A 57275-nucleotide genomic window follows, 5' to 3' on the forward strand; every position below is an offset into this window, starting at 1 on the left:
TGTCTTCAGTTTTCAAACAGCGGGGCGTCTAACAAAGACAAGCAGGCCAACCGATCTCTCGGCTACAAGGCCCGAAGCTCTCATGAAGCGCAGTAGAGCGGCCCCGCCAGCGGCGGCGCCGTCTCGATGGCTGCGTTATAGGCCCCACCCTCTCGACCTGTCAACGCCAAAACAAAACTTTTCCGACAGTTCGATGACAGGGCCTCATATTTTGGCAATCCGCCGTCGGGAACGCTGGAATAAAGCCAATGATCGCAATGCCTTGCTGAGTTATCCACTCCCCGGGGCCCGCATCTGCTCCATTCCGAGGCGCGAGACGCCGCCATCGACGGCAGCGAAAGTCCTTGGCACGTGCACCGTCCTTGGGGGCCATCACTGACAGCGACCGGCCATTCCCACGACACGCCCGAGGGTCTGCGCTGCCGGCCTGGACGCCGAACGCGGCGCTCTGCACATTCCCAGGTCTGCCTCGCATCCGCTCGCGGCAGTCCAGGACGCCCGCCGGCAACAAGCCGGCGCGCGAACGGGACCGGATCAAGAGCGGGTTCACACCATGCCGGAGAATACTATGCCTGAGATCATCGTGGTCGGCGCCGGAGTCCTCGGAACCTCCGTCGCCTATCGCCTCGCCCTCGCGGGCGCGCGCGTCACCGTGCTCGAGGCGACACGGGTTGGCGGCGGTACGTCCGGCATCAGCTTCGCCTGGACCAACTCCTGCAACAAGGAGCCTCGCAGCTATCATGACCTGAACGTCGCCGGCATGAAGGCGCACGCAGCATTGAAGGAGGAGTTTGGCGCAACACCCTGGTGGCACGGCGGCGGTCGCGTCGAATGGAAGGCGGAAGCCGAGCGCGACGGTCAGCGCACCAAGGTTTCACGCCTGCAGGACTGGCGCTACGCGGCCGAATGGATCGACCGCAAGCAACTGCTCGAACTCGAGCCGGATATCGATCCCGCGGCGATCGGTGATGCGCCCATCGCCTGGTACCCGAATGATGGCTGGCTCGACCCGGTCGTCTACGCCCACGCCATGATGAGCGCGGCATGCCGGCTCGGCGCTGAGCTGAAGACCCAGACGCGGGTAAGGGCCCTCCTCGTCGAAGGCGGCAAGGTCAAGGGCGTACGCTGCGAAACCGGCGAGATATTTCATGCAGACCTGGTGGTGAACTGCACCGGGCGCTGGTCCAATGACACGATCGGCACGTCCGCTCCCAATGTCCCGCTGGAGCCCACGGTCGGTTTCCTGGTCTTTACACCGCCTGTGCCGGCTTCGATCCAGCGCGTGGTCTCCTCGCCGCTTTGCGATTTCCGACCGGATGGCGCCGGAAGGCTGATGGTGCATTGGGGACCGGCCGACGCGCAGGTGACGCCCGAGGTCAGCGAGCATCCCGGCATGGCGCAGGCTGCGGTCGTGATCGAACGGCTGACCAGGATCCTTCCCGGCATTGCGCCGATCCAACCCGAGGCCACGCGCGTCACCCAGCGCCCCATTCCCAGGGATGGCCTCTCGGCCATCGGGCCCGTGCCTGGCCTCGACGGCTATTATCTGATGGTCACGCATAGCGGCGCGACGCTCTCGCCGGCGCTCGGGGCCATGGCCGCGGACGAGATCCTCACTGGCATTGAACGGCAGGAGCTTGCCGATTTCCGCCCCGCGCGCTTCTTCACATAGAATGGGAATCCGCGGCGGCCCCCGGAGAACCGTCCAGCCGTGTGCTCGTCGCGCCGAATGATGGGAGGGCAAGCCGTGACGGAGGTTCACGACCTTCAGCGCTTCGTTACCGCCCAGGAGCCGATCTTCGAAACCGCGCTTGCCGAGCTGCGAGCAGGCCGGAAGCGGACCCACTGGATGTGGTTCGTCTTTCCGCAGCTGCGCGGTCTTGGCCTTTCGCCGACGGCGGAACGCTACGGCCTGGCGTCGCTGGCGGAAGCGCGTGCCTATCTCGCCCATCCCATTCTCGGCCCCCGCCTCGTCGCGTGCACCGCCGCCATCCTGGAGCTCGAGGGCCACTCAGCCCACACCATCTTCGGCTCGCCCGACGACAAGAAGCTTCGCTCGAGCTTGACCCTGTTTACGCTAGCCGCGGCTAGCGGCGACACTATCTTCCGGCAGGGCCTGCAGCGCTATTTTGGCGGCGAACCGGATCCGCGCACGCTCGACCTGATCGGGCAGCCCCCGTCCGGCGAAATGCGCCCATAGTCCGCAAGCGGCAGATCGCTCACCAGGGGCCGTGAAGCTACCCCTGGAAGCGGATTGTCATTGCCCTGTGCTCGCGGCAACCGGCCGGCCGGGCCCACTCCCCGACCGGAGATCGCCACGCTTCGCGAGGGCCAAGGCTTCAAGCTCGAGGACCATTCGCTCCGGTGTCTCACATGGGAGGGCGCCGAGCACTGAAATCTCGCGGGTCACATCGACCGGCAAGCCCGAGTTCGAGTCGTCGGGAATCTGATTCAGCCGGCCGCCGATGCAGACCGGGATGGACCGGCCGGCCCGCTCGAGAGCGCCCAGTACCTCGCTCGCGAACCGAAGGGCGATGCCGTTATATGTGCTGATGGCGATGACATCGCATCCCCGTGCCAGCGCAATCTCGACAAGATCATCGGGGTCGACCGATGTACCGCCATCGACCGCCTCAACCCCCAGGCTCGTGAGCAGGTGCTCGATCAGATTCTTGCCGTGCTCATGGACATCGCTGCTGGCCACACAGACCTTGAGACCACTCGCTTCGATCAGACGACGGGCACTGACCGGAACCTTCGCCACCCAGGATTCAGTGGCGTGCTGGAGCTCCTCGACCCATTCGGCAAGCACAATGGCCCGCCGCCCGCCCCATGCCGCACGGTCGGCTGCCCCCGCGCCATACAGCGCCTCTAGGCGTTTCGGGCCGATTCGGCGCAGGGCCAACATGAGTGCGGCAGGATCGCGCGTGTCGATTCCGGCTTCCCGCAGGCCCGTCAAGACCTTGCCGGCAAAGGCCCGGCCGCCATCGACGAGGCTTGCGGCCATCCCGTCGACCAAAGCCAGGTCGATCAGGCCGAGATTGGCGGACGCGTGCTCGACCATCCGGGCTGCGAAAACCTGCGCATCGATGATTTCGTCGGTATCGGGTATCCGCTCGTTCTCGGTCACCGGGACCGGATTGATCGCGTGCCCACTCGCCCGGCGCTGCAGCGACCAGATATCGGCCTGGAGGTAGCTCGCCAGACTTGCGAAATTGCCGGCCGGCGTGGATCTGTAACTCACCGTGTTGCCGAAAATCATGCTTCCCGGCGTGTCCGACACCTGCATCAAGGCATGATGGAAGGCGAGCCGCATGAGCGGGGCCGTGAAATGGTGTCCGTAGCAATGCGAGACTTTGGCGCCGATCAACTCATCGACGATATATTTCTCGATCAGCACCATGCCGAGCGCCGAACTCATATCGGCGAACAAACCGGCAAAGCCGTCGTCGAGGTTCGAATGAACCAACACCTCGACGGGTTGAGCAGCGATCAACCCAAGCGCCGTCACCGTGGCCTCGGTGGTGGCGACATCGTCGTCCCAATCGGGGAGGCGGAACGTGAAATATTGGCCGAGATTCCCGACAGTGGTGACCCCGGCTGCCAGCGCKGCCCGGGTATTCTCCACGGCTCCGGGCAAGCCCAGCATGAAGTCGCCGAAATGCGCCGCGGCCGGCACGATGCCGGTGATCCGCGAAAAATCCTCGGGCCCGTCGAGGACGATGCCGGTGCCGCGCGGACGCTGGGAGCGCTGCGCGAGCGGGTACCCCATCGACCAGTCCAGGGTGATGCCGAAGCGATCGACCACCGTGCCGAGCCGGGCGCAGCTTTCATGCACGGTCCGGATTGCGTCCAGCGTTCTGTCGACGCTGCGAAAGCCGATATGGGCGTGCTGCATGATGCGCCCCTGAACGGCAGTCCTGCGCTTGTAAGCCGCCTCGGAAGGAACGCCCATCGTATCGAGGAAAAGATTGCGGCCCACCTGCCAGGTGCGCGCCATGACCGCGCCCTCTGCAAGCAGCTCGGCGCCCGGCCGAAGCGCGCCGGGAACGAGATCCGCGAGAGGCGGCAACACCGTGTTGGTCATGAAATCCTCCCGGCCATGCGCTCCTGAATTCCCGCGTCAGATGGCCACGATGTCGAACTGGCGTCGGATCGCGGCGACCAGACTGGAGGCCGTGATCGCCGAGGTCTTTGGGTTGCCGGCGGAGGGCAAGTTGGTGAAGCGCAGATAGGCCGAGCCGAGCGAGCTCTCCGCCTCGATCTCGTGAATATTTCCCCTGGCAGCGGGATCGGAGACGATCCGCGTCGTCACCCGTGCGGCACGCGCTGCGAGCGCAATGGTGAGCCCGACATTCAGGTTCCTGGGATAGAGCCGCGCCGCTTCCTCCGCGCTGCCTTCATAGAGCACGATCTCGGCGACGAGCGACCGCTCGCTAAGCCCGGCCTGCGCCAGCTCGGCCGCCCACGCGGCCGGTGGCTTGCGCGAGGTGTAGCGAATCCGGGCATCGTCGGCTTCGCGTAGCGCCGCGAGATAGTCGAGCCCCCCGACAGCCCCGGATGGCAGGATGAGCCGCGCCCCGCTCCGTGCCGCGATCCCGGTCAGGCGAGCCAGGAAATCAGTATCGGCAAGGGCGCCCGTCGAAGCCGCAATGACCGGGAGGCCAGCGGCCAGAACATCCGGCAAGGCCTCCACGACGGCGGCATGCCCGGCCGCCTCGACAACGAGGTCGGGTCGGCTGGCAATCAGTTCCGGCACCGTCGTGGCGACCTCGACGCCCACCGGCACCGTGGCGCAACTCGGAGAATCCGGCCGCAACAGCACGGTGAAGTGAAAGTCCGCCGACTGTTGGAGGCGCGCATGCACCTCGCGCGCGATCGTGCCGAAGCCGATCAACCCTATTCGCTTCCTGCTCATGGCAGTCCCATTGCGACAGATCAGGGGTTGCGCTGGTCGGTCGGCGGCACGGCGAACACGGTCTGGCGCTCGATTTCGAGAACGTTGTCCGGTCGGGGGAAATTGGCCGGCGCCGCCTCGCCCGCGACCCGCGAACGGCCGATCAGACGGAAGAAATCCTCGAGGCCATTCGGCACGATCAACCAGACCCAGTGCAGGTCCTCGGTCCCCTCGTTGATGAACATATGCCGACGGCTCTTGCCGACGAAGATCGCGGTGCCGGGTTGAAGCGGAACGTCCTTGCCGTCGAGCACGGCACGCCCCTTGCCCTTGATGAAATAAATCACCTCCTCGTGTCGATCGTGGCTGTGTTCACGGACATAGCCACCGGGCGGCACGGTCTGGGTTCCCAGAGCCAATGGGTGATCCATCCGCACCCGCGCGGGGTCGACGACCACCTCGATATGGCCGTTGGCCGGAACCGGCTGCCAATAGCTCGTCGCCTGGCCGGGCTGGATAACGAATGTCTCGCCGGGTTCGTGAATTTCGGTCATGGGGTCATCTCCATTCCGTTGGCTCTTCCCGGGACGGCGGAAAGCAACTTCTGCGTATAAGGATGCTTGGGAGCAGCGAAGATCTCGGCCGTGACGCCGTGTTCGACCACCTCGCCGCGCTGCATGATCGCGATCCGATCGCAGATCTGGGCCGCGACGCGCAGGTCGTGCGTGATGAAGATCATCGACAGGGAGAGCCGATCGCGCAGTTCGACGAGCAGCTGCAGCACCTGCGCCTGGACCGAGACATCCAGCGCCGAAACCGCCTCGTCGGCGACCAGGATCTTTGGCTCGAGCGCAAGCGCTCGGGCGAGCCCGATGCGCTGCCGCTGCCCGCCCGAAAACTGATGCGGCAAACGGTCGGTGGCGCTGGGATCAAGCCCCACCAGCGAGAACAGCTCCTTGGCTTTGGCCAAGGCCTTGTCCTGCTTGACGCCGCGGGCGATCAGCCCCTGGGAGACCAGGTCCCCGGCCGTGCGCCGCGGATTGAGCGAAGCGTAGGGATCCTGAAACACCATCTGGACGAGATGACGCTGGCGGCGCAGCGTCTCGCCGCGAAGCTTGCCGAAATCGACGCCGTCGAGTTCGATCGCTCCCTGATCGGGATCGAGCAGGCGTACGATGCAGCGCGCCAGAGTCGACTTGCCCGAACCGCTTTCGCCGACGATGCCCAAAGTAGCCCGGCTCGGCAGATCGATATCGACCGCCTTCACTGCGTAGGTCACGCGGCGCTGCCGGTCGAACCAACCGCCACCCGTCCGATAGGTCTTGGACAGATCGCGCACCGTTGCGATCGTCCTATCCGGCAACACCCGCGGCGGCGGCGGTGTGATGCTCGGAACCGCTGCGATCAGCGCGCGCGTATAGTCGGCCTTGGGGTTGTCGAGCACCTCGCGGACTGTTCCGCTTTCGACGACGCGACCATGCTGCATCACCATCACCCGGTCGGCGATCTCCGCGACGACGCCGAAGTCATGGGTAATGAACAGAACCGCCATGCCGGTCCGCCGCTGGATGTCCCTGATCAGCGTCAGGATCTGCGCCTGGATGGTGACATCGAGGGCAGTGGTCGGCTCGTCCGCGATCAGGATCTTGGGTTCCAGAGCCAGCGCCATGGCGATCATCACGCGCTGGCGCTGCCCTCCCGACAACTCATGGGGATAGGCCCGGTAGGCCGAAGCCGGCTCGGGAATGCCGACCTCGTCCAGCAGCTTCAGCGCGCGCTCCCGGATCTCCTGCTTCGACAGCTTGGTGTGAGCCCGGAACATCTCCGCGATCTGGTCGCCCGCGGTGCGCAGGGGGTTCAGGGCCGTCATCGGCTCCTGGAAGATCATGCCGATCTCGGGACCGCGGATCGCACGCAGCTCGTCCTCGGAGAGGCCGAGAATGTTCCGCTCGCCGAGCATGATCCTGCCGCCCCGCACCGGCAGGCTGGTGGGAAGCAGCCCCATCAGCGCCGACGCGGTCATCGACTTGCCGGAACCGCTTTCCCCGACCACGCAGACGATCTCGCCCGGCGTGAGGGTCAGCGAGAGCTTCTCGACCGCATAAGGCCGGTCGGCCCCTCCGGGCAGGGCGATGGATAGATCTTCGATACGAACGAGAGGGGTCATCGGCCGCGGAGCCTCGGGTTCAGCGCATCGTTGAGCCCCTGTCCGACAAGGGAGACGGACAGGATCGTCAGCAGGATCGCCACGCCGGGAATCGCGGAGACGTACCACTCGCTGCGCAACACCTTGCGGCCCTGGCCGATCAGATTGCCCCAGGAGGCAATGTTCGGATCGGACAGGTCGAGGAAGGCGAGCGCGCTTTCGAGGAGGATCGCCGTCGCCATCACGACGCTGCCATAGACGATGATCGGCGCCAGCGCGTTGGGCAGAACCTCGCGGAAGATGATCCAGCGATTGGTCAGGCCGAGCGTCCGGCAGGCCTGGACGAACTCGCGATTGCGCAGGGTCAGGAACTCGGCGCGCGTCAGGCGCGCCACCGCCGGCCAGGACACGATGCCGATCGCAATCGTTACCGCCGTCATGTTCGAGCCCACCACCACCACGAGCACAAGCAGCAGGATGAAGTTCGGAAGCGTCTGGAAGGCCTCCGTCATGCGCATCAACGCGTCATCCGTCATGCCGCCATAGAAGCCGGCGATCGCACCGACGACGATGCCGATTGCAATCGCAATCAAGGTCGAGACGATGCCCATCAGCAATGTGGTGCGGGCGCCGTGGGCGATCTGTGCCGCGATGTCGCGGCCCGACGCGTCCGTTCCCAGCAGGAAGCGACCGCCGAGCGAAGGCCATTGCAGCGGCCGACCGGCAAGCCCCAGTGGATCGCGCGGGTAGAGCAGGTCGGCAAAGATGGCGAGGCCGACGATGCCGATGAGCAGGAGCAGGCCAAGCACGGCAGCGGGGCTGAACAGGAAATATCGGAGCGCCTTCATGATCAGGACGCCCCGGCCGTGATCCGCGGATCAAGGCGCGCATAGATGAGATCGACGACGAAGTTCACGCAAATGACCATGATGGCAGAGACAAAGACGATCCCGAGCAGCGTGTTGAGATCGCGCTGAACTACGGATTCGTATGCGAGCCGCCCGATGCCGGGGAGCGAGAACACGCTTTCGATGACGACCGAACCACCCAGCATCGTGCCGGCTTGCAGGCCGATCAGCGTGACCATCGGCAAGAGAGCGTTCCGCAGGACATGCCGCCGGACGATCTCGCTCTGCCTCAGGCCCTTTGCCCGGGCGGTTCGCACGAAATCCAGCGTCGAGACCTCGAGCATCGAGGCGCGCATGATGCGCAGATAGATGGCGAGGAAGATCAGGGAGAGCGTGATCGTCGGCTGGACCAGATGCCGTGCGATATCGAGCACCAGCCAAATGCCCGTCAGCCCGGCACCGATTTCCTGAAAGCCACCGGGCGGGAGCCAGGCCAGCCAGATCGAGAAGACGACGATGCTCATCAGCCCGAGCCAGAAGGACGGCGTGGCATAGAAGATGAGGCCGAGCAGCGAAATCAGCGTATCGGCCCAGCCGTTCACGCGCTGTGCCGAGACGATGCCAAGCAGCATGCCGGCAAAGAAGGCGAAGCTCAGCGCCGAGAACATCAGCAGGAGCGTTGCCGGCAGCCGCTCCAGGATAACGGTGGCGACGGGCTTGTTGTAGATCGCGGAGAATCCGAGATCCAGACGGACGAGCCGCCAGAGATAGTCCAGCAAGCGGACAGCCGCGCTGCCTTCCAGCCCATAGAAGCGACGCAACTCTGCCGCAGTGGCAGGGTCGCCACCGCCCATCTGCGCCATCAATGCATCAACCGTGTCGCCGGGCGCGAACTGAAGCAGCACGAATAATCCGGCGAGCAGGATGAGCAGCGTCGGAACGCTGCTCATCAGGCGTCGTCCGGCCAGTTTGAGAATGTGCATGGCCGTACTTTTCTGGGGCGCGCCAGGATCAGGATTCGATCCAGAGATCCGCCCAGTGGCTCGAAGGCCAGCGCGGATTGTTGTGGTGGTTCTTGAGCTTCTTGCTGGTGACCGAGATGAACTGGCGTTCTGTCGCCATCCAGAGCGGGAGCTCGGTGTTCAGCAGCTTGACGATCTCGGGATAGGCGGCCTTGCGCTTGGCCGGATCGATCTCGAAGGCGGCATCGTCCATCATCTTGTCGGCCTTGGGATCTTCCCAGCCCCACTGGTTGGTGAACGCGGTGCCCTTCGGGCTGCCCGAGCGGTACCAGACCATGGTGCTGATCGCCGGATCGGCGCGATAGATGTGCCAGCCGGTCGAGAGATCATAATTCCAGTCGCGATAGACGGCCGTGAGATAGGTCGCCGCATCGGGACGCTGAAGCTCGACCTTGATGCCGACCTGCTGCAGCGACTGCTGGATGAAGGTCGACCAGAGCGGGATGTCCTCGCCGAAGGGCGGGCTCAGCATCTTGAGCGAGAAGCGCGTGCCGTCGGAGCCGCGCTTGAAGCCAGCCTCGTCGAGCAGGGCGTTGGCCTTCTTGACGTCGAACGGATAGTCGGGCGCTCCCGCCTTGTAGAAATTGGTCGAGACGGACGGAATCGGCCCGTGCGCCCGCTTGCCGTTGCCGTACAGGAAGTTCTCGATGAAGAAATCGGTGTCGACCGCGTGTACGATGGCACGGCGGACCCGGACATCGGCGAGTTCCTTGCGACGCAGGTTGAATTCGATCGTGTTCTGGAAGGGCTGGCGCTCGTTGCCGCGCGAGGAGACCTCGAAGCGGGCGTCCTTGCCCAGCCGATCGATGTCGGCCAGCGGCAGCGAKGAATAGTTGCTCATATGGACCTGGCCGGCCTCGATCGCGGCAGTCGCCGCGGCCTTGTCGGTGATGAAGCGCCAGATGATCTTGTCGAGATAGGGGTAACCCTTGCGCCAGTAATCGGGGTTGCGCTCGGCGATGACATACTGGCCGCGCTCATACTGCGCGAACTTGAACGGGCCTGTTCCGATCGGCGCGACGTTCGCCGGGTTGTCGAGGATGTTGGTGCCTTCGTAGATGTGCTTGGGCGCGATGTAGCCCAGGTCGGGCGCGGCGCCCATGAACAGGTCCATCGGCATCGGACGGTTGTAGCGGAAGATCGCCGTATGCGCGTCCGGCGTATCGACCGCCTCCAGGGCGGAGTGCAGCGCCGTGCCGTAGTTCAGGTGCTTCTTCCACAGCTCCATCGCCGTGTACTGCACGTCAGCGGAGGTGAAGGGCTTGCCGTCGTGCCACTTCACGCCCTCGCGCAGCTTGATCGTGATGGTCTTGCCGTCCGGCGAACCTTCCCAGCTCGTCGCCAACATGGGCTCGAGTTCGCCCTTCTCGTTCAGGTCGACCAGCGGCTCCATGATCTTGGAGGCGATGACATAGACACCGGTCGAGGCCCGCAATGCGGGGTTCAGGATGCGCTGCTCCTGCGGCATGTGCACGGTCACGGTACCGCCCCGCCGCGGCTCCTGGGCGAACGCTCCGATCGGCGAGCCCGCTAGCAGCGCCGCCGCACCGGCCGATGCGAGCATCTGACGACGCGTAAATGTTGATGCAGTCATGTTCCCCTCCATTATTGTGAATTCAGGCCTGCTGGCGTCAGGCGATCGATCAAGGCCGCGCGGACCGCCTTCCGGCTTCCCAGCCAATCAGAGCCCCTTCGACGGAGGCGCAATGCAGCGGCCATTCGCCGGCTATGCTCCATTCGGCGAATGGCTCGGCGGTCGTGCCAGCCGCGACGTCGAGGACAATTCCGCAGCCTGTGCCTTGAGCCTGCGCGCCGACCTGCCAACGCCTGTCGAAACTCGGCGCATCCATGAAGACGAGATCCGCCCCCCGCGGGCGCATAGCGACGCAGAAACCACCGTCCTCGCCCCGCGCGAATGTGAGGCCGAGCATTTGCGCGCAGAGCGCCGCGGCAGCCGGCGGATCCTCAGCCACGATCTCGATGCGGCTCAGGGCGCGGGCACCATTGGCATGGCTGACGAGATCAGGCAGCCAGACGGTCTCGCGCGTCAGATGCTGGCAGGCGAAGAGGCGCACACCGGCAGGCGCTGGCTCGAGCGGCCATTGGAAGATGCGAAACCCCGCCTCTCCCACGCCGCCGCTGCCCAGTTCGACTGGCCGACGGAATTCGAACGGCCCAGTCGCCGAAATGCCGCCTCTCTTGAGCGTATCGAGCGCCGCCTGCGCATCGTCAGTCCGCATCGCGAGGCGTTCCAGCCCCGCTCCCGCGGCGAGGAAGTCGCGGGTCGGCCGATTGAAGTCCGTCGGGGCAAGCACGCCGAGCAGTTCGACGTAGTCGTCCTCGAACATGATCGTGTGATTGGCGGTGCCGAGATAGTCGCTGTGGAGACCACGCGGCGACACCGAAAACCCCAGCGCGCGCCAACGTTCGGCCGATGCCGAGAGTTCGCTCACGGCAACAACGATATGGTCCAGGCCGAGTACGTGATCGAGCATCTCACTACCGTTTTGCGCGGAGCCGCTTCCCCTGACACCAGTGACCGTGTCATAAGTGCATGCAGTTGTACAGGCACTTTTGAAACTTCGATTTCTGGCCGTTGCACAAAGATGAGAACGCGCGTGGCGCAAGGGTGGGCAGGCCATGCGAGGCCCCGCATCCAGCACCCCGAATCGCGGGGCATAGGGAATAAGAACGATCGCGATGTCAGCAGCTGGTTTGGCAGGCGGGCATTACCTGCACGCAGTCCCGCCTCGCCGGCTGACATTTGCCGGCCGAGTGAGCGCGCGCGCAAACGCGCGGCGGAAGGAAATGCGCGTCAGAGACGCAGCGGGTCTCGCCACGTCCTCATATCCCGTAGGCGGATCGGGATGTCAGTTCCGCGGAACGCGTGCCCGGCGCCGTACCGACCCCGACTCTTCCGGCACGAAAATCTTCAGAAGCGCATCCTTGAGAACACTGCGCGCCTCGGCGAAAGTCAGCGAAATATGTGCGCGCAGAATCTCAATGCCCTTTGCGGCGTCGCGCTCAGCAAGCGCCTGGACGATCCGCGAATGATCCCCGACGAGACTCGAGTGTTGCGGGCCGTTTTCGATCTGGACTCGTCGGATAAACCGGATTCGGGCGTTGACGCCGATAAGCTGGCGCACGACCTCGGGATTGCCGGCAAGCTCGGCGACATGGACATGAAAGGCTTCGTCCAGTTCGAGGATCTCGTCGGGATCGTTGTTGGCGTAGCGCCGACGCGCATCCTCCCAGAACGCCTGAAGGCGCTCGATCCCAGCCTGATCGACGCGCTCGCACGCAAGAGCGAACGCGCCGGTTTCAATGATGGAGCGCATCTCGAACAGATCGACGAGATCGTCGATATCGAGGCCGCGGAAGTAAAAGCCCCTGTTGGGCGTGAAGACGACAAACCCCTCGCTGGCCAGCCTGTTCAGCGCTTCTCGGACCGGCGTGCGCGACAGCTCCAGCATCTGCGCCAGATGAACCTCGTTGATGCGCTCCTCCGGCCGCATCTTGAATTCGACGAGCTGCTGCCGAATCGCGCGATAGGCGCGTTCTGCGCTGTCCGCCGCCCGACGCGGTGGGGCTGCCTTGACGGTCGGGGCCTTCGCGGTCTTCGGCATTCCGTCTCTCATTGTCGACGACGTTTCCCCGCTCTCGCATCACCAAGAAGCGGTCAGTGCAAGCTTCAAATCGCGCAACCGGAAAAAATCAACCAGCGCCCTCCGAATCCGGCCGGCAGCTTCTTCTTKGGATCATCATGACACGGATCGCATTTCTCGGAGTCGGCCATCTGGCCGAGGCGATGATTGAAGGCCTCTTGCGCGACCAGCAGACGGTTCCCCACCTCGCCCTGTCGCCGCGCGGTCAGGGACCGAAACTGGCCGAACGCCATGAGCTTGAGCTGGCCGAGTGCAATTCCACGCTCATATCCGGTGCGGACATCATCTTTCTCGCGACGCGGCCGGCCGATGCCATTGCAGCTATCTGCCATCTGCCATGGCGCCCGGAGCATATCCTGGTTTCGGCCTGCGCGGGCGTGCCCATTGCGCATTTGGAAAGAGCCGCCGCCCCTGCCCGCGTCATGCGGATCATGCCGCTCACAGCCGCATCTCTCGGCGCGAGCCCGACAACGGCGTTCCCGAGTTTTCCCGAAGTCCAGGCGCTGCTCGCACGGCTCGGCCCCGTCATTGTCCTTGAGAATGAAGCCCAGTTCGAGACCGCAACGGTCAGCGCCGCCATCTATGGCTGGGCTCAGAGCCTCATCGGCCTCGGTCGCGACTGGTCCGTCGCTCATGGCATGAGCCCTGAGGCAGCCCGCGAACTTGCCGCGACGACCTTCGTGGCGGCTGGCCGGATGATTGCCGAACGGCCGGAGCCGGTCGAAACGCTGATTGCGAATCTCGCGACGCCAGGCGGGATCACGGAGCGCGGCCTTACGGTGCTGTCCGAGCACGGCGCCAAAGAAGGCTGGACCGCGGCCTGCGACGCCGTTCTTGCCAAGCTCACTGACGGGAGGCCGGGCAGGCGCCCCTGAGCCCCCCTCCTTCAGGCCGGCTGCGACTTGTAGACATGACCGCCCACAGCCTGATCGGTTGGCGACACCTCGATTTCGGTGACGTCGACATGCTCAGGCAGGGCAAGCACGGCCGCGATCGTTTCAGCGATGTCCTGCGGTTTCAGCGCCCGAACGGCGCCATACATCGAATCATGCAGGCGGGCGCGATCGCCCGCGAAGGCCTGCAGATAAATGTCAGTCTCGACGCGGCCTGGAGCGAGATCGGTGACGCGGACATTGCTGCCGGCGAGATCGTAACGCAGAGAACGACCGGCATGGGCGAGCCCCGCCTTGGCCCCACCATAGGCCGACGTTCCCGCAAACACGCCGCGTGCGGCAGTCGTCGTGATATTGATGACATGACCGCGACGACGCTCAACCATGCCGCCCAGTAACGACTGCATCAGCAGCATGGGCGCAGTGAAGTTCACCGCGATCGTCTCGGAGATTTCCTCCGCGGTCTGCTCGTAGAGCGGTTTCACCGAGGCGACCATACCGGCATTGTTGACCAGGATGTCGATCTTGGCCCCGTCGAGCGCGGCGACGATCGCCGCAACATCGCGAACATCGGCAACCACCGGGATGACCCCGGCCTCGGCGACGACGGTTGCGAGTGCATCCTCGCTACGTGCAACGCCGTAGACCGTAAGCCCAAGGGTCGCGAGCTTGCGGCAAATCGCGGCGCCGATTCCGCGCGATGCGCCCGTGACGAGGGCGGTTTGATAGGGGAAGGCGCTCTGCATCATCCGGTCCTCTTCATTGCCTGCGTTCAGAGTGCCGCACGCTGCGACATCACCCGCAGCAGGTCGACCAGCCCGGCATCGCGCTGGCTGCGCAGGTCGTCATCGCTGCGTTCACCGATCGCCTCACGCACGGCTTTCGCCACGCGTGACACGGTCGGGGTATCAAGCCGGGCATCGCCGAGATCGTCCCAGATGTCCTGATAGGTCTTGCCGTATTTGGTCAGGAAGGTTTCGATACCCTCGGCGTTGAGGTGGTTCGAGATGAACGAGCCCTGCAAGGTCCATTTCGGGCCAGGGCCGTAGCAGAAGGCTCGGTCGACATCCTCCGCCGTCGCGACGCCGCTTTCGACGAGTGCGATGGCCTCGCGCCACATCGCTCCCATCAGCCGCAGGGCCAGATGGCCTGTGACCTCGCGCCGGAGCACGGCTGGCTTCTTGCCGAGATCCTCATAGAAGGCACGCGTCTGCTCGACGACCTCCGGCGAGGTCGCCTTCCCGCCGACGATCTCGACGAGCGGCATCAGGTGGACGGGATTGAACGGGTGGGCGAGGACCACCCGCTCGGGATGCGCACAGGCCGACTGCATGTCCGAGACGAGCAGGGCCGAAGAGGAGGACGCGATCACCACATCCGCAGCGATATGCTGTTCGATCTCCGCCAGCAGTGCCTGCTTCAATGGGAGTTGCTCCGGCCCCGATTCCTGGACGAAGCGAACACCGGCCATCGCGGTTGCGAGATCGCTMGCGAAGCGAATGTCTCCCGTTTCGGCCTTGGCCGGCGAAAGACGCTGCAGGTCGTCGGCAAGCGTTGCGCGCAGGGATTGAAAGGCCTCCCAGCGGGCGGGATCGGGATCATAGCAGGATACGTCATAGCCGGCATGGGCAAAGGTCGCCGCCCAGCGCTGGCCGATCGTGCCGAGGCCGACGACGCCGATCGGTCCACGTCCCAGAATGTCTTGCATCGGTTCAGATCCTTGTCATGCGGGCCGGTCAGCCGCGCAGAAAATCGAGTACTGCGTCCCGGTAGAGCGCCGGCTCAGCCCGCATGGCGTAGTGACCGCCACGAGGGAGCACGGCGAGTTCGGCGCCGGGGATGGAATGCGCGAGGCGCTCGGAGTGATAGGGCGGGGTCACGATGTCGTCGGCCGCGACCACGATCCTGGCCGGACAGGCGATCGTATCGAGGGACTCGTCGACACCATGTCCCAGCACAGCCTTGATACGCGCGCGGATGGTCGCGGCGTCCCGTTCGGTCGCAGGCGCACCGCCGGTCAGCTCCGCAGTGACGCGGGCGTCGTTCTCGGCGAGCCAGTACGGCGCGTTCAGCAGGGTGACGGCATGACGTCGATAGGCATCGACGCCGAGCCGGTCGAGGATCTCGATACGGCCGGCGAACAGTCGCTCCATATAGGCGCACGGTCGCGCGAAGGTCGCCGAGAGGACGAGGCGCGAAAGACGTTGCGGATTGTCTATCGCCAATCGCTGCGCGATCGCGCCGCCGGTGGAGTGGCCGAGGATCATCGCTTGCTCAATGCCCAGATGATCGAGCAGGCCAATGAGATCGTCGCACATCGCGGCGATGCTGGTCGATCCGTCCAGTGGGCTCGAACGCCCGACGCCGCGATGATCGTAAGTGATCACGCGGAAATGGCCGGCACAGACGCTGGCGAAATCCTTCCAGAACGACGCGAGCCCGCCCAGCCCTGAGATCAGGACAAGCGGCACGCCGGCGCCGGTCTCGGTGAAGGCGAGCGTGCCGCCATCTTGCAGGGGAGCGAGCGCGCTGGTCATGCCGCTTCGGCCCTCGCGTCCAGTGCCGTGCGGACGGCACCGTTGACGGCCGACCACGGGATCCGCAGGTCGAGCCAGGCTGCGAGACGACCTGCACACAGGATCGCCTCGTCGGTCAGCTCCGCCAGCGCAATCTCCGGGCGCCGGAACGCAGCCTCGAGCGCAAACAGGATTTCGGCGCTCTCACCGAGATGGCAGAAGTCGCGCAGGCGGGTACCGGCCTTGTTGCAGGCCAGCGCGGCGACGCTCCGCGAAACCTGCGGCTCCTCGCTCGCGAGACCGCTGCGGACCCACCACAGCAGCTCCTGCAGGATGCGCGCCTCGGATTCGGCCAGGAAGAGCGGGCCGGAGGGGTGCATGATCGCGCGCGAGGCGAGCATGCCGTCGATATCCGGCGGACTGGCCCGCCACAGCGTCTCGCGCCGCGCGACGAGCGCCTCGGGCAAGCTCGAAGCCGGGGACGCCGTCATCTGTGGCTGCGCGCCCTCGGCGAGCACCAGCCGCCCGTCGAACGCCTTCACTCCATGTCCTTCGCGCAGGCTCAGGCCAAGCGCCTGCAAGGCGGGCAGGCCACCTTCGATCTGGCCCAGCAGCGTGACCGTGGCGGTCTCGGCCTGAAGGGGTGCGAAGGTCAGCTCGAGGAACTGCCGCGCCGGCCAATACAGGAAGGCGCCGGGAGGCGCCTCCATGACATCGACCCCGCCCTCGGCGTCCTCGACGAACGGTGCATGCCAGTAGATGTGCTGGCCTGCGATCTTGGGCGTGTGGAGTTGCAGAGGCGCCGGCAGGGTGGAGGCCAGGGACCGAAGCGTGCGGGGCGCGCGCGCGGTATCGCAGGCGATCCGCCAACTCTCGTTGCCGGCAAAGAAATCGAGTTTCATGAAATCAGGATTCCGCGTGGACCGGCAAGCCGACCGGGTCAAGCCTTCGGGTTGAAGAACGATACCGGCTTCAGAATCTGGTTGCGCATGTCCATCAGCGGATCGGCCTCGACCACCTGGCGGCGATAGGCTTGCCACGCCGGATCGGCCTCCATCGCATCGCGGCGAGCTTCACGGTCGGCGAGGCTGTCGTATTTCCAGAGATGAACGACACGGCTGAGATCGCCGATATGGGTTTGGAAGAAGCCGAAGGGCTCACCCAGATAGTGGCGCTGCATCGGCAGGCCGACATCCTCATAGAGCCGCAGGAAGTCCGGAAGACGGTTTGGTCGGGCCGTGTAGACGCGGTGGTCGAAGATCATCGTGCTTCTCCATGTTTGCGGAAGCGCTCTGCCCGCTCAACTCATGTGGGACAGAGAAACGTCCAAGCCGATCGGGCACGAGGCCCTCTCGAGATCGAACGTTCGCCGCCGTGCAAATAGTGCATTCCATTGTGCGTACACTTATAGCGCTCTGTCGGGAAATGCGCTAGAGCCGATCTCCGAAAACGCTTGGCTTTCTCCACGCATGCGCCGGTCACGCGCGGCGAACGTCTCGCATCAGGACGCTCGACTCGACCGCGCGGAGAACACCGACGATGAGGAATTCGCCCACGATTGACGAACAGATCGAGATGTTGCGCCGCATGATTGCGGTGCGGCATCTTGAGGAACGGCTGGGTGAGCTTCACAAGGCCGGCAAGACCCGCGGCCCGATCCATCGCTGCGACGGACAGGAAGCGGTTGGCATTGGCGCGACTGCGATGCTCGATGCCTCCGATTTGCTGACCAGCACCCATCGCGGCCACGCCCATTACGTCGGCAAGGGCGTCGGACTTCATCCGATCGTGGCCGAGATTCTCGGCCGTTCAACCGGGACATGCGCTGGCCGCGCCGGTCATATGCTGATTGCCGATGTCGCGAACGGCCTTCTCGGGGGCAATGCTATCGTCGGCGGCGGAATCCCGGCAGCCACGGGCTTTGCGGTTTCGCTCCAGATGCGCAATCGCGCCGATGGCGGCGCTCGCGTCGCCATGTGCCTCTTCGGAGACGGCGCCGCACAGACCGGCATCTGCCATGAATCCATGAATATCGCAGCCTTGTGGAAGCTGCCGGTCGTCTTCGTGCTCGAGCACAACCAGTACGGTCTGACCGCGCATCACTCGACCCAGTCCTCGGTTCCGGATCTGGTGGTTCGCGCTGCCGGCTATGGCATGCCTGGCGACAGTGTCGACGGCAACGACATCACGGCCGTCTATCGGGCGGTGGCCGCAGCGGTCGACCGGGCGCGGCGCGGCGAAGGCCCCTCGCTTGTCGAAGCCAAGACCTATCGGATGGTCGGGTTCTCGACCAGCGATGTCGGCGGCTATCAGAGCGCAGAAGACCGTGCAGCGTGGCGCGAGCGCGACCCGATCGTCCTCGCCCGCCGCTCGCTGGCCGCAAGCGTATCGCCGGCACACCTGGATGCTGTCGGCGCCGAAGCACGTGCTGCCGTCGATGCCGCCGTCGACCAAGCGCTGGCTGATCCGTTGCCGGGCTTCGTCGACCATGCCCCGAGCGCCCCCTACTACGCTGGAGCCGTGTGATGGCAATGATGCGTTATGCCGAAGCCCTGCGTGCCGCCCTGCGCGAGGAAATGCAGCGCGATCCCAATGTCTGGCTCTTCGGCGAGGACATCGCGGTCTATGGCGGCGTCTTCAAGGTGACGAAGGACCTGCTCGCGGAATTTGGCCCCGAGCGTGTTCGCGACACACCGATCTCCGAGCAGACGCTGACCGCCATGGCCGTCACTGCCGCGATGGCCGGCACGAGACCCGTGCTCGAAATCATGTATGCGGATTTCTTGCCCCTGAGCATCGACGCGCTCATGAACCAGGCATCGATCTACAACTATATCTGGAACGGTCAGGTCACCATGCCGTTCGTGCTCCGCACCCAGGGCGGCGGCGGGGCTGGTGCCGGGGCACAGCATTCCAAGAGCCTGGACGCGCTCGTCGCCCATATTCCCGGCCTGAAAGTGGTCGCACCGGCGACTGCCKCCGACGCCAAGGGCCTCCTGAAGGCTGCGATCCGCGACGATCACCCGGTGATCTTCCTTGAGCATAAGCTCCTCTACAACAGCCGCGACGAGGTGCCGGACGGCGATCATCTGGTCGAGATCGGCAAGGCCCGCATCGCGCGGGAAGGCAGCAACGTCTCGATCATCGCCTCCTCGCGCATGGTAGTCGAATCGCTGAAGGCGGCCGAACTCCTCGCCGGCGAAGGAATTTCCGCCGAGGTGATCGACCTGCGCAGCCTGCGCCCGCTCGACCGCGACACCATCCGGGCCTCGATCGCCAAAACCCATCACGCCGTAGTGGTCAATGAAGGCTGGCGCTTCTGCGGCTATGGCGCGGAGCTGAGCGCCACCATCATGGAAACGGCATTCGACGAGCTCGACGCTCCCGTCGAACGCGTTGCGACCCACGATATTCCGATCCCCTACAGCGAGCCGCTCGAAAACGCCGTGCTGCCGGATGCGGCCAAGATCGCGGCAGCAGCGCGGCGGGCAGTGGCATGAGCGGAGGCCAGTCATGACGAGCGAGATCAGGCTCACCGGCGGCGCCGGCGAATACATGGAAAGCGCAACCGTGGTGTCCTGGGCGGTTGCCGTGGGCGACAGGGTGAAGCAAGGCGATGTCGTCGTCGTCGTCGAGACTGCGAAAGCAGCGACTGAAATCGAGGCGGAGCGCGACGGCATGCTCGTCGCAATCGTCGCTGCGGCAGGGGCCGAGGTCGGCGTCGGCAGCGTGCTGGGCCATATCGGCAATGACGGGGATGCGATCGGCGAAGCCGACATGCCCGAGCCAACCGTTGCGATTGCCACCCCGGAGCCTACCCGGTCCGCATCAATCAGCCTGTCCAGGGATCGAACCCCGATTTCCCCACTGGCTCGCCGCCTTGCCAGGCAGGCGGGGCTGGACACGACGGCGATGGTTGGCACGGGTCCGGGAGGTCGAATCAAGAGCCGCGATATCGAGCGGATCTTGGCCGAGCAACGGCCCGAGCCAGTACAAGTCGGTTCCGCGCCTCGGCAGGGGAGCCCTGTTGCCCGGCACAAGGGCGGGCTCCCTCCGATAGTCTTCATTCATGGCTTTGGGGCCAATTCGGGCGCCTGGAACAACGTCCGCGCATATCTCGACCCCACCATCGCGTCATTCGCTCCCGATCTGCCCGGCCACGGCCGCACTGCGGCGGCGGGCAGCCCGAGCCTGAACGCGTTGGTGGATGCAACGCTCGCCTATCTCGAGGACACCGGGCTGACGGAATGCCACATCGTCGGGCATTCCCTGGGTGGCGCTGTCGCAGCCGCCATCGCCGCGAATTCGGCGATTCGTGCACGATCCTTGACCCTGATTGCGCCAGCCGGCCTCGGTCCGGACATCGATGGTGAATTTCTGGAGGGTTTCTTAAGGGCCCGCTCGGCAGCCAGCCTGCTGCCTTGGCTGGAACAACTGGTCGCCGATCCCGCCTTGCTTCCCCAAGGCTATGCCGAAGCGGTTTTGCGGGAAAGGTTGCGGCGCGGCGTGGACGCGCCGCAACGGGAACTCGCAGCCCGCCTGTTTCCAGACGCGACCCAGACGATTCAGATCGGGAATGCAATCGCGTCGCTTCACATCCCGACCCGCGTGATATGGGGCAAAGCCGACCGCATCATTCCGGTCTCCCATAGCAGAGGTCTTCCGGGCTTCGTCGCTCTTCACGTGCTCGCCGACATCGGACACATGCCGCATGTCGAAGCCCCCGAGCTCATCTCGCGTCTCATCGTGCAAACGGCCAGGAGTGCGAATCTGCAGGCGGGGCAATAAGCCTGCCGGGCGCCCGACGGCCGGAAGCGAACCATCGCCGGCCGCGTTTCGCGGTCGACCAGGCTGATCGGGACGACGGCACAACCAGCGCGGAACGTAAGGAACCGATCCGTCCGCGGCGCGAGGACCACCGGCTGCGTCGGGCGGCGATATCCTGTCGAAGGCGGTGGCCTGGTTTGCGCACGAGAGCACGGCATGCCGGAACCGGCTCTCCGGCTCCCAAGGGCCCATCGGCGCGCGTTTCCGATCAGGATAATGATCAGCGTCGTCAGGAATTCCGCGCGGGACGCTGGCCTCGACACCGGCACCGAGTGCGAGGGGCCCAGCGTGAACGCCCAAACCGCGAATCGTCTGCGCAAGCGGGTGAGCTCCGGCACCACGGACGTCTGAGCGCCTGTGGCCCCCCTTCAAGCGATCGCCTCGACCTCAAAACGCAAAAAGCGCCGGGAAACCCGGCGCCTGCGACAGTCTTGGTTGGGAAGAATGTCTGGAGCGGGCGAAGGGATTCGAACCCTCGACCCCAACCTTGGCAAGGTTGTGCTCTACCCCTGAGCTACACCCGCATCCGGACATTGGCGCGCCAAGCGGCGCGTGGCGGGCTTATTGCCCAAAGCGCTGCGAAGCGCAAGCGCCTTGTTGCAAAGTTTTTCGCCGATGCCCTGATTGGCGCCCCGCCGGCGCCGGAACGGCGCCCTTGCGGTGATGCCGTCCGGCGGGCTAGGCAACGCCAAGAACTCTTTGTTTCCGACGAGTTACGATGACCTCGCCACTGACACCCGACGAGCTCTGCTCCCATCTGGCCACGCAGGGTATTCCTTTCCACAGGCTCGATCATGAGGCGGTCTTCACCGTCGCCGAATCGAAGTCTCTGCGCGGCACGATCGATGGGCACCACACCAAGAACTTGTTTCTCAAGGACAAGAAGGGCCGGCTTTTCCTGGTCTCGGCCCTGGAGAGCACACGAATCGATCTGAAGCGGCTGCATCAGACGCTGGGAGCCAGCGGTCGGCTTTCCTTCGGCTCGGCCGAACTGTTGGAGGAGAAGCTCGGCGTGACGCCCGGTTCGGTCACCGCCTTTGCCGTGATCAATGATCGCGCCGGTGATGTGACGATGGTGCTCGACGCCAATCTGATGAGCGGCGAGGCGATGAATTTCCATCCGTTGATCAACACCGCGACGCTGCGCATCGCACGCKACGACATGCTGGGCTTCCTGCGCAGCACCGGACATGAGCCGCTGATCGTCGATTTGCCAGCACCGGTCGATGGACAGAACGACTGAACCTCCCCATCTATGTGGCGCGCGGCCTATGGTCATGCGCCCGTTTTCGTATGCCCGACCGTGATCGGCCCAGCGTGGCCGCGGTCGATCTTGTTGACGAGATGAAGGAAGACCCATGCTGCTCAACAGCGATGCGGCCGAGCAACCCGGCCTGATCAAGGATACGACGACACAGGGCTTCCGGCAGGATGTCGTCGCCGAATCGATGAACCAGCCGGTTCTGGTCGATTTCTGGGCCCCGTGGTGCGGCCCCTGCAAACAGCTGACCCCGGTCATCGAGAAGGTGATCAAGGCTGCCGGTGGCAAGGTCAAGCTCGTCAAGATGAACATCGACGAGCACCCGCAGATCCCGGGCCAGCTCGGCATCCAGTCGATCCCGGCCGTCATCGCCTTCCAGCGCGGCCAGCCGATCGACGGTTTCATGGGCGCCCAGCCGGAAAGCCAGATCAAGGCTTTCATCGAGAAGCTCGTTGGACCGATGGGCCCGGGCGCGACCGAAGAGCTGGTCGCCGCCGCGCAGGAGGCGCTCGAGGCCGGCGATGCGGCCGGCGCGGGCGAACTCTATGCCAATGTGCTGGCGCTCGAGCCCGACAATGTCCCAGCGCTCGCCGGACTGGCGCGCCTGCATCTCGACATGGGTGATCTCGACGGCGCCAAGGGCATCCTGGCCACCGCTCCCGAAGCCAAGGCGTCCGATCCGGCGCTGGCTGCCGTGCGTGCCGCGATCGAACTCGCCGAGCAGGCCGCTTCGCTCGGCGATACGGCCGAACTCGAAGCGAAGGTTGCGGCCAACCCCGGGGATCATCAGGCCCGCTTCGATCTGGCGCTGGCGCTGAATGCCCATGACAAGCGCGAAGAAGCCGTCGACCAGCTGGTTGCCATCATCAAGGCTGACCGGACCTGGAACGACGACGGCGCGCGCAAGCAGCTGCTGCAGTTCTTCGAGGCCTGGGGTCACATGGACGACGCCAGCGTTGCAGGTCGGCGCAAGCTTTCGACGCTGCTGTTTTCATAAGGTGCCGCGATGGAAGGGAGCGACACGCCCATGGGCATGAATGCCGTCTATAACGGAGCCCAGGACTGCCCGCTGGTGCTCCCGGTCTTCCCGCTGGCCGGTGCGCTCCTCCTGCCGCGCGGGCAGATGCCCCTCAACATCTTCGAGCCGCGCTATATCGCCATGATCGACGATGCGCTGCGGGACCACCGCACCATCGGCATGATCCAGCCCGAGCCGGAAAGCGGCCGCCAGGCCGACACGCCCGGCCTGTTGCAGGTAGGCTGCCTCGGCCGGATCACGCAGTTCGCCGAGACTGGCGATGATCGCTATATCCTGACGCTCACCGGCATCGCGCGCTTCCGCATTGTCGAGGAGCTCTCGGTGACGACGGCCTATCGCCAGTGCCGTGTCAGCTATGACGACTTCGCCATCGATTTCACCGCGCGTGCGGGGGAGGACGAGGTCGACCGCAACAGCCTGCTCAAGGCGCTTCGGTCCTTCGCCAAGGCCAATGACCTCAAGATCGATTGGAAGGGCATCAACGAAGCACCCAACGAGGCGCTGGTCAACGCGCTCTCGATGATGTGCCCCTTCGGTCCGCGCGAGAAACAGGCGCTGCTCGAGGCCTCCAGCCTGAAGAACCGCGCCGACGTCCTGGTCGCGATCACCGAGATCGAGCTGGCGCGCGGTGGCGGCGACCCAGAGACGACCCTGCAGTGAACCTTTCCCACGCGCCTGCGGCGGCACTCGCGCCCGTCACGTATCCGCCACGCCGGGCCGTCACGGCCTGGCTGTTCTTCGACTGGGCGGCACAGCCATTCTTCACGCTGGTCACCACCTTCGTCTTCGCGCCCTTTTTCGCCTCCGCCCTTGCGGCGGACGCGGCAGAGGGACAGGCGCTCTGGGGCTATGCCACGGGTTTCGCGGGTCTCTGCATCGCCCTGCTCTCTCCCCTGCTCGGCGGCATCGCTGACCGCACGGGCCCGCGCAAGCCCTGGATAGCGGCCTTCGGCGCGCTGCTCGTCATCGGCTCGGCCCTGCTCTGGTTTGCAAGGCCCGGCTCGCCCGCCGCGGTTCCGATCGCGCTCGCGGGCTTCATCATCGCCACGATCGGTGCCGAATTCGCCACCATCTTCAACAATGCGATGATGACGCGGCTCGTGCCGCCGGAACGGCTCGGATGGCTCTCCGGCACGGGCTGGGCCATCGGCTATCTCGGCGGTCTGATCTCGCTTGCAATCACGCTGGCGCTGCTCGCCGCAGATCCGCTCACCGGCAAGACGCTGGCAGGCCTCGTGCCGATTCTCGGCCTCGACGCAGCAGCGCGCGAGGGTGACCGCGCCTCGGGGCCGCTCACTGCGCTCTGGTTCGTCATCTTCGTCACACCGATGTTCCTGCTGACACCGGACTCACCGGGAACCGGCATGCGCCTCAGGGAAGCGGCGCAGGGCGGTCTCTCGCGGCTGAAGGCGACCATCGCCGAACTGCCGCGCCTGCCTGCACTTGGGCGCTTTCTGCTCGCCAACATGATCTATCAGGACGGGCTTGTGGCGCTCTTCGCCTTCGGAGGCATCTACGCGGCCGGCGTCTTCGGCTGGCAGACCATCGAACTCGGCATCTTCGGGATCATGCTCACCATCACCGGCACGCTCGGCGCCTGGTTCGGCGGCAAGCTCGATGACCGCATCGGCGGCAAGCCCGTGGTCTTGGGCGCCATCGCCTGCCTGCTCTTCGCCTGCCTCGGCATCCTCTCGCTCGGGCCCGACCGCATCTTCTTCGTGCTGCCGGCTACGCCTCCGGCACCAGGCGACGGGCTGTTCGCCTCGGTGCCCGAGCGGATCTATCTCGCTCTTGGTCTGCTGATCGGCCTGGTCGCCGGTCCGCTCCAGGCCTCTTCGCGCAGCCTGATGGCCCGTCTCGCACCGGCGGGCCGGCATGGCGAGTTCTTCGGCCTCTTCGCGCTGTCGGGCAAGGTGACCTCGTTCATGGGCCCGACCTTCGTGGCGCTGGCGACCACCGTCTTTGCCAGTCAGCAGGCGGGGCTGGCGGTGCTGATCGCGTTCTTCCTTGTGGGCGGCGCGCTGCTCGCAGGCGTCAATGTGAAACAAGGGCTGGCGAAGTAGAGCGCGGGGGCCTTTCGCCACCGCGCCTTGCCTTGCAAGGACTGATACCCCCCCGCCTACGGCAGCGCCTTCAGATAGCGCACCGGCCGGCCTGGCGCCGCGGCCTGCGCCGCATGCACGATCGCGTTCGCGTCGATGCCGAAATGCCGATAAAGGTCGGCGACGGTGCCGGTCTGGCCGAAATGCTCGACGCCAAGGGCCTTCTGCTTGTGGCCGTGCACGCTGCCGAGCCAGGCCAGTGTCGCAGGATGTCCGTCGAGCACCGACACGATACCGCAATCGCGTGAAAGTTCGCCGAGCAACCGCTCGATATGACTGGTCGCGCCATGATTGCCGCGCTGTCGCGCCCGCTCGGCCGCCTGCCAGCCGGCATTGAGCCGATCTGCCGAGGTGATGGCGAGCAGGCCGACATCGCGCCGGTCTTCGCCGAGCAGCCCCACAGCCTCGATCGCCTCAGGCGCAACCGCGCCGGTATAGGCGATGACGACGGAGGCGTTCGGGCCGGGCTTCCTGAGCCAATAGGCACCATCGATGATGTCGCGCTCGAGATCGGCCGTCATTGCCCGTTTCGGCTGCTCGACCTGCCGCGTCGAGAGCCTGAGATAGACGGAGCCGCCGGTCTCATCGCGCAGCCAGGTACGCTCGTCGGGATCGCCCTCGCCATCCTTCTGCAGGTATTCGAAGGACCAGCGCATCATCACGGCGAGTTCGTCGACGAAGGCCGGCTCGAAGGCGCAGAGCCCGTCCTGGCTCATGCCGATCAGAGGTGTCGCGATCGACTGATGTGCGCCACCCTCCGGCGCCAGCGTCACACCAGACGGCGTCGCGACCACCATGAAGCGCGCATCCTGGTAGCAGGCATAGTTCAGCGCATCGAGCCCGCGCGAGATGAAGGGGTCGTAGAGCGTGCCGATCGGGATCAGCCGCTCGCCGAAGATCGAATGCGAGAGGCCAAGCGCCGAAAGATTGATGAAGAGGTTCATCTCGGCGATGCCGAGCTCGATATGCTGGCCCTTCGGCGAGAATTCCCATTTCTGCATCGAGGGAATGCGCTCGTCCTTGAAGGTATCGGCCATCGAGGCCCGGGCGAACAGGCCGCGCCGGTTCACCCATGGCCCGAGATTGGTCGAGACGGTGACGTCCGGCGCGGTGGTGACGATGCGGTCGGCCAGGGGGCCGCCGAGCTTCGCCAGCTCGTCCAGCACCTTGCCGAAGCCCATTTGCGTCGACATCGTCGCCTGGATGCCGGCCTCGAGTTTCGCGGGCACAGGCAGCGACGGTGCCGAGAAGCGACGGCGCCCCTCGGAGAAGAAGGGCACCTTGTCGAGATAGCTGCGGAGCGCGGCTTCGGGCAGCGACAGCCCTTCAAACAGGTCCCACTCATGGCCGGGGCGGATCGTGTTGGCTTTCTTGAAGCCGTCCATCTGCTCCTTGGTCATCAGCCCGGCGTGATTGTCCTTGTGCCCAGCAAGCGGCAGGCCAAAGCCCTTCACGGTATAGGCGAGGAAACAGACCGGCCGGTCGTGATCGATGCCCTCGAAAGCTTCKAGCAGCGAGGGCAGATCGTGGCCACCGAGATTGCACATCAGCTTCGACAGCTCGGCGTCGGAGCGGCTCTCGATCAGCGTCGTCACAGGCCCTTGATCGCCGAGATCATCCATAAGGCGCTTGCGCCAGGCAGCGCCGCCCTGGAAGGTCAGGGCCGAGTAGAGCTGGTTCGGGCAGGAATCGATCCAGGCCTTCAGCCGCTCGCCACCCTTCTCCTTGAAGGCGGCCTGCTGCAGCGAGCCATATTTCAGCGTCACGACATCCCAGCCGAAATTGCGGAACATCGTCTCGAAGCGGTCGTAGAGCCCCTCGCGGATCACCGCGTCCAGGGACTGGCGGTTATAGTCGATCACCCACCAGGTGTTGCGGACGCCGTGCTTCCAGCCCTCCATCAGGGCTTCGAAAATATTGCCCTCGTCGAGCTCGGCATCGCCGATCAGCGACACCATGCGCCCATCCGGCCGGCTTGCGCCCCAGCCATGGGCCTTCACATAATCCTGGGTCAGCGAGGAGAAGAGCGTCTGCGCGACGCCGAGGCCGACCGAGCCGGTCGAGAAATCGACATCGTCGATATCCTTGGTGCGCGAGGGATAGCTCTGGGCGCCCTTGTATCCGCGAAAATTCTCCAGCTTCTCGCGGGTCTGCAGGCCCATCAGATAGTTGATGGCATGGAAGACCGGCGAGGCATGCGGCTTCACCGCGACCCGGTCCTGCGGCTTCAGGGCCGCCATGTAGAGCGCCGTCATGATCGTCGCCAGCGACGCGGACGAAGCCTGATGCCCGCCCACCTTCATCCCATCGCCGTTATCGCGAAGGTGGTTGGCGTTATGGATCGTCCAGGAGGCGAGCCAGAGAATCTTCTTCTCGAGTTCGGCGAGAATCGGCAGACGGGGATCGGTCATTTGGCTTCTCTCGATACGGCAAAGCCATCATGCACGCTTCCGGCAGCGATTTTTGCCAAAGATCGCCGACGATGCTTTCCATCTTAGCGCTTTCCGCTAATCCTGCGAACGAAAGCGAGACAAGATGCCAGACTATAAACTCGACGATATCGACCGGCGTATCGTCCAGGCTCTCCAGGCCGATGGACGCATGAGCAATCAGGACCTGGCCGAAAAAGTCGGGCTTTCGCCCTCACCCTGCGCAAGGCGGGTTCGCCTGCTGGAGGAGGCGGGCATCATCGAGGGTTATGTCGCGGTCGTGAACCAGGACAAGCTCGGCCTCCCGGTCTCGGTCTTCGCCTCGATCAAGCTGGAGCGCCAGCGCGAGGAGGAACTCGACCGCTTCGCTGCGGCGGTGACACGCTGGCCGGAAGTGGCCGACTGCTACCTGATGACCGGCCCGCGCGACTATCTGCTCCGCATCATCGTCAGCGACCTCGCCGCCTACGAACGGTTCCTGAAGGACAAGCTGACCCGGCTCGACAATGTCGCCTCGATCGAATCGAGCTTCGCGCTCGGGCAGGTCAAGCGCTCCTTCTCGGTGCCGGTTGAGCTGGGGCGGGGATAGCCAGGCCAGCGACCGGCCACGCCGACGCTCGATCATATCCTTCTGGATGCCTTCTGGCGGCCCCCGAGGCCACGCTCGGACAGCTCTATTCGCCCGGCAGGAACGCGACGCGGCCCGCGTCGTCCCGCACCGTCTCGATCCCGACGCCGTAGAGCTCCATCAGGCGCACCGGCGTCAGCAAGTCCTGCGCGATCCCGCTCGCCAGCATCCGCCCCTCGCGAATCATCATGACGCGGTCGGCATGCCGCAGCGCCTGATTGGGGTCGTGCGTGGTGAAGAGCACGCCCAGTCCTTCGGCCGCGAGGCGCCTGATCTGCGCCATCACCTTGCCCTGGTTGCCGAAATCGAGGCTTGCGGTCGGCTCGTCGAGGATGACGTAGCGTGGTTCCTGCGCCAGCGCGCGGGCGACCAGCACGAGCTGGCGCTCGCCGCCCGAGATCTGCGTGTAAGGGCGCTCGGCCAACCCCGCGATACCGAGGCGCTCCAGCATCGCCATCGCCACCTCGCGATCATGCCGCGAGGGGGCGGCGAACAGCGCGCCATGAGCGGTACGCCCCATCAGGACGACAGCGAAGACCGAGAAGGCGAAGGTTCCGGCATGTGCTTGCGGCACGTATCCCAGCGCTCGCGCCCGCTCTGAGACCGTCAGGCCAGCAAGCGGCTGCTCGTCAAGGGTGAGCCCGCCGGCATGTGGCGGCAGAAGGCCGAGCAGGGTTTTCAGCAGGGTCGTCTTGCCGCTGCCATTCGGCCCGAGCAGGGCAAGCACCTCACCCGCCCGCAGGGCCAGCGTGATCGCCCGGCCGATCTGGCGCTCTGGATAGCCATAGGCGAGATCGACGGCACTGAGGCTCACGACCAGCCTCCACGCGCCGACGCAAGCAGCCAGATGAAGAAGGGCGTGCCGATCACCGCGGTGAGGATGCCGAGCGGCGTCTCGACCGGGCCGATCGTTCGCGCCAGCGTGTCGATGATCAAGAGGTAGCCGCCGCCGAGGATCGCGGCGGTCGGCACGAGCTTGCCGAAGTCGGGCCCGACGAGAAACCGCGCGAGATGCGGCACGACGAGGCCGACCCAGCCGATGATCCCCGCCGCCGCAACGCTCGCCGCCGTGACCAGCGTCGCGGCCGCGACGATGGCAAGGCGCAACGGGCCGGTGTTCAATCCGAGCGCCCGCGCCTCCTCCTCCGGCAGCGACATCACGTTCATGCGCCAGCGCAGGGCGATCAGAACCACCGAGCCGAGGGCGACCGGGCCGAGCAGCGGCAGGAGATCGGGCTTGGCGGTCCCGGCAAGGCTGCCCAGCAGCCAGAAGGTCATGGCCGGGAGCTGATTATAAGGATCGGCCCAGTATTTCACGAGGCCGATTCCGGCGCCAAGCAGCGAGCCGATGACCACGCCGGTCAGGACGAGCGCCAGCACCGGGTCGCCGCGCCGGATGGTCGAGCCGACGACATAGACGGCGCCGACCGCGATCAATCCGCCGATGAAGGCTCCGAGCTGGATGCCGACGATGCCGAGCGAGAAATAGATGCCGACCACCGCGCCGAGCGCCGCGCCAGACGAAGCGCCGAGGATATCGGGCGAGACCAGCGGGTTGCGGAACAGCCCCTGGAAGGCCGTGCCGGCGATCGCGAGCGCCGCCCCGCAGAGCATGGCCGCAATCACGCGCGGGCCGCGGATATTCCAGATCACCGTTTCCAGCTGCGGCGGCAGGCCCGACGGCTGACCGCTCACCCCCGCCCAGAGGATGCGCAGCAGATCACCGGGCCCGACCGGGAAGCGTCCCAGCGCGAAGGCAAGCACGACGCCGAGCGCGAGCAAACCGAAGGCGAACAGGGTTCCGCGCGCGAAGGATGGCGACAAGGGGCTAGCCTCGCCCAGCCAGGACACGGTCGAGTTGCGCGTCGGTCGGCGTCACCTGATAGAATAGCGTGTGGAATTCGCKGGCGAGCGGGCGGATATCCTCGGGGAACTGGGCGGGATAGAGCAGCTTCGCCAGCCACCACAGCCCGATCATCCGGTTGACCGAAGGCGGGAAATCGACCCAGCCGAAAGGCAGCTTAGGGGAGAGATGCACGCGGCGATCGCGCACCGCCCGGACATTCGCCCAGGCAGGATCGCTGGCGACGCCATCGGCGAAGGCCGGATCGATGGTGACGATCACCTCCGGATCCCAGGACAGGATCTGTTCGAGCGAGACATTCGCAAGCCCGCTGCCCGGGGTCTCTGCCGCGACATTGCGCGCGCCGAGGAAGGAGAGCGTCTCGACATTGATCGAGCCGCCGAGCCCCGTCTCGAGCCCGCGTGGGCCGCGCGCGTAATAGACCGAGGGACGCTTCTCCCCGGGAATCGTGGCGATACGCCCCTTGATCGTCGCCATTGCGGTCTCGCACCAGCGCGCCAGCGTCTCGGCGCGTTCGCCGCGCCCGGCCAATTGGCCGAGGATGCGATAGCTCGCCGGAATCTGCTCGAAGCGACCATCCAGCAGCGCATAGGGAATGCCGGTCTGTTCCTGCACCCGCATTGCCAGCTCGACATAGGTTCTGCCCGTCGAACCGGCATCGACGATCAGGTCCGGCTTGAGGCCGAGCACCGCTTCGAGATTGGCGCTGTTGCCGCGCCCGGTGATGCGACCGACTTCCGGCCTGTCGCCAATTCCAGGCAGCAGGAATTCGCGCTCCTCCGCGCGATTGGCGCGCGGCCAGCCGAGCAGCAGATCGGGCGCAAGCGTATAGAGCGTGATCGCAGCAGGTGGCCCCGCCGGAAAGGCGCGTTCGACCCGGACCGGAATGGCGATTTCACGCCCGGCGCCATCGCGCACGGTTGCAGCACGCGCAATGCGCGGCGCGGCGAGCGTCGCGGCAAGGCCGCCCAGAACGGTTCGACGGTCAGGTCCGCGCATGATCATGCTCCGTGCCGGCGCCCGCTTGCGGGCAGCGGTTCGGTTTGATGTCGAGAAGCGGAGTGCCGTCGACGCAGTCGAGCCCGCGCACCCGCAGCGCGCCCTCCTCCACCCCAATGAGCCTGACCCGCGACAGGGCGATCGGATTGGGCCGGACCGGCGAGCGCAGTGCAAAAGTGCCGAGGATCTGGCCGCTGGATTTCGGGCTCTGGGTCAGCAGATCCCTTCGGGCCAGGTTCATCCAGTACAGCAGGTCGAGATATGCGCAGGCTTCGACGCCGGCCAGCGCCGGCCACCAGGTCGCATCGACCTCGACATGGCAGATGGGCCCTGATTCCGGGTCTCCACGACGCGGGCATTGATCGCGTGAGGCGAAGGGCGTGCGCAGGCGGCCGATGAAGACGAGATGCGCATCCTGCCGATCGGGCAAGGCAGCGATGGTCTCGCCCCGCCGCGTCGCCTGCCAATCCATTGCCAACTCCGTCACTTCGACCCGCTATGTGGGAGCGCCGGCGCGGCAAAGCCGTGTTTCGCCAGAATCTCCTGCCCCGCCCGCGACAGGATGAACATGGCAAGCCGGTAGCCGTTTGGCGAGGCCTTGCTCATCACGGTCAACCCGTAATCGGCCCCCACCGCGAGCGCAGCCGGCAGCCGGACCAGCGTCACGCCGGGCTGCTCCCGGGCGAGTGGCTGGGTATTGGTGCAATAGGCCAGGAAGATGTCGGCCTCGCCACTGGCAAGCTTGTAGCCATAGGCATTGACGTCGTCAGGGGCGGCAACGCTGCTCGGACCGCCCGTCAGCTGCAGTGCCTTGGCCTCGAGCGCCGCCCTTGCGCCCGGCTTCAAGGCCTCGGCCCGCGCGAAGACCTCGAAAGCGTAATCGCCCGAAGGATCCGCTTTCGGCGTCGAGGTGCCGAGCCTGATGGATGGATCGAGCATGCGTTCCAGCAACGTCTCGGCGGTGACCATCAGGCCCGGCCGAACGAAGGCGCAGAGCTCGTTGCGCGCGAAGAGCACGACCGGCCCGGCCAGGCCCGCGTCCGCCAGTGCAGCCGGGTGGCCCATGTTGGCGGAAGCGAACACCTCCGCGGCTTCGTCCTTGGCCAACCGCTCGCGCAGCAATCCCGAAGGGCCATAGGCAGGTTTGACCTGAACCCCGGTCGCGGTCTCGAATGCCTGCGCCATCTCGGTCAAGGCTGCTCGCAAGCTCCCGGCGGCGTGCAGCAGGGCCGGCTGCTGCGGCTCACCGGTAGAAACCGTGTCCTGCGCCATCAGACGCTCGGCGACGACGAGAGTGCGCATAGGCTGATGCATCGGCCTGCATCGCTTTGCATGAGAAGGGCTGCGGCCGGTCGCCCCTGCCATGCGGCGATCGCCTTCTGCCCTTCGGGGCTGATGAACCGATTCACGCCAACCTATCCGTCATTGATCGGGTCTCATGCGGGACTTGGCCAAGCCCCGCGCTCTGACAGGGTACTCGTTGACCTGTGGCTTGTCGCCATTAGCGACGCTGCATGCTCCGTCACGGTGCGGGTGCGGCCGGTCCTATCGCCATCGATGGTCGGCACTGCGCCGCCCTCGGTGCTCGCCCGGCCCAGGCTGACACGAACGGTCAGAGTTCGTGCGTCCGGAAATTCCTCCAGGCGCAGACGCGATGAACATATTCGCGGTCGCTTTCAGCCTCGCCAAAGGGCGCGACGAGCCAGTCCCAGCGTTCATCCGGCGGCGGTAGCGGGACACGGCGCGCCAGATCCAGCCGGTCCGTCACTGTGCCATCGCGGTCGTGCTCGAGCATCTCGACATCGCTGATCAGGCAGACACGTCCCGCGAAGCGCGCAAGGTCCTGGAGATGCCAGGCGATGCAACGCGCCGGCAGATCATCCGGAAGGGCGGTTGCGCGGTCCCCGTTCTCCTCGAGCCAGTCCTCGATCGGCCAGGCGAGCTGCGACATCAGGTTAGCCGAGATTACCAGATCGACCTCCTTGTCCGCACTGAGATCGGCCAGCGGGTCGCTACGCCCCTGGCTCTCCCCCGCAAGCCAGTTCATGACGCCAGTCAGATCACGCGTCACCAGCTCGACATTGCGGCGCAGCGCCATGCGCAGCCTGACCTGGGGCAAATGGACCACGTCGATCAACACGACGCGCTGAAAGCGTGCGCAGAGCAGGTCGAGAGGCACATCGCGCACCAATCCCGAGCCGAGCACAATGGCCGTGCGGTGGCGTCCGAGCTCGCGGACGATCTGCGCGACGACCGCCTGACAGCGCTGGTGGTGCGGTGTCCAGCCTTTGCGCTGGCGTCGCCCGCGCGCCCAGAGCGCAGTGCTCTCCCGCAACAGGCCAAGCTGCCGCGTCATCCGTCCGACCGGGGTCGCAAGGGTCAGCAGGAACTCAGCCAGCATCGGGGCCTGCGTCCGAAACATGGGAAGCGAATTTCGGACGCAGCCATACGCAGTCCCTGTGTCCTCAGGTCAGCGCGCCACGCCCCGCAACTGGCCAAAGCGTCTCGACATGCGCATCGGGACCGTGCAGCCCGCGCACGCCGACATACCAGTCGTGCAGGTTCACCGTCGGGTCGCAATGGCCCGGAATGAGCAGGATGCGGTCGCCGCGATGCGGCAGCGCGATCGGATCACCGGTGAGCACGCCATGCTCGTCAGAGGGTTTGGTGTAGATGACGCCGTCGCGCTGGAACGGCATCGGCATGCCGGAATCGACCGCCGCCGCCTTGTGCCCGGCATCGACGATGGCACGGTCCGGCACGGGCTTGCTCATCACCCCGGCGAGGACGAAGAGCGCGTGTTCGAAGGCCCTGAAGGGGGTGCCGTCCGCCTGCCGATTGCGCGCGTAATCTGCATCCATGAAGATGTAGGAGCCGGCCTGAATCTCGTTCCAGATGCCGGACTGGCTTTCGAGCTCATAGGTACCGGTGCCGGCGCCGCTGACATATTCGCAGGTGAGGCCTGCCTGCCCGAGGCGCTCCACCGCGTTGCGGGCGAGCAGCCCGGCGCGCTCGATCGCCTCGCGCCGCTCGTCGATCGAGCGCATGTGCTGGGCAGCACCGTGATAGGCTTGGATGCCCGTGAAGCGCAGCGAGTTGCTGCGCGCGACCGCCTCGGCGATGCGGACGGCTTCGCCGACTGCGACGCCACAGCGGCGCCCGCCAATATCGAGCTCGACCATAACGTCGAGCATCACGTCGTGCCGCGCAGCCGCCTCCGCCGCCTCGCGCACGCCCTCGGGATGATCGACGCAAAGGCCGATCCGTGCGTTGCGCGCCAGCTTGGCGAGCCGATCGAGCTTGGCTGGACCGACGATCTCGTTGGTGACCAGAACATCGCCGACTCCGCCCGCGACGAGAATCTCGGCTTCGGAGACCTTCTGGCAGCACTGGCCGACGGCGCCATGCGCGATCTGAAGCAGGGCGATATCCGGGCTCTTATGGGTCTTGGCATGAGGACGAAGACGTACGCCATGGGCCTGCGTATAGGCGGCCATGGCGACGAGATTCCGCTCGAAGGCGTCGAGATCGAGAACGAGCGCTGGCGTGTCGATCTCGGCGAAGCTCTGGCCGATCTGGGCCGGCGGGGGCGCGGGCATGAGTATACGCTATCTCCGGAATCAGTTGCAGCACTGTGGCTATGGGACGCCAGCTTCGTGTCTGGAACAAGACCGGAGCGCGAGGAACGCCCCCGCCGCCAAGCCAGTGGCATATCGCGGTCGACCATGTTAGGCCCCGCGCCATGAAGATCGGCCGCGTTACCGACGACACCTTTGCGCTCTTCGCCCGCGTCTGGCGCGAGCGAGTCAACGCCTACCTGCCCCAGATGGCGATGATCCTGGCACTAGTGGTGGTGATCGCCGCGACAACCAGCTTCTACCCGCTTCTGATCAAGGCAGCCTTCGACGCCTTCGCCGACCCCCTATCGGCGGAAGCGACGGGCTTCGTGCGCCGGATGGAGCGTCTCGTTTCGAAGTCGATCGGGATCGAGATCGGCGTGGTCAACGCCGTTGCGGTCGTCGTCGTCATCGTCACTGCGATCAAGGGCTTCTCGCTGCTTACGCAAACGGTGATGACCAACAGCGTGGTCAGCCGAATCGAAGCGGATATGCAGTCCGCGCTCTACGCGCATCTGATCGACGCCGACCTTGCTCAGCTCCAGCGCGAGAACCCCGCGTCGCTGACCCAGCGCTTCACCACCGACTTCACCTATGTGAAGGAGGCACTGACCCGGATCATCAACATCGCCGTGCGCGATGTGATGACCTCCATCGCACTGGTCGGGGCCCTGCTCTGGATCGATTGGCAGATGACCCTTGTCGTTCTGCTGATCGCGCCGATCGTCGCGCGCCCGATCGGCCGGATCGGCAAGAAGTTGCGCCGCATGGCGATGTCGCAGCAGGAGCAGACAGGCATCATGGCAAGCCTCGTCACCGAGAGCCTGCAGGGTGCCCGCGTCGCCAAGACGGACTCGCTCGAGCCCTATCTCAAGGCGCGCGCCGCGCATGCCTTCGAGACGATCCGCTCGCTCAAGATGAAGGCTGCCAATGCCCGCGGCCGGCTCGATCCTCTGCTCGAGGTCGCCGGCGGCATGGCGGTCGCCGGCGTCCTTGCCGCCATCGGGGTCAGGATCACGGCGGGCACCAGCACGATCGGCGATTTCACCGGTTATGTCTCGGCGCTGCTGCTCGCGGCGCAGCCGATGCGTTCGCTCGGCAACCTCAACGCCATCCTGCAGGAGGCCGGGGCCTCGCTGAAACGCTACTATGCCCTGATCGACGAGAAGCCGTTGGTCACCGAGCGCCCTGGAGCGCAGCCCCTCAAGGTCGGTGCCGGCGAGATCGCCTTCCGGCACGTTCGCTTTCGCTATCGCGATGATGCCCGCGCCCTGGAAGGCATCGATCTCGTCGCACAGGGTGGCAGGATGACAGCTCTGGTCGGTCGCTCCGGCTCCGGCAAGTCGACGCTGCTCACCCTGGCGCCGCGCCTTTACGACCCGAACGAGGGCCGCATCGAGATCGACGGACAGGATCTGCGCGACGTCACTCTCGCCAGCCTGCGCGGCCAGATCGGTGTCGTCAGCCAGGATGTCATGCTCTTCGACGATACCGTGCGGGCCAACATCGCCTTTGGCCGGCCGGGAGCGACCGAGGCCGAGATCATGGCCGCCGCCAGGGACGCAGCGGCGCATGATTTCATCATGGCCATGCCCGATGGCTACGATACGCAGGTCGGCGAGCGCGGTTCGAAGCTGTCCGGCGGTGAACGCCAGCGTGTCGCCATCGCGCGGGCCATCCTGAAGGATGCGCCAATCCTGCTGCTCGACGAGGCGACGAGCGCACTCGACACCGAGTCAGAGCGGCTCGTCCAGCAGGCGCTCGCCCGGCTGATGAAGAACCGCACGACACTGGTGATCGCCCATCGCCTCTCGACCGTGCGCGAGGCCGATCTCATCGTCGTGCTGGAAGAGGGCCGGATCGTCGAGACCGGTAGCCATGATGCTCTGATCGAGCATGACGGCACCTATGCCCGGCTGCACCGGCTGCAATTCACCGAGAACTGAAACGCGCCGATCTCAGGGCTCGCGGGCAAGCGCGTCCACTGCGGACTGAAAGCCCTTGAACGAGAAGGGCAGCACGACGGCGCGGTTAGCACCATCCTGATAGCGAAGCTGGCCAGCCTCGCCAAAGCCGCGCCAACGCTTCAGCAGGTCGTCGCTCACGTTCACCTCGGCGAAGCAGCCGCCGGGAAGGCAGCGCTGGAAGTCGGCAAGCGTCCCCTCGTCCTTCTCTCCGAGCGCAAGGCGGATACCGGCCTTGGCGCCGAGGCTCACATTCGGCGGCACCTGCACCACGAGCTTGTAGGGTTCATTGCGCACCGGCCGCCCGAGCGCGATCAACGCCACCGGGCCGCGCTGCCCCTGCACCTCGAGCGTCTGCACGATCTCGCAGATCCGGGTCCCGACGCCCTGCTGGCAGCGATGGGTCCAGTCGCCATAGGTCGCCGTCGTATTGTCCGGCTGCGAAACGCCGCCAGGAGCGGCCGGAGCCTGTGCACTCGCGGAAGGACGCTGCGCCTGGGCAAGGGCTGCGCCACTGAAGATCACGACGGAAACGAACGCGAGAGGCCTAAGCTTCGAAATCACCTGACAAGTCCCCCTTTGACGGTAGCCATGACTTAGATGGTGGCGCGCGTTTCCACGCAAGCCGTTTGGAGCTCGCTGGGAACGGTCGTCAACATCCCGTGGCGAATGACCGGTTATGGGCGCCAGCCGGTTTCCAGCGCCGGAGCATCGGCCTGGGCCTCTTCCTTCCGAGCCTCTTCGACCACCGCGAAGAGGGCGCGCAAGGCATCGTCGACGCCCTGGCCAGACGCTGATGACAGCACGATCGGCGCGCGCTTGGCGGCCCGCTTCAGCCGCGCGACCTGCTCCTTGAGCAGCTCCGGGCTCAGGGCGTCCACTTTAGACAGCGCCACGATCTCGGGCTTCTCGGCCAGGCCCTCGCCATAGGCCTCGAGTTCCTCCCGAACGGTCTTGTAAGCCTTGCCGGCGTGCTCGCTGGTGCCTTCGACCAGATGCAGCAACACGCGGCAGCGCTCGATATGGCCGAGAAAGCGATCGCCGAGCCCATGTCCCTCATGCGCTCCCTCGATCAGGCCAGGAATATCGGCCAACACCATCTCGCGCCCATCGACCCGCACGACACCAAGGCCGGGATGCAGGGTGGTGAAGGGGTAATCGGCGATCTTCGGCTTTGCAGCGGTAACCGTGGCAAGAAAAGTCGACTTGCCGGCATTGGGGAGGCCGACAAGCCCGGCATCGGCGATCAGTTTCAGGCGAAGCCAGACCCAGCGCTCCTCTCCCGGCAGGCCCGGATTGGCATGGCGCGGCGCCTGGTTGGTCGAGGTCTTGAAATAGGCGTTGCCGAAGCCGCCATTGCCGCCCTTGCACAGAACGAAACGCTGGCCGGATTCGGTCAGGTCGGCAATCAAGGTCTCACCGTCTTCGTCGAAGACCTGCGTACCCGGCGGCACCTTGAGCACGATCGGCGGGCCATTGGCGCCGTGCCGGTCCTTGCCCATGCCGTGTTCGCCGATCCTGGCTTTGAAATGCTGCTGGAAGCGGAAGTCGATCAGCGTGTTGAGCCCCTGCACGCATTCGATCACGACATCGCCACCGCGTCCGCCGTCGCCGCCATTGGGGCCGCCGAATTCGATGAATTTTTCACGCCGGAAGGAGACGCAGCCCGCGCCGCCGTCACCGGCCTTCACATAGATCTTGGCTTGGTCGAGGAATTTCATTGCTTCTCAGTAGTGGGCCGCGGGCCGAAGGGCAATGCGGGCGGCTCACGCGGCAAGCCGTGGCGCGGCCATTTCTTCGCGAAGCGCCTGTGCAAAGCGCCGGGCCGCGAGACTAGGGCTAGGCGCGACGATGAGACCGACCGAAAGCTCGAACAGCGGTGGCAGGCCCTCGGCGGCGCCAAGCCGGCGCAGGCTCGGCGGCACCGCACTCTCGGTGATCGCCGTGACGCAGAATCCGGCCTCGACCGCGGAGATCACTCCCGCCGTATGCGAGGAGGAAAAGACCAGCCGATGCGCCCGCCCTGCCCCGGTGAGCGCCGCCAGGACACGAGGGCGCGCCCGGCAGCCTTCGGAAAATAAAGCGAGCGGCAGAACCTCCTGCAATTCCGGGCGATGACCGCGCGCCGCAACCCAGACCAGCGGCTCGCGGCGCAGCGTTTCTCCCTTTGGCCGGACCGGATCCTGCGTGATCACGGCAATATCGAACTCGCCGGCCGCAAGCGCAGGCTCGATCCGTTTCGAGAGATCGCAACGCAGTTCCAGCTCGACACGCGGATGCTCGGCCGCAAATCGTGCGATCAGCGGACGCAAGTAGGCGTCGACATAATCGTCGGGCACGCCGACGCGCAGTCGCCCCGTGGCTGCCTCGCCGCCCAGATCAGCCAGCGCTTCGCGCTCGACCGCGAGCAGGCGGCGGGCATGACCGATCAGCCTTTCGCCGGCGTCGGTCGGTGTCACCCCACGCCGCGAGCGCTCGAGCAGCTTCTGGCCCAATTGCGCTTCGAGATCCTGGATGCGGACCGAAACCGCCGATTGCGTGCGGCCGAGCCTGACGCTCGCTGCCGTGAAACCGCCGGTCTCGGCGACCGTCACCAGCATATCGAGCGCCGCCAGATCGAAATGAGTCGCCATCGCCTCGCTCCATCGGAATTTCGAATGGAACGATGAGAATAATCCGTTTTTCCGATTGAAGGAAGCACCCTATATCGCCGGCACTGCCCGTCGCGGATGACCCTGATGACCACCCCGAGCCTCGCCCTGTCACGTCCGGCTGCACCCGGCCTTGCCATGTTCGTCGCCCTGATGACTGGCGCGACCTGCATCGGCTTTTCCGGCATCTTCGTGCGCTATGCCGATGTCGGACCGGCCGCCGCCGGCTTCTGGCGCATGCTCTTTGCCCTGCCCGTGCTCGCAGCCTGGACCGCGTTCGAACAGCGCAAGCCCAGATCGGGGGCCGCGCGCTCGGGGAGCTGGTGGCCGATCGCGCTGGCCGGGTTCGCCTTCGCCGTCGACGTGACGCTCTACAATGCCTCGCTCGGCTTCACGACGATCGCCAACGCCTCGCTGCTCGGCAATCTCTCGCCGGTCGTCGTCGTCCTGGCGGCCTGGCTCCTGCTCGGTGAGAAGCCGACCGGGCGCATCCTCGGCGCGCTGTTGCTGGCGATCGGCGGTGCGTTGATGCTGGTGCTGCCGAAATTCGCGTCTTCTACGGCCGCGGCCAGTCCGGGCAGCATTTTCGGCGACAGCCTGGCGGTCGGAGCAGCCTTCTCCTACGCCATCTACATCATCGCCATTCGCCGGGCCCGGGATTTTGCCGATGCCGGGCGCATCGGCCTGATCTCCAGCGCGCTCTGCGCCGTCTTCTGCATCGCGGTCGCGATCCTGCTTGGCGAAACCATCCTGCCGCAGAGTCTACAGGGCTGGCTTGCGGTCATCGCGCTCGGACTCGTCTCGCATGCGCTGGGCCAGGGTTTGATCACGCTGGCGCTCGGCCAATACGGCGCCAGCGCCGCCTCGCTGGTGATGGTCTGGCCGGCACTGGTCAGCGTTCTCGCTGCCTGGGCGATCTTTGCCGAGCAGCCCTCGCCCGCGCAGGCCTTTGGCGGCGTGGCGATTCTGGCAGCCGTTCTGCTGGTGCGGAAGGGCTGAGATTTGCTGCCGGACCTGGCCCCGCCCCTCTGAAGCGGCCTGAGATTGCTCCCCCAGCCGCGGAGCACAGCAGGGTTCTGCGGCCCGACCTCGAAACTATAGACGCAAAGCCGCTTCCGCTCGGCTCCGTCCTGCCCGTCGTGTCCTGCCCGTCGACCCTACTCCGCCGCAAGCCGCGGCGGCGGCAGCTTTCCACTCATCGCCTTGGCGCTGGCTTCGCCGGGCGATTCCTCATCCCCCATGGGCTCCCAGGCCGATTCATCCTCCGGCTTGCTGAAGAAGCGGCCGAAGAGCCAGCTGAAACCACGGCCGATATCGTCCATCACCGTGTAGAAGGACGGCACGAAGACGAGGCTGAGCACGGTCGAGACGATCAGACCGCCGATCACCGCGATCGCCATCGGCGCGCGGAACTCGCCGCCATCGCCGACGCCATAGGCGGAGGGCAACATGCCCGCCGCCATCGCGATCGTCGTCATCACGATCGGCCGGGCCCGCTTGCGCCCGGCTTCGAGCAGTGAGGTGATCCGGTCCTTGCCGCGGGCGACCTCCTCCACCGCGAAATCGACCAGCATGATCGCGTTCTTGGTGACGATGCCCATCAGCATCAGCAGGCCGATATAGACCGGCATCGAGACCGGGTTATTGGTCGCGAGCAGCGCAATCACCACGCCGCCGAAGGAGAGCGGCAGCGAGAGCAGGATGGTCACCGGCTGGGCGACCGAGCCGAACAGCAGGATCAGCAGCGCGAAGACCAGCATCAGGCCAGTCGTCATCGCCGTGATGAAGCCCTGCACGACCTCGCCCTGGATCTCGGCGTCACCGGTGGCGGCAATCCTGACGCCCGCCGGCAGTCCGACCTCTTTGACGATCTCGTTGAAGGTATCCTGCGCGGTGCCGAGTTCGAAACCACGTTTCAGGTCGGCGCCGATCGCAGCCCGTCGGACGCGGTCATAGCGGTCGATCGAGCTCGGCCCCTCGCCGAAGCCGATATCGGCCACCGCCGTCAGCGGAATCGAGACGCCGCTCGTATTGGTGACACGCAGGGCGGCAATATTCCGGATGTCGGCACGCGCTGCCTCATCGAGCTGGACACGGATCGGCACCAGCCGGTCGCCGGCATTGAACTTGGCAAGATTGGCACCCGCATCGCCGATCGTCGCGATGCGCACCGCTTCCGAGATTGCCTCCGGCGTGACGCCGAGCGTTGCTGCCTGCTCGAGTTTCGGGGTGACGCGCAGCTCCGGCCGGCTGAGTGAGCCAGCGGTCGCGACATTGAGGTAGCCGTCGACCTGGCGCATGCGCGCCTCGATCCGGGCAACCGCCTCGTCGAGCGCATCGCCGTCCTTGGAGAGAATCGAGAACGCCATCTCGCGCTCGCCGCGCTCGTTGACATACCAGGCCCGGGCATCGGGGACGGTGGCGAGCTTCTCGGCGATGACGACCTTCAGGTCCTTTTGCTTGACCGCACGATCGCTCTTTGGCGTCAGCATGATCGTGACCGAGGCGCGCCGGACCTCGCGCTGTCCGGTCGGCGAGGCGCCACCGAGCACGAAGACATGCCTGACCTCGGGAATCGTCTTCAGCGCGTCGACGATCTGGTCGGTCGTGACGCGGGTTTCTTCCAGCGTTGCGCCCGGCGGCAACTCGACGCTGGCGACGACACGCGCAGTGTCCTCCTCCGGGAAGAAGCCCGTCGGCAGCAAGGCCGTCGCCTGGATCGAGGCGAACAGGAAGATGAAGCCGACCACCAGGGTCACATAGGCCATGTTGAATGGCAGCTTGCGCCAGCGCCCCGTCCCATCGAAACGCGGCAGCAACGGCAGGCGGATCCGCGCGAGAGTGAGCCGCAGCAAGCCGACATAGCCGCGCATGAACGGACCAGGCCTGTCATCCTCGTGCTTCACGGGTCGCATCAGATAGGCCGCCATCATCGGCGTGATCAGTCGCGCCACCAGCAGCGAGAACAGCACCGCGATGGCAACCGTCAGGCCGAACTGGCGGAAATACTGCCCGGCGATACCGCCCATGAAGGAGACCGGCGCGAAGATCGCGACGATGGTCAGGGTGATCGCGATGACCGCGAGCCCGATTTCATCGGCCGCCTCCATCGCCGCGCGATAGGGCGATTTGCCCATCTTCATATGGCGCACGATGTTCTCGATCTCGACGATCGCGTCGTCGACCAGGATGCCGGTGACGAGCGTGATTCCGAGCAGACTGACCAGATTGAGCGAGAAGCCCAGCATCTGCATCGCCCAGAAGGTGGGGATGGCCGAAAGCGGTAGTGCGATGGCGGTGATCAGCGTCGCGCGCCAGTTGCGCAGGAAGAGGAAGACGACGAGCACGGCCAGCGCCGCCCCCTCGAACAGCGTCTCCATCGCCGCCTGGTAGTTGCCATGGGTATAGGCGACGGCATCGTCGATCAGCTTCAGCTCGATCGACGGGTAGCGCTTGTTCAGCTCGTCGATGCGCGCTGCAACCACCTGCTTGACCGAGAGCTCGCTCGAACCCTTGGAGCGGAACACCGCGAAGGTGACGACGGGCTGCTTGTCCAGGCGACTGAAGGAACGCGGCTCGGAATTGGAATCCTCGACGCGGCCAAGCTCCTTCAGCCTCACCTCGCGGCCACCGGTGAGCGAGATCTTGGTCTCGGCAAGCTCTGCTACCGTACGTGCCCCGGCGAGCGTGCGAATCGCCTGTTCCTGGCCGCCAACCTCGCCGCGCCCACCGGCGAGGTCGACATTGGTCGCCCGAATCTGCCGGTTGACTTCGCCAGCCGTTGTCCCGAGCGCCAGCAACCGGTCGGGATCGAGCGAAATCCTGATCTCGCGATCGACGCCACCGTAGCGATCGACACGGCCAACGCCCTTCAGCCCCTGCAATTCGCGCGCAACGACATCGTCGACATGCCAGGAGAGTTGCTCCAGCGTCATGCCGGGCGACGATGCGCCATAGCTCAGGACCGACTGGCCCTCGACATCGATGCGCTGGATCACCGGCTCGTCGATGGTGCGTGGCAAATCCGCCCTGACCTTGGCGATGGCGTCCTTGACGTCGTTGACCGCCCGGTCGGTGTTCACCTCCAGCCGGAACTCGATCAGGGTGAGCGACTGGCCGTCGGTCAGCGTCGACATCACATGCTTGACGCCCGTGATGTTGGCGACCGCATCCTCGATGCGCTTGCTGACCTGGCTTTCAAGCTCCGCCGGCGCTGCGCCGGCCTGGGTCACTGAGACCGAGACGAAAGGCACGTCGATATTCGGCATCCGCGTGACCGGCAGTGTCGAAAACGACATCACCCCAAGCACGCAGAGCACCACGAAGAGCAGGATGGCCGGGACCGGTTTGCGGATCGACCAGGCAGAGAAATTGATGTTCATTCCGCCGGCCCCGTCAATTCGTCGCGATCGGGGTAACCGCGTCGCCGTCGCGCACGAAAGTGCCCGCGCGCGCGACCACGGTCTCGCCTTCGGCGAGACCGGAGGTGATCTCGATCCGGCCGTTTCCGGTCAGTCCCAGCGTCACCTTCTTGGTGCTGACCTTGCCGTCCTTGACGCTCTGCACCAGCGCTCCATTGCGCGAATAGGTGATGGCGGAGAGCGGTAGGGTGATGCTCGTCTTGCGCCCGGTTTCGATCACCCCGCGAGCAAAGGAGCCAAGCGCGACCGGCGGATTATCCTTAAGGGCGATTCGCACGCGCCCGAGCCGAGACGCCTTGTCGACCTGCGGTGCAATCAACCTGATCTCACCGACGAGCGGCTTCTGGGCTCCCGCCGGCGTGACTGCGACCCTCTGGCCGAGCTTAAGCGAGCTAAGTTCGACCTCCGCGACATCCGCCTCGAGTTCGATCGCACCATCGGCGATGATGCGGAAGAGGGGTTCGGTAGCGGCCAGGGGCGCCATGGCGCCAAGCTTGGCGCGGCGCTGGCTGACGATTCCGGCTGCGGGAGCCTTGATCTCGGTACGCGCGAGCTTCACGGCGATATCGCGCTCCTGCGCCTTGGCCAGCGCAAGATCTGCTGTCGCGATGGCAAGCGCATGCTGCGCCGAGTTGACGCGGGCGACCGTCGTCCTCGCCGCCGCGGACCGGAGATCGAAGGTCTCGATGCTGGCATTGCCCGAATCGCGCAGGGCCTTGGTCCGCTCGAAAGCATTCTCGGCCTGAACACGATTGGCTTCCGCTTCGCTGACCTGGGCCCTGGCCTGGGCGATCGCTGCTTCGGCACGCGCGATCTGTGCCTCGTTTTGGGTGTGAAGGACGTCAAGCGTCGTCCGAGAGAGGCGTGCCAGCACCTGGCCMGCCGTCACGCGGTCCCCCTCTTCCGCAAGGATCTCGACGAGCGCGAAGCCATCGATCTCTGGCGAAACCAGAACCTCGTCGCGCGCGATCATCGAGCCGGAGACCACGACGCTCTGCACGATTTCCGCGGTCGTGGCCGGGGTAACCGTCACGGCCGGGCCATGGGCGGGAGCCGTTGCCTGCGCGGCCGCGCTGGCTGGCGTCTGGGCCGAGGCCGAGACAGACGGCAGCAGCGCCAGGGTCAGCAGGGACAGGGCAGCCAGGCGCGTCAGCGCGAGGGGAAGCGGCAACATGGTGATAACCTTCGAATCAGTCATGGCTGATTTGTGTGTGGGGATTGCAGGCGCATTGCCTGAGCCAATCCGCGCATCGCGGTGAACATCGTCTCGGCAGCAGCTTCGGTGTCGAAATTCGGATCCAAGGCGCGCCGGCAGAAGAAGCCGTCGGCAAGCATCGACATCGCCTGCAGGAAGCGGACCTCGTCGAGATCGGCCGGCAGCTCGCCGCCGTCCTTGGCCGCGGAGACCGCGACCGTCAGGCCTGTCATGACCATGCCGTCGATATCGGCGCACATCGCCGCCATTTCCGGATTGCGTGCGGCTTCCGCCCAGATCTGCAACGCGATGATGGCCTTTTCGCGCGGCTCATCGACGAGATGCCGCCGCGCAAGTGCCTCGAGCTGGTCAAGGAGGTTGCCGGCGCGCGGATCAAGCGCCGCGAAATCTGCGACGATCGAAGCCCGGTCCCGCTCGGCCATCCCAGCGATGATCACGTCCTTGGAGGCGAAGTAGCGGTAAAGATTGCCCGGGCTCATGCCGGCCTCGGCCGCAACGTCATTCATCGTTGCGGCATGGAAACCGGCGCGCGCGAAGACGCGCTCCGCCGCATCGAGGATGCGCGAATGGCGCTCCGTCAGGGCGCGCTCGGAAGAGGCGAAGGCAAAGGGTGGTGGCAAACGAGGAATCCGAAATGAGAATGAACGTTCATTCTCATGACCTATCGTGAACTTGAAGTCAAGAAGCGTGCGCTCCCGGCGGAATCAGGGCGCCGCCATGCAAAAAACACCTGCGCGCCATGCAACCCTGGCGCATGAATTGCTTGCTCGGTCCCGCATGGAACCGCATTGTCAGTTCATGGATGGATGGTGCGCCACTGGGCGCGACCTTGGCGCGTGAGCGATCCGAAGCCCGTGATGAACGATCAGCCCTTTCGTCTCAGCGCTGCCCGCAAGCTCCGCTCCCCCCTTCGCCCCATCAGGAACAGGCCGGCACCGAAGCCTGTCCTGATCGTCCTGCACCAGGAACATTCGACCTCCGGCCGGGTCGGCCGCCTTCTGGCGGCGCGGGGGCACGCGCTCGATATCCGCAAGCCGCGCTTCGGCGATCCGCTCCCGGTGACCATGCGCGATCATGCCGGCGCCGTGATCTTCGGCGGCCCGATGAGCGCCAACGACCCCGATGATTTCGTCAAGGCCGAGATCGACTGGATCGGCACCTGCCTGAAGGAAGAGGCCCCCTTTCTCGGCATCTGCCTGGGCGCCCAGATGCTCACGCGACATCTGGGCGGCACCGTCTACACGCACCCGCAGGGCCGGGCCGAGATCGGCTATTACGATCTTGCGCTGACGGAAGCCGGGCATTCGCATGCGAGCGAGGCCGGCTTCGCCTGGCCCTCGACCGTGTACCAATGGCATCGCGAGGGCTTCGATTGCCCTAGCGGCGCCGAATGCCTCGCAACCGGGGGCGATTTCCCGGTCCAGGCCATTCGCTCGGGCCCCAAGGCCTATGGCATCCAGTTTCATCCCGAGGTGACCCCGGCGATGATGTGCCGCTGGTCGGTGCGCGCGCATGAGCGCACCCTGATGCCCGGGGCCCAGCTGCGCCATCAGCATCTCGAAGGCTGGTATCGCTATGATCCCGCCGTCAGGGCCTGGCTCGACGGCTTCCTCGACCACTGGCTGCACGTGCCGGTGGATGGAGAGACCTCCCTCGCATGACCCGTACCTCGCTTGTCCTCGGCGCCGGCATTGTCGGCGTCTCCTGTGCGCTCGCGCTGCAGAAACGCGGCTTCATGGTCACCCTGATCGACCGGCGCGAGCCCGGCAGCGAAACCTCCTACGGCAATGCCGGCGTGGTCAGCCCGACCTCCGTCGTCCCGCTCAACAATCCCTCGCTCTGGAAGAGCCTGCCGAACTATCTCGGCAACCAGCACGCTGCCGTGCGCTATCGCTGGGGCCACCTGCTGCGGAATCCCGGCTGGGTCCTGCGCTTCCTCGCCGAGACGCGCCCATCCCGTCTCGCGCCGCGCGTTGCCGCACTCCAGGGTCTGACGGCTCAGGCCCTGACCTTGCACAAGGCGTGGATGGCAGAGGCTGGAATCAGCCATCGCCTGCGTGAAACCGGTACGCTGAAGCTCTGGCGCAGCGAGGCCGGTCAACAGGCTGCCCGCACCGAGCAGCAGTGGCTCGAGGATCATGGCTTTCGTGCCGACTATCTCGATCGGCAGGCCCTTTCGGCGGTCGAGCCCGATCTCAACCCGATCTTTTCGGCCGGCCTGTGGTTGCGGGACAACGGCTCGGTCGACTGGCCGCAGGCCGTGGTCGCAGCCTATGCGGCGCTCTTCGCCGCGCGCGGCGGCAAGATCGTCCGCGCCGCCGCCTCAGGGCTCTCCAGGACACCCCAGGGCTGGCGCGCTACGACCGATTCCGGCAGCTTCGATGCCGGAATCGCCGTGGTCGCGCTCGGCCCATGGAGCACCGACCTGCTGCACCCGCTCGGGCTGAGCGTCCCGCTCAATGTCGAGCGCGGTTATCACCGCCATTACAAGGCAGGCGACGGGCGCAGCCTTTCGCGCCCGTTCTACGACGTCGAATCCGCCTACTTCCTCGCGCCGATGGAAAAGGGCTACCGTCTGACCAGCGGTGTCGAGCTCGCAAACCGGGATGCGCCTTCGAATTTCGCGCAGATCGACGCCGTCCTGCCACGGGCGAAGGAAGCATTTGACCTGACCGAGGCGACCGAAGCCACGACCTGGCGCGGAGCCAGGCCGACCCTGCCCGATTCATTGCCGATGATCGGGGAAGCGCCGCGGAATCCCGGTCTCTGGCTCGCCTTCGGCAGCCAGCATATCGGCTTTGCGACGGGGCCCGTCACCGGCGAAATCCTGGCTGCGCAGATCTGCGGCGAGAAGCCGATCGCCGATCCGGCCCCATTCGCGCCGACGCGATATCTCTGATCCCGAGGATCCGGTCGCGCGCCCAGGCGAGCCCGATATCGCCAATCAGTCTCCGGCGCATCGGGCGAGAGCCGAAGCCTCTCCCCGAAATGCGCCCAGGACGCCTAAGCCGGCGCAGGCCGTCGCGTCAGACGACCACCCCGTCGAATGAGTGGCGCCTCAGACCTGCCGCGCCACCATCATCTTCTTGATCTCTGCGATCGCCTTGGCCGGGTTCAGGCCCTTCGGGCAGGCATTGGCGCAGTTCATGATCGTGTGGCAGCGATAGAGCCGGAAGGGGTCTTCCAGGTCGTCGAGGCGCTCGCCGGTGGCCTCATCGCGGGAGTCGATCAGCCAGCGATAGGCCTGAAGCAGCACGGCAGGACCGAGATAGCGGTCGCCATTCCACCAGTAGCTCGGGCAGGACGTCGAGCAGCAGGCGCAGAGGATACACTCATAAAGGCCGTCGAGCTTCTCGCGGTCCTCCTTGCCCTGCGCCCACTCCTTCTCCGGCGCCGGCGTCGTGGTCTTGAGCCAGGGCTCGACCGAAGCGTGCTGCGCATAGAAGCGTGTGAGGTCCGGCACCAGATCCTTGATCACCGGCATATGCGGCAGCGGATAGATCGCGACCTTGCCCTTCGAGCCGCACTCATCGATGCCAGTGGTGCAGGCCAGCCCGTTCTTGCCGTCCATATTCATGGCGCAGGAGCCGCAGATGCCCTCGCGGCAGGAGCGCCGGAAGGTCAGCGTCGGGTCGATCTTGTTCTTGATCCAGATCAGCGCGTCGAGGACCATCGGTCCGCAATCCTCGCGGTCGACATAATAGGTGTCGGTGCGCGGATTCTCGCCGGTATCCGGGTTCCAGCGATAAACCTTGAACTCGGTCAGCTTCTTGGCGCCGGCCGGCTTCGGCCAGGCCTTGCCTTCGGTCAGTCGTGAGTTCGCGGGGAGATTGAATTCGGCCATCGGTCAGATCGTCCTCAATACACCCGCGCCTTGGGCTTGATGTACTCGATATCGTTCGAGAGCGTGTAGGTATGAACCGGGCGGTCGTCGAGCGTGACGGTCCGCTTCTCGTCGTCGATCCAGGACAGGGTGTGCTTCATCCAGTCCTTGTCGTCGCGTTCCGGATAGTCCTCGCGGGCATGGGCGCCGCGGCTTTCCGGTCGGTTCAGCGCCGAATCCATGGTGACGACGGCCTGCGTGATCAGGTTGTCGAACTCGAGCGTCTCGACCAGATCCGAATTCCAGATCAGCGAACGGTCGGTGGTCGCGATGTCGGAGGCACCGGCCCAGACCTCGTGGATCAGCTTGTGGCCTTCCTGCAGCGTTTCGCCGGTGCGGTAGACGGCGCAGTTGTCCTGCATCGTCTTCTGCATGCGGTTGCGCAGCTCCGCCGTCGGGGTGCCGCCCGAGGCATTGCGGAACTTGTCGAGGCGGGTCAGCGCGAGATCGGCCGAGGACTTCGGCAGCTCGGGCTGCTTTTCGCCCGGCGTCACGATTTCGGCGCAGCGCAAGCCGGCGGCACGTCCGAAGACGACCAGATCGATCAGCGAGTTCGAGCCGAGGCGGTTGGCGCCATGCACCGAGACGCAGGCCGCTTCGCCGATCGCCATCAGGCCAGGCACCACGGTATCGGGATTGCCGTCGACCTTGGTCAGCACCTCGCCATGATAGTTCGTCGGGATGCCGCCCATGTTGTAGTGCACCGTCGGCAGGACCGGGATCGGCTCGCGGGTGACGTCGACACCGGCGAAGATCTTGGCGCTCTCCGAGATGCCCGGCAGGCGCTCGTGCAGGATCTTCGGGTCGAGATGGTCGAGATGCAGGTAGATGTGGTCGCCGTTCTTGCCGACGCCGCGTCCGCCACGAATCTCCATGGTCATTGAACGCGAGACGACGTCGCGAGAAGCCAGATCCTTGGCGGAGGGAGCGTAACGCTCCATGAAGCGCTCGCCCTCGGAATTGGTGAGATAACCGCCCTCGCCGCGAGCCCCCTCGGTGATCAGGCAGCCGGCGCCATAGATGCCGGTCGGGTGGAACTGCACGAACTCCATGTCCTGCAGCGGCAGGCCGGCACGCAGCACCATGCCGCCACCGTCGCCGGTGCAGGTATGGGCCGAAGTCGCCGAGAAATAGGCGCGGCCATAGCCGCCGGTCGCCATGATCGCCATCTTCGAGCGGAAGCGATGCAGCGTGCCGTCATCGAGCTTGAGCGCGATCACGCCGCGGCAGACGCCATCCTCGTCCATGATCAGGTCGATGGCGAAATATTCGATGAAGAACTCGGTGTTGTAGCGCAGCGCCTGGCCATAGAGCGTGTGCAGCATGGCGTGGCCGGTGCGGTCGGCGGCAGCGCAGGTGCGCTGGGCCGGAGGACCGTTGCCGAAATCGGTGGTCATGCCGCCGAAGGGACGCTGATAGATCTTGCCGTCCTCGGTGCGCGAGAACGGCACGCCCCAATGCTCGAGCTCATAGACGGCCGCCGGCGCATTGCGCACGAGATACTCGATCGCATCCTGGTCGCCGAGCCAGTCCGACCCCTTGACGGTGTCGTACATGTGCCACTGCCAGGTGTCCTTGCCCATGTTGCCAAGCGAAGCGGCAACGCCGCCCTGCGCCGCGACGGTGTGCGAGCGGGTCGGGAACACCTTGGAGATACAGGCAGTCCTCAGGCCCGCCTGCGAGCAGCCGACCGTCGCGCGCAGTCCCGCGCCGCCGGCGCCGACAACCACGACGTCGAAGGTGTGATCGGTGATCGGATAGGCCTGGCCTGTATAGGCCGGGACCGATTGGGCTCTGGTGATCGCCATCGGGTTCAGCCTCCGAAAGAGAGTTTCAGGATCGCGAAGACGCAAGCTGCGCCGATCGCGATCGCAAAGAAGGTGTTGGCCATCACGGCGAGGATCTTCAACCCTTCGTGGTGGACATAGTCCTCGATCACGACCTGCATGCCGAGACGCATATGGACCGCGCCCGACAGGGTGAAGAGCAGCATCAGGATCGCGACCAGCGGGTGCGAGAGCGTCGCGACAGCAGCCGCATAGGGCTTGCCGAAGAGCGAGATCACAACGCCGAGGAAGATGATCGTCAGAAAGACGTTCGCCACGGCGGTGACGCGCTGCAGCCAGAAATGGCCGGTGCCGGACTTGGCCGAGCCGAGACCGCGAACGCGGCCGAGCGGGGTACGCATGGAAGAATTTGACGACATGACGAAACTCCTCAGCGCATCGCGTAGGCGACGATCCAGAGCAGGATCGTCAGGCCCGCCGAGACGAAGACGCTGTACTTCGCCATATTCATGCGCGTCTCGGGGTCGTAGCCGTACCCCATGTCCCAGACGAAATGGCGCAGGCCGCCGACCATGTGGTGCAGCAGCGCAAAGGAATAGCCGAACAGCACGAGGCGCCCCAGGAAGGAGCCGGCGATCGCCTGAGCCGTTTCATAGGCCCCCGGCCCCGAGGCGGCGGCCACGAGCCAGGCGGCGATGAGGACCGTGCCGGCATAGAGCGCCGAGCCGGTGACGCGATGCGCGATCGACATCGCCATGGTCCAGGACCAGCGGTAGATTTGCAGATGCGGCGAAAGCGGGCGCGCGATCGGTTTGGTTTGGGCCAAGGTGAACTCTCCGACTCTGCGGCCCGCCGGGGGCCCGATCCATTTGGGAATGGTTCTAGAGTGATTGGCTCTCTATAGAAACCGTTCCCGCGCTGCAATGCGAGGCAGCGAATCGGTGGTTACATAAATCTCAATCTGTAACTTTATGCTTACGCGTCAGCGCGGCAACAGCACCCAATAATCGAGATCGAGGATGACACCACCGGCATATTGATCGCCCAGCTTCAAGGGGTACTCCCCGCAAGGCAGGTTCTTGGTCGCGACGAGACGCAGACGCAGGGCGCCGACATCGCTGCGGCCCGGCAACTCGGCCTTCTCCAGCACCTCGCTCCAGGCATAGACCGTATCGCCCGCGAAAAGTGGCGCGACATGCCTGCCACCATTGATCGCCGCGATGTGAAGGCCGTTTCCGAGACCGTTGTACGATAGGGCACGGGCCAGGCTGATGACATGGCCGCCATAGATCAATCTCTTGCCGAAACGCGTCTCGCGCGCGCCGTAGGCGTCGAAATGCACCTTTGCGGTGTTCTGGTAGAGACGGGTGGCAAGCTGATGCTCGGCTTCCTCCACGGTCATGCCGTCGACATGGTCGATGCGTTCGCCGACCGCATAATGGCCCCAGCGAAACGCCGAGCCCGCGAGCGCATCGTCATAGGCGGTGAGATCCAGTGTCGGGCAGCCCTCGCCAAGCTCTTCGGGAGCGACGACCTTCGGAAGTTCGGGCACCTGCTCGGCATGCGCCGGGGCTCCCGGTTCGCGTTTGCGCACCAGCACCCAGCGCGCATAGCTCAGCACGATTTCGCCCAGTTGGTTCCGGCCGATCGAGCGGACATAGACGATGCCGGCATCGCCCGCCGAGGTCTGCTTCAGGCCGATCACCTCCGAGGTGGTCGACAAGGTGTCGCCCGGATAGACCGGCCTGAGGAAGCGCCCATCCGCATAGCCGAGATTGGCGACGGCATTCAGCGAGACGTCCGGCACCGTCTTGCCGAAGACGATGTGGAAGACCAGCAGATCGTCGACCGGCGCCGCGGGATATCCGACCGCGCGTGCAAAACTGTCCGAAGACTGGACCGCGAAGCGCGGCCCATAGAGCGCCGTATAGAGCGAGACGTCGCCGCTGGTCACGGTCCGTGGCGTGGCATGGACGATCGTCTCGCCCAGCCGGAAATCCTCGAAAAAGCGGCCAGGGCTGGTTTTGGAAGCGGGCAGCGTCGCAGTCTGGGACATCGGCGTCTCGCGTCTGGTCGGGCAGGCGGATTGTGCGCCGCCGTGAGAGCCTGCGTCCAGCCCCGTGCCGCTGCGACGATGGGGTAATGCGCACGCCCGGAATGGTCGGCCGAGCGACGACCATTCATCGAACGAGCCTCGCGGCCCTCCGTCGCGCCGCGACAGGAAGAGGCGCGCAGCCTAGGCTACAATCGCCTGCAGCTTGGCGAGATCGACATTCGCGCCGCAGACCAGAACGCCCAGGCGCTCGCCCGGAGCCGGCTTGTAGGCTCCCGAGATCAGCGCGCCGAAGGCGGCCGCGCCACCGGGCTCGACGGCCAGCCGGAAATCGCGCCAGAGCCGCGCCTGCGCCTCGGTGATGGCGGCATCCGGCACGAGCGCAACGTGATCGACCGTGTCCTTGCAGGCGTCATAGACCAGCTGGCCGACATTGCGGGCGCCGAGCGAATCCGCGGCCACCGAGGCGACATCGACCGCGACCGGTCCCTTGGCTTCGAGCGCCGCCTGCAAGGCACGCGAGCCCGCGGGTTCGACGCCGACCACCTTGACCTTCGATCCCGCGAACCAGGAGGCGACTCCCGAGATCAACCCGCCGCCACCGACTGCGACAAGCACCGTATCGAGATCGGGCTCCTGCAAATCCCACTCGCGCCCGAGCGTGCCCTGACCGGCGATGGTCTCGACCGCGGCGAAGGGATGGATCTTGAGCGCGCCGTTTTCCGCGACGAAGCGATCGCAGGCAGCCTGCGCATCGTCATATTGCGCGCCGCCGACCACGGCCTCCGCGCCGAAGCGCCGGATCGCCTCGATCTTGGCCGCGGGCGAAATCTCCGGCACGAATATCGTCGCCTTCACGCCGCGTTCGCGCGCCGCATAGGCCACCGCCGCACCGTGGTTGCCCCCGGATGCAGCAGAAACCCCTGCAGCAGGCACCGGCAGGGACAGCAGGTTGTTGAAGGCGCCGCGCGTCTTGAAGGACCCCGCATGCTGCAGGCATTCGAGCTTGAGCGAGATGTCCCCCACGGACCCGAGCGCCCCCTTGCCCAAGCGCATGATCGGCGTCACGCGAGCATGGCCGGCGATGCGCGCGGCAGCCGCCTCGATCATGGAATGGGACACCGGACGGTCGGACATGGCGCGATCCTGATAGGCTGGGCGATCCGGCGCGAAGGTCCAGATCGCGATGGGAAGCCCGTGGCTATCGCGTCCCGGCGGATCGGGGAAGGGCTTTCCACGCCCGCCCCGGATGTGCCTGGCGACGATCAGCGCCGCGAACGCATCCAGCATATCGTCTGCAGCAGCTCCCCGCGGCGGCCGTGCGTGAACGCTCTCGACCGGCAAGCCTGCCGCGATCAGAAGTGCCCGTCGTTCGGCCATGCCCTCGGGGTTGATCGCCCCTCGGACCTTCTTCGGGCTCAGAAGAGGAGCGCCGCGCATCGTCCGAAAGGCAAGTTCGGGATGGGTTTCATAGACGTGCTCGCGCCACACCGGCTCCTGCCTCAACAAGCCGTCGATCTCCCGGATCTTTGGGAACAGAAAGAAGCCCTGCTTGGAGACCTTGCGCGGTGGCTCGGAGGTCCCGACGGCCACGCCGCAAGCCTCCAGATACTCTGCAGCCTGGACTGCCGAGCGCGAGGGAATGGAGAACACCGAGGATTGCCGCTCGCCGAGCAGGCTGCGCACCGCCTGCTCGGGGCCACGTCCGGAGCCGACAATCCGGTCCGGCAGGCCGATCGGCATATCGACCGCCACGAGATCGGGCGGCGCCGATCCCGCAAAGAGCTCGGAGAAATGCGAGATCACGCGCAACTGCGGACGCAGGGGCGTAGCGTCGCCCAGGATCGCAGCGATCCAGCCCGCCTTGCAGCCGTCGACGCCGGCGATCCAGCCCATTCGCCCCCCTCTTCACCTTTCGATGAACTGTCGTTGCATTGCAGTCACGTCTAGTGTGCACTGCAGCGAAATTCGATCAGCCGTCGTTAAGGAGTATCCCATGACAGCGATCCGCCCACGCCGCAGCGTCCTGTATATGCCTGGTTCGAATGCCCGTGCGCTCGAAAAGGCTCGCGAGATTGCCGCCGATGCGCTGATCCTCGATCTGGAGGATGCCGTCGCCCCGGATTCCAAGGACATGGCGCGCGAGCAGGTCTGCGCCGCGGTGAAGGCCGGAGGCTATGGTCGGCGCGAACTGGTCATTCGGGTGAACGGCGTCGACACGCCCTGGTTCGAAGCGGACCTCGCCGCAGCGACCGAGGCCAGGCCCGACGCGATCCTGATCCCGAAAGTGTCGGCCCCCGAAACCTTGATCGAGATCGGCCACAAGCTGACCGGCCTTTGGGCAGATCCGGCCATCCGGATCTGGGCGATGATCGAAACGCCGCTCGCCGTCCTGGACGCGGCGCGGATTGCCTCGGCGGCGAAGGATCCCTCGACGCGGCTCGCCTGCTTCGTGATGGGCACGAACGATCTCGCCAAGGAAACCCGCGCTCGCTTCGTGCCTGGCCGTGCGCCGATGCTGCCTTGGCTGGTGACGGCCATCCTCGCCGCCCGTGCCCATGGCATCGACATCGTCGACGGCGTCTACAACGATCTCAAGAACGAGGATGGCTTTGCGGCCGAATGCGCGCAGGGCCGCGATCTCGGCTTCGATGGCAAGACGCTGATCCATCCCTCACAGGTCGCTGCGGCCAACGCCGCCTTCGCGCCGGATGATCATGAGCTTGCCCGCGCCAAGGCGATCATCACCGCCTTCGAACAGCCGGAGAATGCCGACAAGGGCGCGATCCAGCTCGACGGCCGCATGGTCGAGCGGCTTCATGCCGAGATGGCCAGGCGCGTCGTGGCGCTGAGCGAGGCGATCGCGGCGTAACCTGCGCGATGCCCGGCCTTGCGCCGGAGGCCCGTATTGATCGGGGTAACGGGACGAGATCATGGCCGGGACAGGCCCGGCCATGATGGAGAATACCGGGCGTCTGCCCTCAGCCCTTGGCCTTCTTTGCCCGCTCCATCGCCTCGACGATGAGCTGCTTTGCCTTGGTGGCGTCACCCCAGCCGGTGAGCTTCACCCATTTGCCGGGCTCGAGATCCTTGTAGTGCTCGAAAAAATGCTGGATCTGGTCGAGCGTGATCTGCGGCAGGTCGGTGTAGTTGTGCACGTTCTCGTAGCGCTTGGTGAGCTTGGGCACCGGCACGGCGATGATCTTCTCGTCACCGCCGCCCTCGTCCTCCATCATCATCACGCCGATCGGCCGGACCGCGATGTAGGAGCCGGGAATCAGGGGGCGTGTATTGGCGACCAAGACATCGCAGGGGTCGCCATCCTCGGACAGCGTATGCGGGATGAAACCGTAGTTCCCGGGATAACGCATCGGGGTGTAGAGGAAGCGATCGACGAAGAGCGTGCCGGCTTCCTTGTCCATCTCGTACTTGATCGGCTCGCCACCAATGGCCACCTCGATGACCACATTGACTTCGTCGGGCGGATTCTTGCCGATGGAGATGGCATCTAGGCGCATGGGTCATACCTGTTGAGACAAAAAACTGGCGCGCCTTATGCGCGCTGTAGCGCAAAAGTCCAAGCCCGACCTTTAGGCGGACGGGGCATCAGGGTTTGCGCATGGCACTTCCCACTGATATCGGGCTGCAGATGATCAAGGATGGAACTTTGTGGTGTTGAACCTGCTGCGCCGCAACGATCAGCGTTATGCGCGGCGAATGGCCCGCATCGCGCGCTGGGACCGGCCGCTTACCGGCCGGGTCGACCGGCTGCGCGCCTGGGCCAATATGCTGCTGGTCGATCATGGCATCTTCCGCCTGGCCTATCTCAATGCCCACCGGGTCACGCCGCGCCTTTGGCGCGCCGCCCAGCCCGCGCCCACCGACGTCGCCTGGTTCGCCCGCCAGGGCGTCAAGACGATCGTCAACCTGCGCGGCGGTCGCGAGCACGGCGCCTGGCCGCTGCAGCGCGAAGCCTGCGAACGCCACGGCATCGCACTGGTCGAATTCGTGCTGCGTTCGCGTGGTGCACCTGACCGCGAGACGATCCTCGGCTCCAAGGCCTTCTTCGAGGGCCTGAAGGAACCTGCGCTGGTGCATTGCAAATCGGGCGCGGACCGGGCTGGCTTTTTCTCGGCGCTCTATCTGCTGGTGCACGAGAACCGCCCGCTCGACGAAGCCATGAAACAGCTCTCGTTGCGCTACGGCCATTTCCGCTTCGCCAAGACCGGGATCCTCGACGCGTTCTTCGAAGCCTATGCCCGCGAGGGCGAGGCCAAGGGCATCGCCTTCCTCGACTGGGTCGAGCGCAGCTACGATCCCGAGGCGCTCGAGAGAGACTTCAAGACCGGCTTTCTGTCTTCGCTGATCGCCGACCGCCTGATCCGGCGCGAGTAGACCTGCTCAACGCGCCGCACGCGGCAGGGCAGGAGCGCCCCCCATCCGCGTCCAGGTAAACTGGATATGCGCCATCATGCGCGCGAACGAAACGCATCCGATCGCGGTGAGCAGCGCCACCGACAAAGTCCCGAACCACCACATAACCAGCG

General features: G+C 65.6%; 53 protein-coding genes and 1 tRNA gene (1 of these 54 running past the window's edge). 17 read left to right on the forward strand and 37 right to left on the reverse strand.

Annotation, left to right across the window (positions count from 1 at the left end):
- Window positions 1-568: 568 nt before the first annotated feature.
- Together AC1DIO_RS21070 and AC1DIO_RS21075 are read left to right on the forward strand one after the other, a co-directional pair.
- The gene (locus AC1DIO_RS21070) at window positions 569-1672 is read left to right on the forward strand and encodes an NAD(P)/FAD-dependent oxidoreductase (RefSeq protein ID WP_441507407.1); all 1104 of its coding nucleotides are present in this window, start codon (window positions 569-571) and stop codon (window positions 1670-1672) included.
- 75 nt (window positions 1673-1747) lie between these two features.
- Window positions 1748-2200, forward strand: coding sequence for a DUF1810 domain-containing protein (locus AC1DIO_RS21075; protein WP_441507408.1), 453 nt, complete (start codon window positions 1748-1750; stop codon window positions 2198-2200).
- Between the two features lie 57 nt (window positions 2201-2257).
- Here the strand turns inward: AC1DIO_RS21075 and AC1DIO_RS21080 are convergent, their stop codons facing one another.
- From AC1DIO_RS21080 to AC1DIO_RS21120, 9 genes are all read right to left on the reverse strand, one after another.
- The gene (locus AC1DIO_RS21080) at window positions 2258-4087 is read right to left on the reverse strand and encodes a cobalamin-dependent protein (RefSeq protein WP_441507409.1); all 1830 of its coding nucleotides are present in this window, start codon (window positions 4085-4087) and stop codon (window positions 2258-2260) included.
- A 36-nt stretch (window positions 4088-4123) separates the two neighbouring features.
- Window positions 4124-4918, reverse strand: a complete 795-nt coding sequence (locus AC1DIO_RS21085; protein WP_441492764.1) for an aspartate dehydrogenase — start codon at window positions 4916-4918, stop codon at window positions 4124-4126.
- A 20-nt stretch (window positions 4919-4938) separates the two neighbouring features.
- Window positions 4939-5451 (reverse strand): cupin domain-containing protein, encoded by a 513-nt coding sequence (locus tag AC1DIO_RS21090; RefSeq protein WP_441492763.1) that lies wholly within the window; start codon window positions 5449-5451, stop codon window positions 4939-4941.
- Complete coding sequence (locus tag AC1DIO_RS21095) at window positions 5448-7064, reverse strand: ABC transporter ATP-binding protein (RefSeq protein ID WP_441492762.1); 1617 nt, start codon at window positions 7062-7064, stop codon at window positions 5448-5450. Before AC1DIO_RS21095 ends, AC1DIO_RS21090 begins: the two co-directional genes overlap by 4 nt.
- Window positions 7061-7891, reverse strand: a complete 831-nt coding sequence (locus AC1DIO_RS21100) for an ABC transporter permease (protein ID WP_441492761.1) — start codon at window positions 7889-7891, stop codon at window positions 7061-7063. The genes AC1DIO_RS21095 and AC1DIO_RS21100 overlap by 4 nt, the downstream gene beginning before the upstream one ends.
- A gap of 2 nt (window positions 7892-7893) precedes the next feature.
- Window positions 7894-8874, reverse strand: coding sequence for an ABC transporter permease (locus tag AC1DIO_RS21105; protein WP_441492760.1), 981 nt, complete (start codon window positions 8872-8874; stop codon window positions 7894-7896).
- 28 nt (window positions 8875-8902) lie between these two features.
- A complete protein-coding gene (locus AC1DIO_RS21110; RefSeq protein ID WP_441492759.1) occupies window positions 8903-10507 on the reverse strand; it encodes an ABC transporter substrate-binding protein in 1605 nt (534 codons plus the stop codon).
- A 49-nt stretch (window positions 10508-10556) separates the two neighbouring features.
- Complete coding sequence (locus AC1DIO_RS21115; protein ID WP_441492758.1) at window positions 10557-11408, reverse strand: VOC family protein; 852 nt, start codon at window positions 11406-11408, stop codon at window positions 10557-10559.
- A 375-nt stretch (window positions 11409-11783) separates the two neighbouring features.
- The gene (locus AC1DIO_RS21120; RefSeq protein WP_441507410.1) at window positions 11784-12551 is read right to left on the reverse strand and encodes a GntR family transcriptional regulator; all 768 of its coding nucleotides are present in this window, start codon (window positions 12549-12551) and stop codon (window positions 11784-11786) included.
- 125 nt (window positions 12552-12676) lie between these two features.
- Here AC1DIO_RS21120 and AC1DIO_RS21125 point away from each other — a divergent pair, with 125 nt between their 5' ends.
- On the forward strand, window positions 12677-13453 hold the full coding sequence (locus AC1DIO_RS21125) for a pyrroline-5-carboxylate reductase family protein (protein ID WP_441507411.1): 777 nt from the start codon (window positions 12677-12679) through the stop codon (window positions 13451-13453).
- A gap of 11 nt (window positions 13454-13464) precedes the next feature.
- Here the strand turns inward: AC1DIO_RS21125 and AC1DIO_RS21130 are convergent, their stop codons facing one another.
- The 5 genes from AC1DIO_RS21130 to AC1DIO_RS21150 are packed head-to-tail and all read right to left on the reverse strand — an operon-like array spanning window position 13465 to window position 17251.
- Window positions 13465-14217: an SDR family oxidoreductase gene (locus tag AC1DIO_RS21130; RefSeq protein ID WP_441507412.1), complete on the reverse strand. Its 753-nt coding sequence runs from the start codon at window positions 14215-14217 to the stop codon at window positions 13465-13467.
- A gap of 26 nt (window positions 14218-14243) precedes the next feature.
- Window positions 14244-15179, reverse strand: a complete 936-nt coding sequence (locus tag AC1DIO_RS21135) for a 3-hydroxyacyl-CoA dehydrogenase family protein (protein WP_441507413.1) — start codon at window positions 15177-15179, stop codon at window positions 14244-14246.
- Between the two features lie 28 nt (window positions 15180-15207).
- The gene (locus AC1DIO_RS21140) at window positions 15208-16008 is read right to left on the reverse strand and encodes an alpha/beta fold hydrolase (RefSeq protein ID WP_441507414.1); all 801 of its coding nucleotides are present in this window, start codon (window positions 16006-16008) and stop codon (window positions 15208-15210) included.
- On the reverse strand, window positions 16005-16889 hold the full coding sequence (locus AC1DIO_RS21145; RefSeq protein ID WP_441492752.1) for a hypothetical protein: 885 nt from the start codon (window positions 16887-16889) through the stop codon (window positions 16005-16007). Before AC1DIO_RS21145 ends, AC1DIO_RS21140 begins: the two co-directional genes overlap by 4 nt.
- Window positions 16890-16927: 38 nt before the next feature.
- The gene (locus tag AC1DIO_RS21150) at window positions 16928-17251 is read right to left on the reverse strand and encodes an NIPSNAP family protein (RefSeq protein ID WP_441507415.1); all 324 of its coding nucleotides are present in this window, start codon (window positions 17249-17251) and stop codon (window positions 16928-16930) included.
- A 275-nt stretch (window positions 17252-17526) separates the two neighbouring features.
- On the opposite strand from AC1DIO_RS21150, the gene AC1DIO_RS21155 reads away from it, so the two are divergent.
- From AC1DIO_RS21155 to AC1DIO_RS21165, 3 genes are read left to right on the forward strand one after another with little or no spacing between them, the layout of a single operon-like run.
- The gene (locus tag AC1DIO_RS21155; RefSeq protein WP_441507416.1) at window positions 17527-18513 is read left to right on the forward strand and encodes a thiamine pyrophosphate-dependent dehydrogenase E1 component subunit alpha; all 987 of its coding nucleotides are present in this window, start codon (window positions 17527-17529) and stop codon (window positions 18511-18513) included.
- Complete coding sequence (locus tag AC1DIO_RS21160) at window positions 18513-19487, forward strand: alpha-ketoacid dehydrogenase subunit beta (protein ID WP_476854036.1); 975 nt, start codon at window positions 18513-18515, stop codon at window positions 19485-19487. Before AC1DIO_RS21155 ends, AC1DIO_RS21160 begins: the two co-directional genes overlap by 1 nt.
- A 13-nt stretch (window positions 19488-19500) precedes the next feature.
- Window positions 19501-20775 carry an acetoin dehydrogenase dihydrolipoyllysine-residue acetyltransferase subunit gene (locus AC1DIO_RS21165; protein WP_441507418.1) on the forward strand — a complete coding sequence of 425 codons (1275 nt, stop codon included), beginning with the start codon at window positions 19501-19503 and terminating at the stop codon, window positions 20773-20775.
- A gap of 488 nt (window positions 20776-21263) precedes the next feature.
- Here the strand turns inward: AC1DIO_RS21165 and AC1DIO_RS21170 are convergent.
- Window positions 21264-21338 (reverse strand) — tRNA-Gly (locus AC1DIO_RS21170).
- Window positions 21339-21532: 194 nt separating this feature from the next.
- Between AC1DIO_RS21170 and AC1DIO_RS21175 the strand changes: the two genes are divergently transcribed.
- The 4 genes from AC1DIO_RS21175 to AC1DIO_RS21190 all read left to right on the forward strand — a co-directional run bounded on the left by AC1DIO_RS21175 (window position 21533) and on the right by AC1DIO_RS21190 (window position 25177).
- Window positions 21533-22057 (forward strand): prolyl-tRNA synthetase associated domain-containing protein, encoded by a 525-nt coding sequence (locus AC1DIO_RS21175; protein WP_476854037.1) that lies wholly within the window; start codon window positions 21533-21535, stop codon window positions 22055-22057.
- 115 nt (window positions 22058-22172) lie between these two features.
- A complete protein-coding gene (trxA, locus tag AC1DIO_RS21180; protein WP_069878703.1) occupies window positions 22173-23072 on the forward strand; it encodes a thioredoxin in 900 nt (299 codons plus the stop codon).
- 30 nt (window positions 23073-23102) lie between these two features.
- Window positions 23103-23774, forward strand: a complete 672-nt coding sequence (locus AC1DIO_RS21185; RefSeq protein WP_476854038.1) for an LON peptidase substrate-binding domain-containing protein — start codon at window positions 23103-23105, stop codon at window positions 23772-23774.
- Window positions 23771-25177, forward strand: coding sequence for an MFS transporter (locus AC1DIO_RS21190; RefSeq protein ID WP_441507420.1), 1407 nt, complete (start codon window positions 23771-23773; stop codon window positions 25175-25177). The genes AC1DIO_RS21185 and AC1DIO_RS21190 overlap by 4 nt, the downstream gene beginning before the upstream one ends.
- A 56-nt stretch (window positions 25178-25233) precedes the next feature.
- Here AC1DIO_RS21190 and AC1DIO_RS21195 read toward each other — a convergent pair whose 3' ends face one another.
- On the reverse strand, window positions 25234-27627 hold the full coding sequence (locus tag AC1DIO_RS21195) for a transketolase-like TK C-terminal-containing protein (RefSeq protein ID WP_441507421.1): 2394 nt from the start codon (window positions 27625-27627) through the stop codon (window positions 25234-25236).
- A 124-nt stretch (window positions 27628-27751) separates the two neighbouring features.
- Between AC1DIO_RS21195 and AC1DIO_RS21200 the strand changes: the two genes are divergently transcribed.
- Window positions 27752-28234: an Lrp/AsnC family transcriptional regulator gene (locus tag AC1DIO_RS21200; protein WP_043242082.1), complete on the forward strand. Its 483-nt coding sequence runs from the start codon at window positions 27752-27754 to the stop codon at window positions 28232-28234.
- A gap of 85 nt (window positions 28235-28319) precedes the next feature.
- Here AC1DIO_RS21200 and AC1DIO_RS21205 read toward each other — a convergent pair whose 3' ends face one another.
- From AC1DIO_RS21205 to AC1DIO_RS21235, 7 genes are all read right to left on the reverse strand, one after another.
- Window positions 28320-29087: an ABC transporter ATP-binding protein gene (locus tag AC1DIO_RS21205; RefSeq protein ID WP_441492743.1), complete on the reverse strand. Its 768-nt coding sequence runs from the start codon at window positions 29085-29087 to the stop codon at window positions 28320-28322.
- Window positions 29084-30097 carry a FecCD family ABC transporter permease gene (locus AC1DIO_RS21210; protein WP_441507422.1) on the reverse strand — a complete coding sequence of 338 codons (1014 nt, stop codon included), beginning with the start codon at window positions 30095-30097 and terminating at the stop codon, window positions 29084-29086. The genes AC1DIO_RS21205 and AC1DIO_RS21210 overlap by 4 nt, the downstream gene beginning before the upstream one ends.
- Window positions 30098-30101: 4 nt before the next feature.
- Entirely contained in the window at window positions 30102-31136 is a 1035-nt protein-coding gene (locus AC1DIO_RS21215) for an iron ABC transporter substrate-binding protein (protein WP_476854039.1), read from the reverse strand.
- A complete protein-coding gene (locus AC1DIO_RS21220; protein ID WP_441507424.1) occupies window positions 31123-31608 on the reverse strand; it encodes an SAM-dependent methyltransferase in 486 nt (161 codons plus the stop codon). The genes AC1DIO_RS21215 and AC1DIO_RS21220 overlap by 14 nt, the downstream gene beginning before the upstream one ends.
- A gap of 11 nt (window positions 31609-31619) precedes the next feature.
- Window positions 31620-32438: a molybdate ABC transporter substrate-binding protein gene (locus AC1DIO_RS21225; protein ID WP_441507425.1), complete on the reverse strand. Its 819-nt coding sequence runs from the start codon at window positions 32436-32438 to the stop codon at window positions 31620-31622.
- Window positions 32439-32748: 310 nt separating this feature from the next.
- On the reverse strand, window positions 32749-33537 hold the full coding sequence (locus AC1DIO_RS21230) for a hypothetical protein (RefSeq protein WP_441492738.1): 789 nt from the start codon (window positions 33535-33537) through the stop codon (window positions 32749-32751).
- Window positions 33538-33601: 64 nt separating this feature from the next.
- Window positions 33602-34735, reverse strand: a complete 1134-nt coding sequence (locus AC1DIO_RS21235; RefSeq protein WP_441492737.1) for a DSD1 family PLP-dependent enzyme — start codon at window positions 34733-34735, stop codon at window positions 33602-33604.
- A 143-nt stretch (window positions 34736-34878) separates the two neighbouring features.
- Here AC1DIO_RS21235 and AC1DIO_RS21240 point away from each other — a divergent pair, with 143 nt between their 5' ends.
- Window positions 34879-36699 (forward strand): ABC transporter ATP-binding protein, encoded by a 1821-nt coding sequence (locus AC1DIO_RS21240; protein WP_441507426.1) that lies wholly within the window; start codon window positions 34879-34881, stop codon window positions 36697-36699.
- Between the two features lie 12 nt (window positions 36700-36711).
- Here the strand turns inward: AC1DIO_RS21240 and AC1DIO_RS21245 are convergent, their stop codons facing one another.
- From AC1DIO_RS21245 to AC1DIO_RS21255, 3 genes are all read right to left on the reverse strand, one after another.
- The gene (locus tag AC1DIO_RS21245; protein ID WP_441492735.1) at window positions 36712-37281 is read right to left on the reverse strand and encodes an invasion associated locus B family protein; all 570 of its coding nucleotides are present in this window, start codon (window positions 37279-37281) and stop codon (window positions 36712-36714) included.
- A 113-nt stretch (window positions 37282-37394) separates the two neighbouring features.
- Window positions 37395-38438 (reverse strand): GTPase ObgE, encoded by a 1044-nt coding sequence (gene obgE, locus AC1DIO_RS21250; RefSeq protein WP_441492734.1) that lies wholly within the window; start codon window positions 38436-38438, stop codon window positions 37395-37397.
- 45 nt (window positions 38439-38483) lie between these two features.
- Entirely contained in the window at window positions 38484-39350 is an 867-nt protein-coding gene (locus tag AC1DIO_RS21255; RefSeq protein WP_441492733.1) for a LysR family transcriptional regulator, read from the reverse strand.
- Window positions 39351-39455: 105 nt separating this feature from the next.
- Between AC1DIO_RS21255 and AC1DIO_RS21260 the strand changes: the two genes are divergently transcribed.
- Window positions 39456-40367 (forward strand): DMT family transporter, encoded by a 912-nt coding sequence (locus tag AC1DIO_RS21260; RefSeq protein ID WP_441492732.1) that lies wholly within the window; start codon window positions 39456-39458, stop codon window positions 40365-40367.
- A gap of 158 nt (window positions 40368-40525) precedes the next feature.
- On the opposite strand, the gene AC1DIO_RS21265 is transcribed toward AC1DIO_RS21260, so the two are convergent.
- The 3 genes from AC1DIO_RS21265 to AC1DIO_RS21275 are packed head-to-tail and all read right to left on the reverse strand — an operon-like array spanning window position 40526 to window position 45625.
- Window positions 40526-43750: an efflux RND transporter permease subunit gene (locus AC1DIO_RS21265; RefSeq protein WP_441492731.1), complete on the reverse strand. Its 3225-nt coding sequence runs from the start codon at window positions 43748-43750 to the stop codon at window positions 40526-40528.
- 13 nt (window positions 43751-43763) lie between these two features.
- Window positions 43764-44963, reverse strand: a complete 1200-nt coding sequence (locus tag AC1DIO_RS21270) for an efflux RND transporter periplasmic adaptor subunit (RefSeq protein ID WP_441492730.1) — start codon at window positions 44961-44963, stop codon at window positions 43764-43766.
- Between the two features lie 20 nt (window positions 44964-44983).
- Window positions 44984-45625, reverse strand: a complete 642-nt coding sequence (locus tag AC1DIO_RS21275; protein WP_441492729.1) for a TetR/AcrR family transcriptional regulator — start codon at window positions 45623-45625, stop codon at window positions 44984-44986.
- A gap of 237 nt (window positions 45626-45862) precedes the next feature.
- Between AC1DIO_RS21275 and AC1DIO_RS21280 the strand changes: the two genes are divergently transcribed.
- Window positions 45863-46666 (forward strand): glutamine amidotransferase, encoded by an 804-nt coding sequence (locus tag AC1DIO_RS21280; RefSeq protein WP_441507427.1) that lies wholly within the window; start codon window positions 45863-45865, stop codon window positions 46664-46666.
- Window positions 46663-47904: an NAD(P)/FAD-dependent oxidoreductase gene (locus AC1DIO_RS21285; protein ID WP_441507428.1), complete on the forward strand. Its 1242-nt coding sequence runs from the start codon at window positions 46663-46665 to the stop codon at window positions 47902-47904. Before AC1DIO_RS21280 ends, AC1DIO_RS21285 begins: the two co-directional genes overlap by 4 nt.
- 159 nt (window positions 47905-48063) lie before the next feature.
- Here AC1DIO_RS21285 and AC1DIO_RS21290 read toward each other — a convergent pair whose 3' ends face one another.
- From AC1DIO_RS21290 to AC1DIO_RS21315, 6 genes are all read right to left on the reverse strand, one after another.
- The gene (locus AC1DIO_RS21290) at window positions 48064-48849 is read right to left on the reverse strand and encodes a succinate dehydrogenase iron-sulfur subunit (RefSeq protein WP_069878688.1); all 786 of its coding nucleotides are present in this window, start codon (window positions 48847-48849) and stop codon (window positions 48064-48066) included.
- Between the two features lie 14 nt (window positions 48850-48863).
- A complete protein-coding gene (sdhA, locus tag AC1DIO_RS21295; RefSeq protein ID WP_043242101.1) occupies window positions 48864-50696 on the reverse strand; it encodes a succinate dehydrogenase flavoprotein subunit in 1833 nt (610 codons plus the stop codon).
- A 5-nt stretch (window positions 50697-50701) separates the two neighbouring features.
- Window positions 50702-51094: a succinate dehydrogenase, hydrophobic membrane anchor protein gene (gene sdhD / locus AC1DIO_RS21300; protein WP_069878686.1), complete on the reverse strand. Its 393-nt coding sequence runs from the start codon at window positions 51092-51094 to the stop codon at window positions 50702-50704.
- A gap of 11 nt (window positions 51095-51105) precedes the next feature.
- Window positions 51106-51501 (reverse strand): succinate dehydrogenase, cytochrome b556 subunit, encoded by a 396-nt coding sequence (gene sdhC / locus AC1DIO_RS21305; RefSeq protein WP_441507429.1) that lies wholly within the window; start codon window positions 51499-51501, stop codon window positions 51106-51108.
- A 156-nt stretch (window positions 51502-51657) separates the two neighbouring features.
- Window positions 51658-52731: a MaoC family dehydratase gene (locus tag AC1DIO_RS21310; RefSeq protein ID WP_441507430.1), complete on the reverse strand. Its 1074-nt coding sequence runs from the start codon at window positions 52729-52731 to the stop codon at window positions 51658-51660.
- Window positions 52732-52911: 180 nt separating this feature from the next.
- On the reverse strand, window positions 52912-54624 hold the full coding sequence (locus AC1DIO_RS21315; RefSeq protein ID WP_476854040.1) for a serine/threonine dehydratase: 1713 nt from the start codon (window positions 54622-54624) through the stop codon (window positions 52912-52914).
- A gap of 100 nt (window positions 54625-54724) precedes the next feature.
- Between AC1DIO_RS21315 and AC1DIO_RS21320 the strand changes: the two genes are divergently transcribed.
- Window positions 54725-55600 (forward strand): HpcH/HpaI aldolase/citrate lyase family protein, encoded by an 876-nt coding sequence (locus AC1DIO_RS21320; protein ID WP_441507432.1) that lies wholly within the window; start codon window positions 54725-54727, stop codon window positions 55598-55600.
- A gap of 109 nt (window positions 55601-55709) precedes the next feature.
- On the opposite strand, the gene ppa is transcribed toward AC1DIO_RS21320, so the two are convergent.
- Window positions 55710-56246: an inorganic diphosphatase gene (gene ppa / locus AC1DIO_RS21325; RefSeq protein WP_441492722.1), complete on the reverse strand. Its 537-nt coding sequence runs from the start codon at window positions 56244-56246 to the stop codon at window positions 55710-55712.
- A 154-nt stretch (window positions 56247-56400) separates the two neighbouring features.
- Here ppa and AC1DIO_RS21330 point away from each other — a divergent pair, with 154 nt between their 5' ends.
- On the forward strand, window positions 56401-57123 hold the full coding sequence (locus AC1DIO_RS21330; protein ID WP_441507433.1) for a fused DSP-PTPase phosphatase/NAD kinase-like protein: 723 nt from the start codon (window positions 56401-56403) through the stop codon (window positions 57121-57123).
- A gap of 6 nt (window positions 57124-57129) precedes the next feature.
- On the opposite strand, the gene AC1DIO_RS21335 is transcribed toward AC1DIO_RS21330, so the two are convergent.
- Window positions 57130-57275 carry the 3' end of a lipopolysaccharide biosynthesis protein gene (locus AC1DIO_RS21335; RefSeq protein ID WP_441507434.1) on the reverse strand. It continues 1297 nt past the right edge of the window, so 146 of the gene's 1443 nt are visible here — the last part of the coding sequence; its start codon lies off the right edge, out of view; its stop codon occupies window positions 57130-57132.

The sequence above is a fragment of the Allobosea sp. 05T439 genome (genome assembly GCF_056396005.1).

Coding starts and splice junctions, on each gene's coding strand:
- AC1DIO_RS21070 (WP_441507407.1), top strand. CDS start 569: ATGCCTGAGATCATCGTGGTCGGCGCCGGAGTCCTCGGAACCTCCGTC.
- AC1DIO_RS21085 (WP_441492764.1), bottom strand. CDS start 4,918: ATGAGCAGGAAGCGAATAGGGTTGATCGGCTTCGGCACGATCGCGCGC.
- AC1DIO_RS21090 (WP_441492763.1), bottom strand. CDS start 5,451: ATGACCGAAATTCACGAACCCGGCGAGACATTCGTTATCCAGCCCGGC.
- AC1DIO_RS21095 (WP_441492762.1), bottom strand. CDS start 7,064: ATGACCCCTCTCGTTCGTATCGAAGATCTATCCATCGCCCTGCCCGGA.
- AC1DIO_RS21100 (WP_441492761.1), bottom strand. CDS start 7,891: ATGAAGGCGCTCCGATATTTCCTGTTCAGCCCCGCTGCCGTGCTTGGC.
- AC1DIO_RS21105 (WP_441492760.1), bottom strand. CDS start 8,874: ATGCACATTCTCAAACTGGCCGGACGACGCCTGATGAGCAGCGTTCCG.
- AC1DIO_RS21115 (WP_441492758.1), bottom strand. CDS start 11,408: ATGCTCGATCACGTACTCGGCCTGGACCATATCGTTGTTGCCGTGAGC.
- AC1DIO_RS21120 (WP_441507410.1), bottom strand. CDS start 12,551: ATGAGAGACGGAATGCCGAAGACCGCGAAGGCCCCGACCGTCAAGGCA.
- AC1DIO_RS21125 (WP_441507411.1), top strand. CDS start 12,677: ATGACACGGATCGCATTTCTCGGAGTCGGCCATCTGGCCGAGGCGATG.
- AC1DIO_RS21130 (WP_441507412.1), bottom strand. CDS start 14,217: ATGCAGAGCGCCTTCCCCTATCAAACCGCCCTCGTCACGGGCGCATCG.
- AC1DIO_RS21140 (WP_441507414.1), bottom strand. CDS start 16,008: ATGACCAGCGCGCTCGCTCCCCTGCAAGATGGCGGCACGCTCGCCTTC.
- AC1DIO_RS21145 (WP_441492752.1), bottom strand. CDS start 16,889: ATGAAACTCGATTTCTTTGCCGGCAACGAGAGTTGGCGGATCGCCTGC.
- AC1DIO_RS21150 (WP_441507415.1), bottom strand. CDS start 17,251: ATGATCTTCGACCACCGCGTCTACACGGCCCGACCAAACCGTCTTCCG.
- AC1DIO_RS21155 (WP_441507416.1), top strand. CDS start 17,527: ATGAGGAATTCGCCCACGATTGACGAACAGATCGAGATGTTGCGCCGC.
- AC1DIO_RS21165 (WP_441507418.1), top strand. CDS start 19,501: ATGACGAGCGAGATCAGGCTCACCGGCGGCGCCGGCGAATACATGGAA.
- trxA (WP_069878703.1), top strand. CDS start 22,173: ATGCTGCTCAACAGCGATGCGGCCGAGCAACCCGGCCTGATCAAGGAT.
- AC1DIO_RS21185 (WP_476854038.1), top strand. CDS start 23,103: ATGGGCATGAATGCCGTCTATAACGGAGCCCAGGACTGCCCGCTGGTG.
- AC1DIO_RS21200 (WP_043242082.1), top strand. CDS start 27,752: ATGCCAGACTATAAACTCGACGATATCGACCGGCGTATCGTCCAGGCT.
- AC1DIO_RS21220 (WP_441507424.1), bottom strand. CDS start 31,608: ATGGATTGGCAGGCGACGCGGCGGGGCGAGACCATCGCTGCCTTGCCC.
- AC1DIO_RS21225 (WP_441507425.1), bottom strand. CDS start 32,438: ATGCGCACTCTCGTCGTCGCCGAGCGTCTGATGGCGCAGGACACGGTT.
- AC1DIO_RS21230 (WP_441492738.1), bottom strand. CDS start 33,537: ATGCTGGCTGAGTTCCTGCTGACCCTTGCGACCCCGGTCGGACGGATG.
- AC1DIO_RS21235 (WP_441492737.1), bottom strand. CDS start 34,735: ATGCCCGCGCCCCCGCCGGCCCAGATCGGCCAGAGCTTCGCCGAGATC.
- AC1DIO_RS21240 (WP_441507426.1), top strand. CDS start 34,879: ATGAAGATCGGCCGCGTTACCGACGACACCTTTGCGCTCTTCGCCCGC.
- obgE (WP_441492734.1), bottom strand. CDS start 38,438: ATGAAATTCCTCGACCAAGCCAAGATCTATGTGAAGGCCGGTGACGGC.
- AC1DIO_RS21255 (WP_441492733.1), bottom strand. CDS start 39,350: ATGGCGACTCATTTCGATCTGGCGGCGCTCGATATGCTGGTGACGGTC.
- AC1DIO_RS21260 (WP_441492732.1), top strand. CDS start 39,456: ATGACCACCCCGAGCCTCGCCCTGTCACGTCCGGCTGCACCCGGCCTT.
- AC1DIO_RS21265 (WP_441492731.1), bottom strand. CDS start 43,750: ATGAACATCAATTTCTCTGCCTGGTCGATCCGCAAACCGGTCCCGGCC.
- AC1DIO_RS21280 (WP_441507427.1), top strand. CDS start 45,863: ATGAACGATCAGCCCTTTCGTCTCAGCGCTGCCCGCAAGCTCCGCTCC.
- AC1DIO_RS21285 (WP_441507428.1), top strand. CDS start 46,663: ATGACCCGTACCTCGCTTGTCCTCGGCGCCGGCATTGTCGGCGTCTCC.
- AC1DIO_RS21290 (WP_069878688.1), bottom strand. CDS start 48,849: ATGGCCGAATTCAATCTCCCCGCGAACTCACGACTGACCGAAGGCAAG.
- sdhA (WP_043242101.1), bottom strand. CDS start 50,696: ATGGCGATCACCAGAGCCCAATCGGTCCCGGCCTATACAGGCCAGGCC.
- sdhD (WP_069878686.1), bottom strand. CDS start 51,094: ATGTCGTCAAATTCTTCCATGCGTACCCCGCTCGGCCGCGTTCGCGGT.
- AC1DIO_RS21310 (WP_441507430.1), bottom strand. CDS start 52,731: ATGTCCCAGACTGCGACGCTGCCCGCTTCCAAAACCAGCCCTGGCCGC.
- AC1DIO_RS21315 (WP_476854040.1), bottom strand. CDS start 54,624: ATGGGCTGGATCGCCGGCGTCGACGGCTGCAAGGCGGGCTGGATCGCT.
- AC1DIO_RS21320 (WP_441507432.1), top strand. CDS start 54,725: ATGACAGCGATCCGCCCACGCCGCAGCGTCCTGTATATGCCTGGTTCG.
- ppa (WP_441492722.1), bottom strand. CDS start 56,246: ATGCGCCTAGATGCCATCTCCATCGGCAAGAATCCGCCCGACGAAGTC.